49 protein-coding genes and 13 tRNA genes (1 of these 62 running past the window's edge) are annotated in these 56,430 nt (G+C 64.7%); 14 read left to right on the top strand and 48 right to left on the bottom strand.

Going from position 1 to position 56,430, the window contains the following annotated elements; genetic code table 11:
* From ASF61_RS08540 to ASF61_RS08415, 28 genes are all read right to left on the bottom strand, one after another.
* Positions 1 to 1,150, bottom strand: the 5' portion of a protein-coding gene (locus tag ASF61_RS08540) for a site-specific integrase (RefSeq protein ID WP_082491361.1). 50 nt of this gene lie to the left of the window's left edge; 1,150 of the gene's 1,200 nt are visible here — the first part of the coding sequence; the start codon lies at positions 1,148 to 1,150; its stop codon lies beyond the left edge, outside the window.
* 38 nt (positions 1,151 to 1,188) lie between these two features.
* Positions 1,189 to 1,262: transfer RNA gene (locus ASF61_RS08535), tRNA-Cys, on the bottom strand.
* Positions 1,263 to 1,315: 53 nt separating this feature from the next.
* Positions 1,316 to 1,391, bottom strand: a tRNA-Gly gene (locus ASF61_RS08530).
* Between the two features lie 42 nt (positions 1,392 to 1,433).
* Positions 1,434 to 1,509, bottom strand: a tRNA-Gly gene (locus tag ASF61_RS08525).
* An 89-nt stretch (positions 1,510 to 1,598) separates the two neighbouring features.
* Positions 1,599 to 1,674: transfer RNA gene (locus tag ASF61_RS08520), tRNA-Gly, on the bottom strand.
* A 132-nt stretch (positions 1,675 to 1,806) separates the two neighbouring features.
* Positions 1,807 to 2,388 (bottom strand): CDP-diacylglycerol--glycerol-3-phosphate 3-phosphatidyltransferase, encoded by a 582-nt coding sequence (gene pgsA / locus ASF61_RS08515; RefSeq protein ID WP_056153961.1) that lies wholly within the window; start codon positions 2,386 to 2,388, stop codon positions 1,807 to 1,809.
* A gap of 146 nt (positions 2,389 to 2,534) precedes the next feature.
* A complete protein-coding gene (uvrC, locus tag ASF61_RS08510) occupies positions 2,535 to 4,382 on the bottom strand; it encodes an excinuclease ABC subunit UvrC (RefSeq protein ID WP_156369538.1) in 1,848 nt (615 codons plus the stop codon).
* 44 nt (positions 4,383 to 4,426) lie between these two features.
* Positions 4,427 to 4,828 carry a holo-ACP synthase gene (gene acpS, locus ASF61_RS08505; protein ID WP_056153953.1) on the bottom strand — a complete coding sequence of 134 codons (402 nt, stop codon included), beginning with the start codon at positions 4,826 to 4,828 and terminating at the stop codon, positions 4,427 to 4,429.
* 2 nt (positions 4,829 to 4,830) lie between these two features.
* Positions 4,831 to 5,589: a pyridoxine 5'-phosphate synthase gene (pdxJ, locus tag ASF61_RS08500; protein WP_056153950.1), complete on the bottom strand. Its 759-nt coding sequence runs from the start codon at positions 5,587 to 5,589 to the stop codon at positions 4,831 to 4,833.
* Positions 5,590 to 5,679: 90 nt separating this feature from the next.
* On the bottom strand, positions 5,680 to 6,516 hold the full coding sequence (gene recO, locus ASF61_RS08495) for a DNA repair protein RecO (RefSeq protein WP_056153947.1): 837 nt from the start codon (positions 6,514 to 6,516) through the stop codon (positions 5,680 to 5,682).
* Positions 6,517 to 6,691: 175 nt separating this feature from the next.
* A complete protein-coding gene (gene era, locus ASF61_RS08490) occupies positions 6,692 to 7,594 on the bottom strand; it encodes a GTPase Era (RefSeq protein WP_056153945.1) in 903 nt (300 codons plus the stop codon).
* Between the two features lie 19 nt (positions 7,595 to 7,613).
* Positions 7,614 to 8,414, bottom strand: coding sequence for a ribonuclease III (rnc, locus tag ASF61_RS08485; protein ID WP_156369499.1), 801 nt, complete (start codon positions 8,412 to 8,414; stop codon positions 7,614 to 7,616).
* A 53-nt stretch (positions 8,415 to 8,467) separates the two neighbouring features.
* Entirely contained in the window at positions 8,468 to 8,842 is a 375-nt protein-coding gene (locus tag ASF61_RS08480; protein WP_056153941.1) for a DUF4845 domain-containing protein, read from the bottom strand.
* Positions 8,843 to 8,878: 36 nt separating this feature from the next.
* Positions 8,879 to 9,808 (bottom strand): signal peptidase I, encoded by a 930-nt coding sequence (gene lepB, locus ASF61_RS08475; protein WP_056153937.1) that lies wholly within the window; start codon positions 9,806 to 9,808, stop codon positions 8,879 to 8,881.
* Positions 9,805 to 11,598: a translation elongation factor 4 gene (gene lepA / locus ASF61_RS08470; RefSeq protein WP_056153934.1), complete on the bottom strand. Its 1,794-nt coding sequence runs from the start codon at positions 11,596 to 11,598 to the stop codon at positions 9,805 to 9,807. Before lepA ends, lepB begins: the two co-directional genes overlap by 4 nt.
* 192 nt (positions 11,599 to 11,790) lie before the next feature.
* Positions 11,791 to 12,057 carry a glutaredoxin family protein gene (locus tag ASF61_RS08465; protein WP_056153931.1) on the bottom strand — a complete coding sequence of 89 codons (267 nt, stop codon included), beginning with the start codon at positions 12,055 to 12,057 and terminating at the stop codon, positions 11,791 to 11,793.
* Between the two features lie 49 nt (positions 12,058 to 12,106).
* On the bottom strand, positions 12,107 to 13,561 hold the full coding sequence (locus ASF61_RS08460; protein ID WP_056155349.1) for a Do family serine endopeptidase: 1,455 nt from the start codon (positions 13,559 to 13,561) through the stop codon (positions 12,107 to 12,109).
* A gap of 236 nt (positions 13,562 to 13,797) precedes the next feature.
* Positions 13,798 to 14,376 (bottom strand): sigma-E factor negative regulatory protein, encoded by a 579-nt coding sequence (locus ASF61_RS22690; protein ID WP_082491357.1) that lies wholly within the window; start codon positions 14,374 to 14,376, stop codon positions 13,798 to 13,800.
* Positions 14,377 to 14,449: 73 nt separating this feature from the next.
* Positions 14,450 to 15,025 (bottom strand): RNA polymerase sigma factor RpoE, encoded by a 576-nt coding sequence (gene rpoE / locus ASF61_RS08450; protein ID WP_056153927.1) that lies wholly within the window; start codon positions 15,023 to 15,025, stop codon positions 14,450 to 14,452.
* A 99-nt stretch (positions 15,026 to 15,124) separates the two neighbouring features.
* Positions 15,125 to 15,553: a hypothetical protein gene (locus tag ASF61_RS23205; RefSeq protein WP_156369498.1), complete on the bottom strand. Its 429-nt coding sequence runs from the start codon at positions 15,551 to 15,553 to the stop codon at positions 15,125 to 15,127.
* 183 nt (positions 15,554 to 15,736) lie between these two features.
* Entirely contained in the window at positions 15,737 to 16,984 is a 1,248-nt protein-coding gene (gene fabF / locus ASF61_RS08445) for a beta-ketoacyl-ACP synthase II (RefSeq protein WP_056153924.1), read from the bottom strand.
* A 30-nt stretch (positions 16,985 to 17,014) separates the two neighbouring features.
* Entirely contained in the window at positions 17,015 to 17,254 is a 240-nt protein-coding gene (gene acpP, locus ASF61_RS08440) for an acyl carrier protein (protein WP_056153921.1), read from the bottom strand.
* Between the two features lie 133 nt (positions 17,255 to 17,387).
* The gene (fabG, locus tag ASF61_RS08435; protein WP_056153918.1) at positions 17,388 to 18,134 is read right to left on the bottom strand and encodes a 3-oxoacyl-ACP reductase FabG; all 747 of its coding nucleotides are present in this window, start codon (positions 18,132 to 18,134) and stop codon (positions 17,388 to 17,390) included.
* Between the two features lie 34 nt (positions 18,135 to 18,168).
* Positions 18,169 to 19,110, bottom strand: coding sequence for an ACP S-malonyltransferase (gene fabD, locus ASF61_RS08430; RefSeq protein ID WP_056153915.1), 942 nt, complete (start codon positions 19,108 to 19,110; stop codon positions 18,169 to 18,171).
* Between the two features lie 77 nt (positions 19,111 to 19,187).
* The gene (locus ASF61_RS08425; RefSeq protein ID WP_056153912.1) at positions 19,188 to 20,201 is read right to left on the bottom strand and encodes a beta-ketoacyl-ACP synthase III; all 1,014 of its coding nucleotides are present in this window, start codon (positions 20,199 to 20,201) and stop codon (positions 19,188 to 19,190) included.
* Positions 20,202 to 20,216: 15 nt separating this feature from the next.
* Positions 20,217 to 21,320 carry a phosphate acyltransferase PlsX gene (plsX, locus tag ASF61_RS08420; protein ID WP_056153909.1) on the bottom strand — a complete coding sequence of 368 codons (1,104 nt, stop codon included), beginning with the start codon at positions 21,318 to 21,320 and terminating at the stop codon, positions 20,217 to 20,219.
* 179 nt (positions 21,321 to 21,499) lie between these two features.
* The gene (rpmF, locus tag ASF61_RS22685; RefSeq protein ID WP_008449924.1) at positions 21,500 to 21,682 is read right to left on the bottom strand and encodes a 50S ribosomal protein L32; all 183 of its coding nucleotides are present in this window, start codon (positions 21,680 to 21,682) and stop codon (positions 21,500 to 21,502) included.
* 207 nt (positions 21,683 to 21,889) lie between these two features.
* Entirely contained in the window at positions 21,890 to 22,381 is a 492-nt protein-coding gene (locus ASF61_RS08415) for a DUF177 domain-containing protein (RefSeq protein WP_082491353.1), read from the bottom strand.
* A gap of 149 nt (positions 22,382 to 22,530) precedes the next feature.
* On the opposite strand from ASF61_RS08415, the gene ASF61_RS08410 reads away from it, so the two are divergent.
* A complete protein-coding gene (locus ASF61_RS08410) occupies positions 22,531 to 23,136 on the top strand; it encodes a Maf-like protein (protein WP_056153903.1) in 606 nt (201 codons plus the stop codon).
* 11 nt (positions 23,137 to 23,147) lie between these two features.
* The gene (locus ASF61_RS08405) at positions 23,148 to 23,885 is read left to right on the top strand and encodes an SAM-dependent methyltransferase (protein WP_056153900.1); all 738 of its coding nucleotides are present in this window, start codon (positions 23,148 to 23,150) and stop codon (positions 23,883 to 23,885) included.
* A 143-nt stretch (positions 23,886 to 24,028) separates the two neighbouring features.
* Here the strand turns inward: ASF61_RS08405 and ASF61_RS08400 are convergent, their stop codons facing one another.
* Both ASF61_RS08400 and ASF61_RS08395 read right to left on the bottom strand, forming a co-directional pair.
* Positions 24,029 to 25,312: an EAL and HDOD domain-containing protein gene (locus tag ASF61_RS08400; RefSeq protein WP_056153897.1), complete on the bottom strand. Its 1,284-nt coding sequence runs from the start codon at positions 25,310 to 25,312 to the stop codon at positions 24,029 to 24,031.
* 396 nt (positions 25,313 to 25,708) lie between these two features.
* Positions 25,709 to 26,968, bottom strand: coding sequence for a 23S rRNA (adenine(2030)-N(6))-methyltransferase RlmJ (locus ASF61_RS08395; protein ID WP_229205765.1), 1,260 nt, complete (start codon positions 26,966 to 26,968; stop codon positions 25,709 to 25,711).
* Between the two features lie 207 nt (positions 26,969 to 27,175).
* On the opposite strand from ASF61_RS08395, the gene ASF61_RS08390 reads away from it, so the two are divergent.
* On the top strand, positions 27,176 to 27,376 hold the full coding sequence (locus ASF61_RS08390; RefSeq protein WP_056153890.1) for a hypothetical protein: 201 nt from the start codon (positions 27,176 to 27,178) through the stop codon (positions 27,374 to 27,376).
* Between the two features lie 30 nt (positions 27,377 to 27,406).
* On the opposite strand, the gene aceA is transcribed toward ASF61_RS08390, so the two are convergent.
* The 6 genes from aceA to ASF61_RS08360 all read right to left on the bottom strand — a co-directional run bounded on the left by aceA (position 27,407) and on the right by ASF61_RS08360 (position 36,780).
* Positions 27,407 to 28,702 (bottom strand): isocitrate lyase, encoded by a 1,296-nt coding sequence (aceA, locus tag ASF61_RS08385; RefSeq protein ID WP_056153887.1) that lies wholly within the window; start codon positions 28,700 to 28,702, stop codon positions 27,407 to 27,409.
* Positions 28,703 to 29,082: 380 nt separating this feature from the next.
* Positions 29,083 to 31,680 (bottom strand): ATP-dependent chaperone ClpB, encoded by a 2,598-nt coding sequence (gene clpB / locus ASF61_RS08380; protein ID WP_056153884.1) that lies wholly within the window; start codon positions 31,678 to 31,680, stop codon positions 29,083 to 29,085.
* A 90-nt stretch (positions 31,681 to 31,770) separates the two neighbouring features.
* Positions 31,771 to 32,259, bottom strand: a complete 489-nt coding sequence (moaE, locus tag ASF61_RS08375) for a molybdopterin synthase catalytic subunit MoaE (RefSeq protein WP_056153881.1) — start codon at positions 32,257 to 32,259, stop codon at positions 31,771 to 31,773.
* A complete protein-coding gene (locus ASF61_RS08370; RefSeq protein ID WP_056153877.1) occupies positions 32,256 to 34,790 on the bottom strand; it encodes a DUF349 domain-containing protein in 2,535 nt (844 codons plus the stop codon). The genes moaE and ASF61_RS08370 overlap by 4 nt, the downstream gene beginning before the upstream one ends.
* A gap of 129 nt (positions 34,791 to 34,919) precedes the next feature.
* On the bottom strand, positions 34,920 to 35,624 hold the full coding sequence (locus ASF61_RS08365) for a hypothetical protein (RefSeq protein WP_056153875.1): 705 nt from the start codon (positions 35,622 to 35,624) through the stop codon (positions 34,920 to 34,922).
* Positions 35,625 to 35,790: 166 nt separating this feature from the next.
* Entirely contained in the window at positions 35,791 to 36,780 is a 990-nt protein-coding gene (locus ASF61_RS08360; protein ID WP_056153863.1) for a DUF2804 domain-containing protein, read from the bottom strand.
* Positions 36,781 to 36,929: 149 nt separating this feature from the next.
* Between ASF61_RS08360 and ASF61_RS08355 the strand changes: the two genes are divergently transcribed.
* The 9 genes from ASF61_RS08355 to dbpA all read left to right on the top strand — a co-directional run bounded on the left by ASF61_RS08355 (position 36,930) and on the right by dbpA (position 48,842).
* Entirely contained in the window at positions 36,930 to 38,180 is a 1,251-nt protein-coding gene (locus tag ASF61_RS08355; RefSeq protein WP_056153860.1) for an exonuclease SbcCD subunit D C-terminal domain-containing protein, read from the top strand.
* On the top strand, positions 38,177 to 42,205 hold the full coding sequence (locus ASF61_RS08350; RefSeq protein ID WP_056153857.1) for an AAA family ATPase: 4,029 nt from the start codon (positions 38,177 to 38,179) through the stop codon (positions 42,203 to 42,205). Before ASF61_RS08355 ends, ASF61_RS08350 begins: the two co-directional genes overlap by 4 nt.
* Positions 42,206 to 42,267: 62 nt before the next feature.
* Positions 42,268 to 42,477: a hypothetical protein gene (locus ASF61_RS08345; protein ID WP_056153853.1), complete on the top strand. Its 210-nt coding sequence runs from the start codon at positions 42,268 to 42,270 to the stop codon at positions 42,475 to 42,477.
* Between the two features lie 77 nt (positions 42,478 to 42,554).
* Positions 42,555 to 43,490 (top strand): hypothetical protein, encoded by a 936-nt coding sequence (locus tag ASF61_RS08340; protein ID WP_056153850.1) that lies wholly within the window; start codon positions 42,555 to 42,557, stop codon positions 43,488 to 43,490.
* A 236-nt stretch (positions 43,491 to 43,726) separates the two neighbouring features.
* Positions 43,727 to 44,896 carry a class I SAM-dependent methyltransferase gene (locus tag ASF61_RS08335; RefSeq protein WP_056153847.1) on the top strand — a complete coding sequence of 390 codons (1,170 nt, stop codon included), beginning with the start codon at positions 43,727 to 43,729 and terminating at the stop codon, positions 44,894 to 44,896.
* A 73-nt stretch (positions 44,897 to 44,969) separates the two neighbouring features.
* Positions 44,970 to 45,046 (top strand) — tRNA-Met (locus tag ASF61_RS08330).
* Between the two features lie 199 nt (positions 45,047 to 45,245).
* On the top strand, positions 45,246 to 46,940 hold the full coding sequence (locus ASF61_RS08325) for an acid phosphatase (RefSeq protein WP_056153843.1): 1,695 nt from the start codon (positions 45,246 to 45,248) through the stop codon (positions 46,938 to 46,940).
* Between the two features lie 119 nt (positions 46,941 to 47,059).
* Positions 47,060 to 47,299, top strand: coding sequence for a hypothetical protein (locus tag ASF61_RS08320; RefSeq protein WP_056153840.1), 240 nt, complete (start codon positions 47,060 to 47,062; stop codon positions 47,297 to 47,299).
* A gap of 97 nt (positions 47,300 to 47,396) precedes the next feature.
* Positions 47,397 to 48,842 (top strand): ATP-dependent RNA helicase DbpA, encoded by a 1,446-nt coding sequence (dbpA, locus tag ASF61_RS08315; protein WP_056153837.1) that lies wholly within the window; start codon positions 47,397 to 47,399, stop codon positions 48,840 to 48,842.
* Between the two features lie 35 nt (positions 48,843 to 48,877).
* On the opposite strand, the gene ASF61_RS08310 is transcribed toward dbpA, so the two are convergent.
* On the bottom strand, positions 48,878 to 50,101 hold the full coding sequence (locus tag ASF61_RS08310) for an MFS transporter (RefSeq protein ID WP_082491351.1): 1,224 nt from the start codon (positions 50,099 to 50,101) through the stop codon (positions 48,878 to 48,880).
* Positions 50,102 to 50,194: 93 nt separating this feature from the next.
* On the opposite strand from ASF61_RS08310, the gene ASF61_RS08305 reads away from it, so the two are divergent.
* Both ASF61_RS08305 and ASF61_RS08300 read left to right on the top strand, forming a co-directional pair.
* Positions 50,195 to 51,016, top strand: coding sequence for a helix-turn-helix domain-containing protein (locus ASF61_RS08305; protein ID WP_056155346.1), 822 nt, complete (start codon positions 50,195 to 50,197; stop codon positions 51,014 to 51,016).
* Positions 51,017 to 51,044: 28 nt separating this feature from the next.
* Entirely contained in the window at positions 51,045 to 51,785 is a 741-nt protein-coding gene (locus tag ASF61_RS08300; RefSeq protein WP_056153832.1) for a hypothetical protein, read from the top strand.
* A gap of 100 nt (positions 51,786 to 51,885) precedes the next feature.
* Here the strand turns inward: ASF61_RS08300 and ASF61_RS08295 are convergent, their stop codons facing one another.
* The 11 genes from ASF61_RS08295 to gltX form a co-directional block, all read right to left on the bottom strand.
* Positions 51,886 to 52,461, bottom strand: a complete 576-nt coding sequence (locus ASF61_RS08295; RefSeq protein WP_056153829.1) for an elongation factor P — start codon at positions 52,459 to 52,461, stop codon at positions 51,886 to 51,888.
* A 149-nt stretch (positions 52,462 to 52,610) separates the two neighbouring features.
* Positions 52,611 to 53,756, bottom strand: a complete 1,146-nt coding sequence (gene earP, locus ASF61_RS08290) for an elongation factor P maturation arginine rhamnosyltransferase EarP (protein ID WP_056153826.1) — start codon at positions 53,754 to 53,756, stop codon at positions 52,611 to 52,613.
* Positions 53,757 to 53,821: 65 nt separating this feature from the next.
* Positions 53,822 to 53,897: transfer RNA gene (locus ASF61_RS08285), tRNA-Glu, on the bottom strand.
* 45 nt (positions 53,898 to 53,942) lie between these two features.
* Positions 53,943 to 54,018 (bottom strand) — tRNA-Glu (locus ASF61_RS08280).
* Between the two features lie 149 nt (positions 54,019 to 54,167).
* Positions 54,168 to 54,243, bottom strand: a tRNA-Glu gene (locus tag ASF61_RS08275).
* A gap of 22 nt (positions 54,244 to 54,265) precedes the next feature.
* Positions 54,266 to 54,341 (bottom strand) — tRNA-Ala (locus tag ASF61_RS08270).
* A gap of 59 nt (positions 54,342 to 54,400) precedes the next feature.
* A tRNA-Glu gene (locus tag ASF61_RS08265) sits at positions 54,401 to 54,476 on the bottom strand.
* A gap of 47 nt (positions 54,477 to 54,523) precedes the next feature.
* Positions 54,524 to 54,599: transfer RNA gene (locus tag ASF61_RS08260), tRNA-Ala, on the bottom strand.
* A gap of 53 nt (positions 54,600 to 54,652) precedes the next feature.
* A tRNA-Glu gene (locus ASF61_RS08255) sits at positions 54,653 to 54,728 on the bottom strand.
* Between the two features lie 33 nt (positions 54,729 to 54,761).
* Positions 54,762 to 54,837, bottom strand: a tRNA-Ala gene (locus ASF61_RS08250).
* An 85-nt stretch (positions 54,838 to 54,922) separates the two neighbouring features.
* The gene (gene gltX / locus ASF61_RS08245) at positions 54,923 to 56,332 is read right to left on the bottom strand and encodes a glutamate--tRNA ligase (protein WP_056153823.1); all 1,410 of its coding nucleotides are present in this window, start codon (positions 56,330 to 56,332) and stop codon (positions 54,923 to 54,925) included.
* Positions 56,333 to 56,430 lie beyond the last annotated feature (98 nt).

Below are 56,430 nucleotides of genomic sequence, written 5' to 3'. Positions count from 1 at the left end.
TGAGCTGGCGCAGGTCGCGGTGACCGGTGATGCGCGCAATGAGCACGTCGGTCAGCCTGGTTTTTTCGTAAAGCCGGCACGTCGCCTCGTGGCGCAGGTCATGGAAGTGCAGCGTTGGCGCGCCGGCCGCCTCGAACACCAGTGCAAACACGCGTGACAAGTCGCGCGTGACCACATCGAGCTCCTTCTCCGCGCGCGCCCCGCTCCAGTAGGGAAACAGCCGTCCGCTGCGCTCCCTGATGGCAGCGCGGTCATTCGTCATGTGATCTGCCAGCGCCATGATGGCCGTGGAGGATAGCGGCACCTGGCGCCGGTCGCCGTTCTTGCTGCGGTCGAGGTAGATGGTGCGCTGCTCGAGGTTGAACTGCGTCAGGTCCAGCGTGTAACACTCGCGCATGCGCATGGCCGTCTCCAGCGCCAGGATGAAAAATGTCAGCTCCACCGGCCGGTCGGCCAGCACCTCGCGTATGCGCACTTCCTCCTCGATACCGAGGCGCCGGTCGCGCTCCTCCGCGAACTTGGGGCCTTTGCCATGCCGGGACAGGAACGCCACATCGTCCGGTGTGTAAGTGGAGAAACCGCGCTTGAGCAGTCTTAAAGGATTCTGCGCCATGATGTCCGGATGCCTGCGGGTCATCCAGTCGAAGCAGCGGGCCAGCGCGCCCTGGCGGTGGCGGATCGTCGAAGGCGACAGGTTGGCTTCGCGCTTCATGCTGCGGATCCAGCCTTCCGCCCAGTTGTAGTTCAGGCAGTTGGTGGCCAGCTTGGCCAGTTGCGGCTGGATGGTGTCGAGCAGCTTGATCTCGGACAGCGCCAGCGCATTGTGGCGCTGATACTCGACGATGCAGCGCGTGACCGTCCAGGTCTCCGGCTTCGCCACCGGATCTTCAAGCAGCGTGGCCGGCACAATGCCCTGCCCCAGAAGCACCTCCAGTTGCGAGGCGTAGGAAGCCGCCTGCGCCCTGTCATCGAAGGTTGCCCAGAAAGGCCTGGGCAACAGGCGATGGCGGATGCATATCTGAAACGCGCCGGAGGGGAGTTTTTTGATCGAGGCCATACGCCGATGATAGCGATGGACGGCGAGACGGCCTACGGCAAACAGGCCGTCTGGCGCGAGGTTAACCACACTTTTTGCGTGGTTAACAGCCATGTTGAGCTTGCTCAGAAAACGCTAAGTACTTGATTTGATGGAGGCGAGGATCGGAGTCGAACCGACCTAGACGGCTTTGCAGGCCGCTGCATAACCGCTTTGCTACCTCGCCCGAGGAAGACTTGATACGAGAACACAGCCGGTTATATGCTGTGCTCCGAATTCTGGAGCGGGAGAAGAGTCTCGAACTCTCGACCTCAACCTTGGCAAGGTTGCGCTCTACCAACTGAGCTACTCCCGCATAGGAGGTGAAACAACTGCACCAATCAGTTTCCGAGGAAACTGGAGCGGGAGAAGAGTCTCGAACTCTCGACCTCAACCTTGGCAAGGTTGCGCTCTACCAACTGAGCTACTCCCGCATTTGGAGTCCAACATTTTAACAGCTCGCTATCGTTATTGCCAGTACTGCTTGCAATAAGCTGATTGCGATCAGCACCAGTTTTGCAACTGGAGCGGGAGAAGAGTCTCGAACTCTCGACCTCAACCTTGGCAAGGTTGCGCTCTACCAACTGAGCTACTCCCGCACTGCTGTCATCAACATGTCATCAACAACAGGCCAACATTATAGAGGATCTGGACGCTCTGTCAATAACAAAATTTCGATGCATCGAAAACAGAAAAAACGGTTTATCCCGTTTCGCCGGTCGGCACCCGCATTACAGGTGGCCGCCCTTTTCCTTGATCATGGGCCAGGCCAGGCGCATGTAGTAGAACATCGACCACACGGTCAGCACGGCGGCCAGCTCGAGGAAGCGCGCGCCCCAGAACTGGGTGTCGATCGCGCCCAGCAGTACGTCGTGGTACAGCAGCAGCGGGATCGCTGCCATCTGGGCGGTGGTCTTGATCTTGCCGATCGAGCTGACGGCAACCGATTTCGAGGCGCCGATCTGCGCCATCCATTCGCGCAGCGCCGAGATGGCGATCTCGCGGCCGATGATGACGAAGGCGATGACGGCGTTGGCGCGGTCGAGCTGCACCAGCACGATCAGGGCGCCGGCCACCATCAGCTTGTCGGCCACGGGGTCGAGAAAGGCGCCGAAGGCCGAGGTCTGGTTCCAGCGCCGCGCCAGGAAGCCGTCGAACCAGTCGGTGACGGCGGCGATGATGAACACCAGGGTCGCCGCCAGATTCTGCTCGGCCACCGGCAGCACCGACGTCGGCAGGTAGTACACGCCGACTACCAGCGGAATGAGCGCCACGCGCAACCAGGTCAACAGAATCGGAATATTAAATGGCATAGCGAAGGCGCATAAACTTGGTAGAAAGGTAAAGCCATGAGAGTTTTGGTAACGCGCCGCTAGTCTACCTTGCCACCACGTATTAAACCAGCACGTTACGCGCCCTGTCGGCGTGAGCTGCTGCGATCACGCCAACGCTGCACCGCTCAGTGCAGCTGCTTGTAGATTTCCTCGGCCAACGCATTCGAGATGCCCTCGACCTGCTTGAGGTCTTCCACGCTCGCATTGACCACGCCGCGCAGCCCGCCGAAGCGTGCCAGCAAGCGCTGGCGGCGCTTGGCGCCGATGCCTTCGATTTCCTCGAGGCGCGATGTCTGCCGGGCCTTGGCGCGCTTGGCGCGCATGCCGGTGATGGCGAAGCGGTGCGCCTCGTCGCGGATTTGCGCGACCAGCATCAGCGCTGCCGATTCCTTGCCCAGCTCTTGGGACGGGCGGCCATCGACGAACATCAGCGTCTCCAGTCCGACGCGCCGCCCTTCTCCCTTGGCCACGCCGACGATCAGGCTGATGTCCAGGCCCAGTTCCGAAAATACCTGGCGCGCCATCTCGATCTGTCCCTTGCCGCCGTCGATCAGCACCACGTCGGGCATCACGCCGTCGCCGTTGGCCACTTTCTCGTAGCGGCGGAACAGCACTTGCCGCATCGCCGCGTAATCGTCGCCGGGCGTGATGTCGTTGATGTTGTAGCGGCGGTATTCGCCGTTCTGCATCTGGTGATGGTGGAACACCACGCACGACGCCTGCGTCGCTTCGCCCATGGTGTGGCTGATGTCGAAGCACTCCACCCGCAGCGCATCGATATCTTCAGGCTCGAGCGACAGCGCATCCACCAGCGCGCGCGTGCGCGACTGCTGCGAGCCCTGCTCGGACAACAGGCGAGCCAGCGAGATCTGCGCGCCCTTCTGCGCCAGTTCGAGCCACTTGCGGCGCTGGTCCTGCGGCTGGAACAGCAGGTTGATGCGGTGGCCGCACTGCTCCTGCAAGGCCTGGATCAGGGCGGGATGGTCGAACTCGATATTGAGGATCAGCACACCGGGGATGAATTTGTCGGCATAGTGCTGGGCCAGGAACGCAGCCAGCACTTCGACCTCGATCGAGTCCTCGGCGATCGCCTCGGCATCGCTGACGTGGGTGGGGAAATAGGCGCGGTCACCGAGGTGGCGCCCGCCGCGCACCATGGCCAGGTTGACGCAGGCGCGCCCGCCCTGAACCAGCACCGCGATGATGTCGACATCGGCGTCGCCCACCGTCTCCATGCTCTGCTGGTGCAGCACGCGCGAGAGCGACTGGATCTGGTTGCGCACGGCAGCGGCCTGCTCGAACTTCAGATCCGATGCGTACGCATGCATCTTCGCTTCGAGGTCGGCCAGCACTTCGCTCTGGCGCCCGCGCAGGAAGCGCGCCGCGTTGTCGACATCGCGCTGGTAATCCTCCTTGCCGATCAGGTCCACGCACGGACCGCTGCAGCGGCCGATCTGGTTGAGGAGGCATGGGCGCGTGCGGTTGGCGTAGACGCTGTCTTCGCAGGTGCGGATCTGGAACACCTTCTGCAGGATCTGCATCGATTCCTTGACCGCCCACGAACTGGGAAACGGACCGAAATACTGGTTCTTCTTGTCCACCGCACCGCGGTAATACACCATGCGCGGCGCCTCGCCGCCGGTGATTTTCAGGTACGGGTACGACTTATCGTCGCGGAACAGGATGTTGAAGCGCGGGCTCAGCGCCTTGATCAGGTTGTTCTCGAGGATCAGTGCCTCGGCCTCGCTGTGCGTGACCGTGGTTTCCAGCCGGGCGATGCGCTCGACCATCATGGCGATGCGCGGACTGGCCAGGTTTTTCTGGAAGTAGCTCGAGACGCGCTTTTTCAGGTCGCGCGCCTTCCCCACGTAGAGGACCTTGTCCTCGGCGTCGAAATAGCGGTACACGCCCGGCAGGTTGGGCAGCTTGGCCACGGTGGCCAGCACTTGCTCGCGGGGGTCGGCAGTAACGATGGGGGCTTGCTCGGTCAATTCTCACCTACCAATAACATGTAGTTTCAGGCCGCCTGTTCGACGATCACGAAGGCCACGGCGTATTCCGCCTCGTCGCTCACCGTCACTTGCGCGGTCAGCCCGCGCTGGTCCATGAACTCCTTGAGCACGCCGCTGCACACGATCACCGGCTTGCCGCTGGGCGCGTTGAGCATCTGCGCGGCGGGCCAGGTCATCGGCATGCGGATGCCGAGGCCGATGGCCTTGGCAAATGCCTCCTTGGCGGCAAACCGGGTGGCGACGAAACGGATGCCGCGCACCGGGCTTTTGGCCTTGCGCGCCAGGTACTTGTCCATCTCCTGCGGCCCCAGGATCTTTTGTGCGAAGCGGTCGCCGTGGCGCGCCAGCGCCGCTTCGATGCGCGGGATCTTGCAGATGTCGGTGCCGATCCCGTATATCTTCGCCATCGTCATCGGCGCCCCAGCCGGGTGGAGACCATGATCGCCTTCATCTCGCGCACGGCGTTTTCCCAGCCCACGAACACGGCATGGGCGACGATGGCGTGGCCGATGTTCAGTTCCGCGATGTCGGGAATGGCGGCGATGGCCTGCACATTGGTGTAGTGCAGGCCGTGACCGGCGTTGACCTTCAGTCCTTTCGACGCGCCGTACAGCACGCCGCGCTGCAAGCGCTCCAGTTCGGCCACCTGCTGCGCACCGTCGGTATCGGCGTAGCGGCCCGTGTGCAGCTCGATCACCGGGGCGCCGGCAGCGACCGTGGCGTCGATCTGCTGCGCTTCGGCGTCGATGAACAGGCTCACGCGGATGCCTTCGGCCTGCAACTGCTTCACTGCCGCCTGTACCGCGTTGAAATTGCCGGCCACATCGAGCCCGCCTTCGGTGGTGACTTCGGTGCGCTTTTCCGGCACCAGGCATACATCGGCCGGGCGGATCTTGCAGGCGAAGTCGATCATCTCCTGGGTCACGGCCGCTTCCAGGTTCATGCGCGTGAGCAGTTGCGGCGCCAGCGCAATGACATCGGCGTCCTTGATGTGGCGGCGGTCTTCGCGCAGGTGCAGCGTGATGCAGTCGGCGCCCGCCTGTTCGGCCAGCAGCGCGGCGCGGAGCGGGTCCGGATACGGCGTGCCGCGCGCGTTGCGCAGCGTGGCCACGTGGTCGATATTGACGCCGAGGTCGATGATGGGGCCGGAAGGGTGCAGGAAGCTCATTCGTTCTATACCGTTTATAGAGTAATCATTATCAGCGTAGAAACCTTGAAGAAGCGTCGCGGATCGCGCAGTAGCTTATTCAAGATTTCCTCACAATTGTGACAGATCGACCAATATCTGCCGGGTATTCAATGGCGCGCCGTTCAGGTGGTGCGCCACCAGGAAGCGCATCAGCTGCTTGCTCTGTGCCTGCGTGGCGGCGTCCTGGTAATCCTCGCGCTCCATGTCGAGCAGCGTCTTGCCGGCCACGCGCGGCCACGGGTCGGCAGCGCGCTCGGGGCGCGGCCCGCGCTCCGGGTCCACCACGTAGGTCACGTCGGCCAGCACCGCAGCACGCGTGCTGGTGCAGCGCCCGAGGTCGGCCGCCACCCCTGTCTCCTTAAGTAAGGCCCGTTCGAATTTTCGCAAGACGATGGTGGCAGGTTCGTTGTGGGCCAGCTGGTTCAGGGTGGACACATAATGGTCGAACAGGGCCGGATGGGCGTCGTCGCGGGCCAGCAGTTTCACTAACAGTTCGTTCAGGTAGAAGCCGCACAGCAGCGCGGTTTTTTCGAGCGGCAGCATGCCGCCCACCCACTCGGCGTCGGTCAGCGTGCGCAGCTCGGACTTGCCCACCCAGCTCGACGACAGCGGCTGAAACGTCTGCAGCACGCCGCGCAGCTGCGAGTAGGGCCGCTTGGCGCCCTTGGCGATCAGTGCCACGCGGCCGTAGTCGCGCGTAAACAGATCGATGATCAGGCTGGTTTCCTTGTACGGATAGCTGTGCAGCACGAAGGCCGGCTGGCCGGCGACCTTGGTGCCGACGGTGCGCTCGCGCGCTGGCGCGCGGGGGCGCTTGGGCGGCGCTGCTGCAGTCGCGGCGGCTGCAGCAGCTGCTGCTGCTGCTGGAGCGACAGGTATCGCAACGGTTTCGACGCCGGCAACCATCGGAGCAGCCGGAGAAATGACAGCCGCAGCGCCGGTAGCGGCAGCAGCATCAACATTCGAGTCCGCCTGCCCGGCCGGGGCATGCAGCGCCCCGCCCTGCGCGTCAGGCGCGGCCTGCTGCGGTGACGCTGACGCGCTGCCGGGCGCGGCGTCGGGCGTGGCGGAAGACATGGACTTATTCGTAGCCGTAGGCCCGCAGACCTGCTTCGTTGTCGGCCCAGCCCGATTTGACCTTGACCCAGATTTCCAGGTACACGGGGCCGCCGAACAGCTTTTCCATGTCCAGGCGCGCCTGGGTCGAGACTTCCTTGAGTCGCGCACCCTTGTTACCGATGATCATGGACTTGTGGGTGTCGCGCTCGACCAGGATGGCGGCAAACACGCGGCGCAGGTCGCCCTCCTGCTCGAACTGCTCGATCATGACGGTGCTGGTGTACGGCAGTTCGTCGCCGACGAAGCGGAACAGCTTTTCGCGCACGATTTCGGACGCCAGGAATTTCTCGCTGCGGTCGGTGATGTCGTCGGGTCCGAAGATCGGGGCGTTCTCGGGCAGGAAGCGCTTGATCTCGTTTTGCAGTCCGTCGAGCTGGAAGCGCAGCTTGGCCGACACCGGCACGATGGCGGCAAAGTCGAACTTGGCGGCCACCTGCTGCGCGAACGGCAGCAGCACGGCCTTGTCCTTGGTGCGGTCCGACTTGTTAATCACCAGCAGCACCGGCACTTCCTTGGGCAGCAGGTCGAGCACCTGCTGGTCGGCCGGGCCGAAGGTGGCGGCCTCGATCACGTACAGAATCAGGTCCGACGAAATCAGCGTATTGGTGACGGTCTTGTTGAGCGTCTTGTTGAGCGCATTCGCATGACGGGTCTGAAAACCCGGGGTATCGACGTAGATGAACTGGGCATCGTCATAGGTCATGATGCCGGTGATGCGGTGGCGCGTGGTTTGCGCCTTGCGCGACGTGATGCTGACCTTGGCGCCGATCAGGGTATTCATCAGCGTCGATTTTCCCACGTTGGGGCGGCCGACGATGGCGATGTAACCACAACGGAAGTTGGGAGAGGTCGTTTCGGTAGTCATGATCGTTTCTTTTAAAGCGTTACTTGTTGGCTGCCTTGGGCGCAGGCGCAGGCGTGGCTTGCCCGGCGTCGAGGTCGTCGTCGGTCTGCACGGTGGCAATGCCGGCCAGCTTGAGCTGGGCGGCGCGCGGTTTGGGCTTGCGCGCGGCTGCCGGGGTTTTCAGCAGCGCCTGCTGCGCAGCGTCGAGCGCCAGCTTGGCGGCCGCCTGCTCGCCGGCGCGGCGGCTGCCGCCGCGACCGAACAGCTTGATGCCCAGTTTCGGTATCTGGCACTCGATCTCGAATTCCTGGCTGTGGGCGGCGCCGTGGGTGGCCACCACATTGTACAGCGGCAGCGAAATCTTCCGGCTTTGCAGGAATTCCTGCAGCAGCGTCTTGGCGTCCTTGCCCAGGGTTTGCGGATCGACCGTGTCGAGGATCGGAATGTAGAACGCGCGGATCGCCTGCGCGGCCGGCTCGAAACCGCCGTCGAGGAAGATCGCGCCGAGGATCGCTTCGAGCGTGTCGGCCAGGATCGACGGCCGGCGGAAGCCGCCCGATTTCAGTTCGCCCTCGCCCAGGCGCAGGAACTGCGAGAGTTCGAGCTTCTGGGCGATTTCGAACAGCGACTGCTGCTTGACCAGGTTGGCGCGCAGGCGCGACAGGTCACCCTCGTCGATGGTCGTGTAACGCTCGTACAGGATGTTGGCGACCACGCAGTTGAGCACGGAGTCGCCGAGGAATTCGAGGCGTTCGTTATGCAAGCTGCTATGGCTACGGTGGGTCAAGGCCTGCTGCAGCAGGCCGGCATCCTGGAACGTGTAGCCTAAACGGGTTTGCAATAACTGAAGATTCATTGGCGGGTTTTCTGGTATCGGGTGTTGGTGTCGATGGTTTAACGGGGCGAGTTGCCGGCGCCGGTGCTGCCTTGGTATTCCAGCAGCAGGCTGGCCGGTCCGACCAGCGGGATTTTCTTTTCGTAGGCAAAGCTCACGTCCACGCCGTCGCCGTCGCCGGCGCGCTCGATGGTGAGATCGCTGCCGGAAATGGCGGTAATGTAGGCCACCGTGGCGTTGGCGTCGAACGCCTTGCGGATCTCGGCCGGCGAATTGCCACCGGCGGCCTTGGCCGTCACGATGGCATTCCTGACCGCCCGGTATTCCGTATAGGTTGGCAAGATCTTGAGGGCCAGCACGGCCATGAGGCCCAGCACCGCGAGGACCAGGATCACTCCCGTCAGGGAAACGCCGTTTTGCCGATGTGGTCGCATTTCAGCTCTCCCGGTATGGCCCGCGGGCCGGTGTGGTTACTTGATGCTGCCGATACGCTTCAGGTTGCTCAGGTTCATCCAGACAAAGAAGGCCTTGCCGACGATATTCTTGTCCGGAACGAAACCCCAGTAGCGGCTGTCGGTACTGTTGTCGCGATTGTCGCCCATCATGAAGTAATGGCCGGCCGGCACCACGCAGGTAAAACTGTCGTAGGTGTAGTTGCACGCCTGCTCCTTCATCGGGAACTGCATCACCTGGGCCGGATCGAAGTTGGCCCGGTTTTCGAAGTTCAGGATGCGGTGCGTGACACCGGTCAGCGCTTCCTGGTATTGCTTGTTATAGCGCAGCAGCTCCTGCTCGTCGCCACCGAGGTAGTCAGGCAACGGCGTGTACTGCACGGCAACACCGTTTACGGTCAGGCGCTTGTCCTTGTACGTGATCTTATCACCAGGCACGCCGATCACGCGCTTGATGTAATCCTGGGTCATGTCCACCGGATACTTGAAGACCATTACGTCGCCGCGCTGCGGATCGTTGATCTGGATGATTTTCTTGTTCAGCACCGGCAGGCGGATGCCATAGGTGAATTTGTTCACCAGGATCAGGTCGCCCACTTCCAGCGTCGGCACCATCGACGACGACGGAATCTTGAATGGCTCGTACAGGAACGAGCGCAGCACGAACACCAGTGCGATCACCGGGAAGAAGCTGCCCGAGTATTCGACCCAGGTCGGCTGGCGCAGGATGCTCGCCTCGAGCGCGGCGCGGCTGGCCTGGTTGTCGGGCTGGTAGCCGTCGGCCGTCAGCTTGGCGGCGCGGGCGTCGAACTCGGCCAGTGCACGGTCGGCGGCAGCGCGGCGCTGCTTGGCCAGCACGAACACGTCCAGGCACCAGATCACGCCCGTGATCACCATCAGCACGAACAGGATCAGTGCAAAATTACCCAAAATCACTTGCATGGTCATTTTTCATCCACTTGTAAGATTGCCAGGAATGCTTCTTGTGGAATCTCGACCGAGCCCACTTGCTTCATGCGTTTCTTGCCGGCCTTTTGCTTTTCCAGCAGTTTCTTTTTACGGCTGATATCGCCGCCGTAGCACTTGGCCAGCACGTTCTTGCGCAGGGCCTTGACGTTTTCGCGCGAGATCACGTTGACGCCGATGGCGGCCTGGATTGCCACGTCGAACATCTGGCGCGGAATCAGTTCGCGCATCTTGGCGGCCACCTGGCGGCCGCGGTAGGCGCTGTTCGAGCGGTGCACGATGATGGCCAGCGCATCGACCTTCTCGCCGTTGATCAGCATGTCCACCTTGACCACGTCGGACGCGCGGTATTCCTTGAACTCGTAGTCCATCGAGGCGTAGCCGCGCGAGGTCGATTTCAGCTTGTCGAAGAAGTCGAGCACGATCTCGCCCATCGGAATTTCATACACGAGCTTGACCTGGCGGCCGTGGTAGCTCATGTCCATCTGCACGCCGCGCTTGCCGATGCACAGCGTGATCACCGACCCCACGTACTCCTGCGGCATGTACAGGTTGACGGTGACGATCGGCTCGCGGATCTCGTTGATCTTGGTCGGCTCGGGCATGCGCGACGGGTTGTCCACCTTGACCACGCTGTTATCGCGCATTACCACTTCATACACCACGGTCGGCGCCGTGGTGATCAGGTCCATGTCGAATTCGCGCTCGAGGCGTTCCTGCACGATTTCCATGTGCAGCAGGCCGAGGAAGCCGCAGCGGAAGCCGAAGCCCAGCGCCTGCGACACTTCGGGCTCGTACATCAGCGCGGCGTCATTGAGCTTGAGCTTTTCCAGCGAGTCGCGCAGCGCGTCGTACTGGTTCGCTTCCACCGGGAACAGGCCGGCAAACACCTGCGGCTGCACTTCCTTGAAGCCGGGCAGCGGCGCCGGCGCCGGGCTGCTGGCCAGGGTGACGGTGTCGCCCACTTTGGCAGCCTTCAGCTCCTTGATGCCGGCGATGATGAAACCCACCTGGCCGGCCGACAGCTGCGGCAGCGACAGCGAGCGCGGCGCAAAGATGCCGACATCTTCCACCAGCTGCACCGAGTCGGTGGCCATCAGCTTGATCTTGTCTTTCGGTTTCAGGGTGCCGTTCATCACGCGCACCAGCATCACCACGCCCACGTAGGCGTCGTACCACGAGTCGACGATCAGCGCCTGCAACGGCGCGTCCGGATCGCCCTTCGGTGGCGGCACCTTGGCGATGATCGATTCGATCACGTCTTCCACGCCGAGGCCGGTCTTGGCCGAGCAATGGACGGCGTCGCCGGCTTCGATGCCGATCACGTCCTCGATTTCAGCGATCGCGGTCGGCGGATCGGCATTGGGCAAGTCGATCTTGTTGAGCACCGGCACCACTTCCACGCCGAGGTCGAGCGCGGTGTAGCAGTTGGCCACGGTTTGCGCTTCCACGCCCTGCGAGGCATCGACCACCAGCAGCGCGCCCTCGCACGCCGACAGCGAACGCGACACTTCGTACGAGAAGTCGACGTGGCCCGGCGTATCGATCAGATTCAGGTTATAGACGACGCCATCGCGCGCCTTGTATTTCAGGGCCGCAGTCTGGGCCTTGATGGTGATGCCGCGCTCGCGTTCCAGGTCCATCGAATCGAGCACCTGCGCCTCCATCTCGCGGTCGGACAGGCCGCCGCACAACTGGATAATGCGGTCGGCCAGGGTCGATTTGCCGTGGTCGATGTGGGCGATGATGGAGAAATTGCGTATGTTGTTCATTAACAAATAATCAAGGACAAGTCGAAACGACGGGTGCGCGCCGTGTCGTAACGTGGCGCGCAATACAAAAAGCGCTCAAGCCGGGCATGATGGCCCTGGCGAGCGCCTTGGACTACCACAGAACGGAACACCCGGCATTTTACCGGATTTCAGAGTGGAAAGGCCGACTTCTGCGAAAACTGGTCTTTTCGATCATGTTTGCGAAGCATCGGCCAGCAAGGCGCGGATCCTCGCTTCGTCGAGGTGGTAATGACACAGTTCCGGGCCGCCCGCGCCGGCACACAGCACCGGCACCAGTTCGTCGTAGCGGGCCAGCAGTGCAGGATCGGTAACACCGGCCTGGTCGATGTCGATCACGTCGATGGTAAACAGAATGCCAGGCGGCTGCAGGCGCAGCAGCGCGTCATGCATGTCCTGGCACAGGTGGCAGTAACTGCGCGCATACAGGGTGAAATGCATGATTGGGGCCGGGCCCGCACCGCCAGGCGGCGGTGCGGGTGCGCGCAGCTTACTTGGCCGGCGCGCTCGGACGCAGCGAGATGAACTGCGTCTGGTCGCCGCGGCGCACCAGCAGCACCGAGCGTTTCTTCGGATCGAGCTTGGCCACCATGGCGTTGAACTGCTTGACGTCCTTGATGGCCGTATTGTTCAACTGCAGCAGGATGTCGCCTTCATCGAGGCCGGCCGCCTCGGCCACCCCATCGACATCGTCGACCATCACGCCGCCATCGACGCCGAGCTCTTTCCTCTTGTCGGCCGACAGGTCGGTGACGATCAGGCCCAGCGCATTCGACTTCGGCTGCTCGGGTTCGGCCTTGCCGCCCTTGCCATCCTTGCCTTTGCCGGCGCCCTTGCCTGCCTTGTCGGCATCCATTTCGACCACGTTGACCGGCAGGTCCAGCTGCTGGCCCTTGCGCCAGACGGTGATGGTGGCCTTGCTGCCGATGGCCGTACCGCCGACGATGCGCGGCAGGTCCGACGAACGGGTGATCGTGGTGCCATTGAACTTGAGGATGATGTCGCCCGGCTTGACGCCGGCCTTGTCGGCAGGACCGCCCGGCTCGACCATGGCCACACCGGCGCCTTCGGCGTTTTTCAGGCCCAGCGATTCGGCCACTTCCTTGTTCACTTCGCTGATCTGGACGCCGATGCGTCCGCGCGTGACCTTGCCGTTTTTCTTGAGCTGCTCGGAAACGCGGATCGCCTCGTCGATCGGCACCGCGAACGAAATGCCGTTATACGCGCCGGACAGGGTGGCGATCTGCGAATTGATGCCGATGACTTCGCCGCGCATATTGATCAGCGGACCGCCCGAGTTGCCGGGATTGACGGCCACGTCGCTCTGGATCAGCGCCAGGTAGTCGCCGGTATCGCGCTGCTTGGCCGAGATGATGCCGGCCGTGACGGTGTTCTCGAGGTTGAACGGCGAGCCGATGGCGATCACCCACTGGCCGACGCGGATCTTGTCGGAGTCGCCCATTTGCAGGAACGGCAGATTGGCGCCGTCGATTTTCAGCACGGCGACGTCGGTGCGGGCATCGGCGCCGAGCACCTTGGCCTTGAATTCGCGCTTGTCGGTCAGCGTGACGAACACTTCGTCCGCCCCATCGACCACGTGGGCGTTGGTCATCACGTAACCGTCGGCCGACAGGATGAACCCGGAACCGACGCCGCGCGGCACCGGCTCTTCCGGCACCGGGTTGCGGCGCGGGGCATTCTTGCGGCCCTGCCCCTGCGGCGGCACCGGCATGGCGCCGCCGAAGAAGCGGCGCATGAATTCGGCCATCTCATCTTCGCCGATATCGCCGCGGCCGCCCTGCTTGACCAGCTCGGTGGTGCGGATATTGACCACGGCCGGACCGACCCGGTCGACCAGATCGGCAAAGTCGGGCAAGCCCGTGACGGCGCCGGTGACCGGCGCGGCCGCGATGGCCGGCTGCAGACCCAGCACGGCAGGCGCCATCAGGATGCCTGCGCTGACCAGCAATGCGGAAAGAGTTTTACTACCGGCAGATAAACTGTACTCGAAATTATTTTTCAAATTATTTTTCATGGACGATATCGTTCTCTAAAAGATCTGGATTGCGGGTAGCACGCGCCGCGGCGCGAGGCGTGCGACACGAGGCTAGCACATGGCGGCACAAAAGTCCCGCACACGGGACACCAGGCAATTATACGAGGGGGAAACCGGGAGACGGCTTAAGGGAAGATTACGTCGGCGCCGGAGCGGGCCTGGCCCTTGCCCACAGACGGCGCTTCGGTGGCACTGCCGGCACCGGGCACGCCAGCACCGGCGGCGTCACCGGTGGCGGGCGTACCGGCGGCTCCGTTGCCGGCGTCAGCCGGGCGCGCAGGTGGCGACGCCGGTGCGGCTGCGGCACTGGCACCGGTGGTCAGGGCACGATGGTGGTGCGGCGCCGGGTCCGCCCCGGCAGCGGGCGCGTCGCCAGTGGACTGGGAGGCCGTGCGAGCGGAGGAATAAGCGGACTGACTGACCGGCTCAGAGGCGCAAGACGTCGCCGAAAGATCAGCAGGCCGCGCATCGGACCGGTAAGCGGGCTCCTGCGCCAGGCGCGCCGCCAGCGCGGCATCGAAGCCGCTGCTCAGGGCACCGCAGGCGCTGTCGCGCAGCACGTCGCCCGTCAGGTGATAGACCTGCCAGGCTGCCCTGCCCTCCTCGGTTTGCAAGGTCGCGAAGGCAAGCTCCTGCTCGCTCTGCGCGAGCTCGCCATCGGCCAGCGCGGAGATGTTTTCGTGCAGTCTTTTATGGGTGTCCATCGCATGCTCCGCCTGTCAATACATTGCCACCGTAACCGACAGATTGCCGGGCGTCAATGCCATCATTCCTGCCTTACCAGCGCTTGTCAACTGGCGTGTCGAGCAGAGGCTTTAACTTTTCAGCGATGACTTCGCGGGCGCGGAAGATACGGCTGCGCACGGTACCGATGGGACACAGCATGATATCGGAAATCTCTTCGTAGCTGAGCCCTTCTATTTCGCGCAAGGCGATCGCCGTCCGTAAATCGAGTGGCAAGGCGTCCATGGCCGCGTTGACGGTCTGGGCAATCTGCTTGCTTGCCAGCATGGATTCAGGCGTATTGATGTCGCGCAAATTATCGCCATCGTAAAAACCCTCGGCATGTTCGGCATCGGTTTCCGTCGACGTGGGCGTGCGCCGCCCCTGCGTCGTCAGGAAATTCTTGGCCGTGTTAATTCCGATGCGGTACAACCACGTATAAAAAGCGGAGTCGCCGCGAAAATGCCGCAGCGCCCGGTAAGCCTTGATAAACGTTTCTTGTACCACGTCTTCGGCTTCCACGGGGTCGTGCACGATACGCGACAGCAGGCGCATGAGGCGGCGCTGGTACTTGGCCACCAACATGTCGAAAGCCTGCTTGTCGCCGGCCCGGACCCGGTCGACCAGCATCTGGTCACACTCACGTTCTGTCGTCACTCCGGCATTCCTCGGTGGCCTGCAACGTCACCGGCACCCTGTATGTTATAGAGTTAGCCCGCTGCAAGAAGTTCACAGTGTTGGCGTATTTATTTCGCTGCGTGCGGCGGCGGCCCGACAGGCCAGCGTCAACGCCCGCAACTCCGCCCCGCTTACGCAATCGGGCAATACCAGCACCGACCGCACGCCGCCGTCCTCATCCCCCAGGCGCAACAGCAGCAAGCCGCGCCACACGGTCGAGCCGTCAAGCAGGCGCAGCGGCGTTCCCGTTTGTTGGTATAGCGCAGTGCGAAACTGCCCGACTGCGGTTATATCAACCGATATTGCATTACTGCATGGTTGCCCGTAGACATAACCACAAACCGCAGCGACCACGCATGCCAGCGGCGCCAGCACGCCGGGACAGGCAGCAGCGGACGCCAGCACGCAGCAGCACAACCCGGCATGCAGCATGCGCAAACCAGGCGAAGGACGAACGACGACGGACACCGCGATCGACATGACTGCAGGACGGGCAGGACCAGCACAAAAAGTTATACGGATGGGGAGCACAACGACTGGATGCGCCGGCACGGAGCCGGGCAATACCGGCGCTGACGAATGCCAGCGCCGAATCCTCGCCCACCATGATTTGACATGGCAGGCGCGGTATTAGTTCAACTGAAAGTTAAACTTTTTTACTGCTCAGATTTTACCGAAGACCAGGCTGCCGTTGGTGCCGCCGAAGCCGAACGAGTTTTTGACTGCATACTCGATCTTCATGTCGCGGGCGACATTGGCGCAGAAGTCCAGGTCGCACGACGGATCCTGGTTGAAGATGTTGATGGTCGGTGGCGACACCTGGTGGTGCACCGCCAATACCGTGAACACCGCTTCCAGACCGCCGGCGCCGCCCAGCAGGTGGCCGGTCATCGACTTGGTCGAGTTGACCACCAGCTTCTTGGCGTGGTCGCCGAAGGTGCGCTTGATGCCCTGCACTTCGGCCACGTCGCCCTGCGGCGTCGAGGTGCCGTGCGCATTGACGTACTGCACCTGGTCAGGGTTGACACCGGCGTTGGCCAGCGCGGCTTGCGCCGACTTGCTGCCGCCGCTGCCATCTTCCAATGGCGAGGTCATGTGGTAGGCGTCGGCGCTCATGCCGAAACCGACCAGCTCGGCGTAAATCTTGGCGCCGCGCGCCTTGGCGTGTTCGTATTCTTCCACCACCATCACCCCGGCGCCTTCGCCGAGCACGAAACCGTCGCGGTCCGTATCCCATGGACGGGAGGCGGTGGCCGGATCGTCGTTACGCGAGGACAGCGCTTTTGCCGAAGCAAAACCGCCGAGGCCGAGCGGCGACACGGTGGATTCGGCGCCACCGGCGATCATCACGTCGGCATCGCCATACTCGATCATGCGAGCGGCGGCGCCTATGCAGTGCAGGCCGGTGGTGCAAGCGGTAACGATCGACAGATTAGGACCGCGCATGCCGTACTTGATCGACAGGTTGCCCGAAATCATATTGATGATCGAGGCCGGCACGAAGAACGGCGAGATACGGCGGGGGCCGCGCTTGTCGTAATCTTCCTTCTGCTCTTCGATCATCGGCAGGCCGCCGATACCGGAACCGATGATGACGCCGATGCGATCGGCGTTGGCGTCGGTAACCTCGATACCGGAGTCCTGCACCGCCTGGATGCCGGCCGCCATGCCGTAATGGATAAAGGTATCCATGTGGCGCGCTTCCTTGGCCGAGATATAGTCCTCGATATTGAAGCCTTTGACTTCACCGGCAAAACGGGTGCTGAAAGCTTGCGCGTCAAACTTGGTGATGGTGGCAATCCCGGACTTGCCCTCGAGCGCCGCTGCCCAGGTGTCGGCAACATTGTTGCCGATCGGGGTAACGGCGCCGAGGCCGGTAATGACAACACGACGGTTTTTAGAACCTCTCAAGCGATTCTCCTAAAGTCGATCGGGCGGCGATTAAGCCTTGACGTGCGCGGTAGCGTAGTCGATGGCTTGACGCACGGTGGTGATCTTTTCTGCCTGTTCGTCAGGGATTTCCATTTCGAACTCGTCTTCCAGGGCCATCACCAGTTCCACGGTATCCAGCGAATCGGCGCCCAGGTCGTCGACGAACGAGGATTCGATCTTGATGTCTGCTTCTGCGACGCCCAGTTGTTCTGCGACGATTTTCTTAACGCGTTGTTCGATATCCGACATGTTATGGCTCCATTTGTTTGTTACGGAAAGCGCGCATTTTATCAGGTTTGCGCACTGAAAAACGAATTTCGGTGTTTGGTCCGAGTTGGCCCATAAGTCCACCGAAATCACTGGTAAAAGATGGGAAAACCCATCAGTTCATGTACATCCCGCCATTCACGTGCAGCGTGGTGCCGGTGATGTAAGCCGCTTGCGGCGACGCCAGGAAGGCAACCGCTGCAGCGATATCTTCAGGTTTGCCCAGGCGTCCGAGCGGGATCTGGGTCAGCAGTGCGGCATGTTGCTCGTCGCCCAGCGACTTGGTCATGTCGGTGTCGATGAAGCCCGGCGCCACGCTGTTGACGGTGATGTTGCGGCTGCCGATTTCGCGCGCCAGCGCGCGGCCCATGCCTTCCACGCCAGCCTTGGCGGCGGCGTAATTCATCTGGCCCGGATTGCCGCTCGACGCCACCACCGACGTGATATTGATGATGCGGCCTGCTTTGGCCTTCATCATGCCGCGCAGCACGGCGCGCGACAGGCGGCCGACCGCGGTCAGGTTGGTGGCGATCACGCTTTCCCACTCTTCGTCCTTCATGCGCATGGCCAGGTTATCCTGGGTAATGCCGGCATTGTTGACAAGGATGGCAACCGCGCCGTAGGTCTTGCCGATCTCGTCGATGACGGCAGCGCAGCGCTCGGCGTCGGTCACGTTCAGGACCATGCCCTTGCCTGCCTCGGCGCCGATTTCGGCCAGGTAGGCGGAAATCGCTTCGGCGCCGGCCTCGGTGGTGGCGGTGCCGATCACGCGCGCACCCTGGCGCGCCAGTTCCTCGGCGATGGCCTTGCCGATGCCGCGCGACGCGCCGGTCACCAGCGCCACTTGATTTGCTAAATTCATGTGTGTCCTTCTTGGTAGTACGGATCGATAGTGATTACTTCAGCGTGGCCAGTACGCGTTCGAGCGAGGCCTGGTCGGTGATCGCGTCGCCGGCCAGGTTCGCATCGATGCGCTTGGTCAGGCCCATCAGCACCTTGCCCGGACCGCATTCGATCACCTGGGTGATGCCCTGGGCTGCCACCTGCTGCATGGTTTCCACCCAGCGCACGGGCGCGGCAGCCTGGCGCACCAGCGCATCCTTGATTGCCGCGACATCGTTGAGTACGGCAACGTCGACGTTGTTGATCAGGGGGATCTGCGGTGCCGAGAAGGTCAGGTCGGCCAGGTAGTCGCGCAGGCGGTCCGACGCCGGCTTCAGCAGCGACGAGTGGAACGGCGCCGACACCGGCAACTTCATGGCGCGCTTGGCGCCCTTGGCCTTGGCGATGTCGCAGGCGCGCTCGACCGCAGCCGTATGACCGGCGATCACCACCTGGGCCGGGGCGTTGAAGTTGACCGCTTCCACCACCGAGTCCGAGACGGCGGCAGCCGCTTCGGCGCAGGCGGCGCGCACGTCGTCGTCGGACAAGCCGAGCACGACAGCCATGGTGCCGAGACCGACCGGCACCGCTTCCTGCATCGCCTGCGCGCGGAAGCGCACCAGCGGCACGGCGTCCTTGAAGGCGATCACGCCCGCTGCCACCAGGGCCGAGTATTCGCCGAGGCTGTGGCCGGCCACGATGGTGGGCGCCGGGCCGCCGGCGGCGATCCAGGCGCGGTACACGGCCACGGCCGCAGTGAGCATCACCGGCTGGGTGTTGGTGGTGAGGTCCAGTTCTTCCTTCGGACCTTCGGCGATCAGCTTGCCCAGGTCGAAGCCGAGCACGGCCGACGCTTCAGCGACGGTCTCGGCCACCACCGGGTTGCCGGCGAAGCCGTCCAGCATGGCGATCGCCTGCGAGCCCTGGCCCGGGAATACAAATGCAAATTTAGTCATACGTCATCCATTCGAAAGGAATCTATTTTTATAGCCGCTAGAACTCTAACTCTAATCCGGCCCAAGCTTGGCGCCGCCTAGAAGGTGTCGGGCAAGCCGCTCATGGTGGCCAGCACGGCGCCCCAGGTGAAGCCGCCACCCACGCCTTCCATCATGACGTTGTGGCCGTTGCGGATGCGGCCGTCGCGCACGGCAGCGTCGAGCGCCAGCGGGATCGAAGCCGCCGAGGTATTGCCGTGCTGATCGACGGTGACCACCATCTTGTCCAGCGGCAGACCCATCTTCCTGGCGGTGCCGTTCATGATGCGGATATTGGCCTGGTGCGGCACCAGCCAGTCGATCTGGTCAGCCGACATGCCGGCCTTGTCCAGCGCTTCGTGGGCGACTTTTTCCAGCACCGAGACGGCCAGCTTGAACACTGCCGGGCCGTCCATGTACAGGTAGGCCTCGCCGGCGGTGGCGCCGCCGAACGACTGCGGCATGCACAGGATGCCCGAGTGGCTGCCGTCCGCATGCAGCGCGGTGGACCGGATGCCCGGCTCGTTCGAGGCAGTCACCACGACGGCGCCGGCGCCGTCGCCGAACAGCACGCAGGTGGTGCGGTCGCTGAAATCGAGGATGCGCGAAAACACTTCGGCGCCGATCACCAGCACGTTCTTGTGCACGCCGGCGCGGATGAAGGCGTCCGCCGTGGACAGCGCATACACGAAGCCGCTGCAGACGGCCTGCACGTCGACGGCCGCGCCGTTGTTGGTGATGCCGAGTTTTTGCTGGACGATGCAGGCAGTGCTGGGGAAGCTGCCGAAGAAGTCGGGGGTGGAACTGGCCACGATGATCAGGTCGATATCGTTGGGCGCCAGGCGCGCCATGGCCAGCGCCTGTCTGGCGGCATGGGCTGCCAGGTCCGACGATTTTTCATCGGCTGCGGCAAAGTGGCGCGCGGCGATGCCGCTGCGGCTGACGATCCATTCGTCGGACGTCTCGACGCCCTTGGCGGCCAGCTGCGCCGCCAGCTCCTGGTTGGTCACGCGCCGGGCCGGCAGGTAGCTGCCGGTACCGATAATTTTGCTATGTTTGCTGTACTGGGTCATGCGATCTACCGTCCACTAAATAGTTGAGCCGGCAACCATGCCGGCGGCGCTGGCAGCCATCGCGGGAGCGCTGGCCGCCTCGGGCGTTTCGGCGTTACGCGGCATCAGCTCGGCGATCAGGGTCGAAATATGCGGCAGCACGTCGTTTTTGGCAGCATCATACGCGCGCTTGATGGCCCACTCGAACGCGTACGCGTCGGCGCCGCCGTGGCTCTTGAACACCAGGCCGCGCAAGCCGAGCAGGCTGGCGCCGTTGTAACGCGACGGCGAGAGGCGGTGCTTGATGGCGGTGAGCGCACCGCGGCCGAGCAGCGCGCTGAGCATGGTCAGCGGCGTGCGCTTGAACTCGGCCTTGACGGTGTCGGCGAAGAAGCGCGCCACCCCTTCCACTGCCTTGAGCGTGACGTTGCCGGTAAAGCCGTCGCACACCACCAGGTCGGTGGTACCTTTGAAGATATCGTTGCCTTCGACGTTGCCGTAGAAGTTGAGCGCACCGCGCTCGTGATCGGTCTGCAGCAGCTTGCTGGTGGCCTTGACCACCTCGTTGCCCTTGATGTCCTCGGTACCGACATTGAGCAGGCCGATGGTCGGGCGTTCGATGTTTTCCATGGCCGAGACCAGCACCGACCCCATGATGGCGAACTGGTGCAGGTGATGCGGTTCGCAATCGACGTTGGCGCCCAGGTCGAGGATGTAGGTCGGGCCGTTTTTCTGGTTCGGCATGATCGAGCAGATGGCCGGACGATCGACGCCGCTCATGGTCTTGAGCACGTAACGGGCGACCGCCATCAGCGCCCCCGTGTTGCCTGCCGAGACAGCGGCCTGGGCATTGCCGGATTTGACCTGTTCGATCGCCACGCGCATCGACGAATCTTTTTTACGGCGCAGCGCCACTTCCAGCGGATCGTCCATGGTCACCTGCTCGGAGGCGTGGACGATCGACAGGCGCGGATGGTGTTCGGCGTGATGCTTGCGGAGTTCGGCGCGGACCACGTCTTCGAGCCCGATCAGGATCAGCTCGGCGCCTGGTTCGCGGTTGACGAAGGAGAGTGCTGCAGGAATGGTGACCGATGGACCGTGATCTCCGCCCATGCAGTCGATAGAAATTTTGATTGTCATTGTTTGGGTTCAGTACCACGCTCCAGCCCTTCCGGGGCGAGCTGCGGCAAGCTGCTGAGCGGTGACGCCCGGCGTATCAACATGACGGTGTGCAAAAGTGGTTTGCAGCCGATGAAAAAAGAAAAAGCGATGCTTCGCAAGTCAGCACCGCCTGTTTCTGTGTCCAGCAAAAGCGTCGATTACTCGTCGTTTTTGGTTTTCAGGACTTTACGACCACGGTAGAAGCCGTTAGGGCTGATGTGGTGACGCAGGTGGGTTTCACCGGTGGTTGGCTCGATGCCCAGTTGTGGAGCAACCAGGAAATCGTGCGAACGGTGCATACCGCGCTTCGAAGGGGACTTCTTGTTCTGTTGAACTGCCATGTTAATGACTCCTAATACATAAGTTCTAAAATTTTAACACAATCGATCAGCAAATACATGCGAATCGAGTATCTCACCGGCAATAAAGCCCGGCGACGTTAAATGCGGGTACTACTTTCACTACAACTTGCCAATACTCGATTACTACACGCGCATGACACGTTCTTTACAACACGATCTGTACAACGGTTATCCGGGATGGCGGGCTTATTTCAGCCCTTTCAAGGCTTCGAAGGGCGAGATTTTAGCGCTCTTGGCCTTGTCCAGCAGCGAGGCATCGGGGCAGACGTCGTGGCGCGGCGATTGCGGCAGGGCCAGCAACGCTTCATCTTCCACCAGGTCCATCACCGGCATGCTGCGGGTGCCGACGATCACATCGATCGATTCGTCGGCAATAATTTCTTCGATTTCATCGGCTTCCTGGTCATCCTTACCGAGCACCAGCACGGTCGACGAATCGATGGTGTGGGCATAAGGCGTCAGGCAGCGCTGGCAGACCAGTTGCACCGTGCCGGCAACCGACAGGGTCAATTGCGGGTAGCCCAACTTGGTGGTGCCACCCTCTACCTTCCAGGTAATCTCGCCGGACGCGTCAGCGCAGTCCTTGGCCAGACGGGTCATTTCGGCAACAGGCGTCACGCCTTGTTCGCTGCCATTGTGACGGCAAAAATCAAAAGCGTCGATGACCGTAGCATTCATTACAGAAAAATTCCCCGGAAAACCTGCGATAATAGCAGGGTTTTCACCCGCAAGTCAAAAGCTGCGTGGATTTCACGCCGTTTTTGGACCGCAAGTGTGCCGGGAATGCCGCAGCTTTCGCCGGCGACAGAGCATATAACATTCCTCCTATGACATCAAGTTTACCTTTCCGCCTGGTCCTCGCGTCCAGCTCCGCCTACCGCAAGGAGCTGCTGGCGCGCCTGCAACTGCCGTTCGAGGTGGCCGTGCCCGACGTCGACGAGCGTCCGCTGCCCGGCGAGACCCCGAGCGCCACGGCGCTGCGCCTGGCGCGCGACAAGGCCGCGGCCGTGGCGGCCAGGCTGCCCGGCAGCATCGTCATCGGCTCCGACCAGGTCGCCACGCTCGACGGCGAACAGATCGGCAAGCCGGGCAACCACGCCAATGCCCTGGTGCAGTTACAGACGATGCGCGGGCGCGAAGTGCTGTTTCATACTGCCCTGTGCGTCTGGGATGGCCGCAGCGACGACGGCGCCAGCCCGCAGCTGGCCGACATCGTCACCCGCGTCACCTTCCGCGACCTGCCCGATGCCGAGCTCGATGCCTACCTGCGCCGCGAGCAACCGTACGACTGTGCCGGCAGCGCCAAGAACGAGGCGCTCGGCATCGCCATTCTCGAACGCATCGACAGCAGCGATCCCACCGCCCTCACCGGCTTGCCTTTGATCGCCCTGACAGGCATGCTGCGCCACCTTGGTATTTCCTTTTTTAGATAATTGAATTCCCCATGCCCGGCACCTTATTTCTGATCCCGAACACCCTGGGCGAGACCGAAGCGCTTGCCTCCGTCCTGCCCGAGCAGGTGCAACACACGACGTCGCAGCTCGATTATTTTGTGGCTGAAAACGCCAAGACGGCGCGCGCCTTTTTAAAACTGGTGCATGCGCGCCACCCGCTGGCCAAGCCGCTGCAGGACATTGCGATCTCGGAACTGAACGTGAACACGCCGCCTGCCGCGCTGGCCGGCTTGTTGGCGCCGCTCTTGGCCGGCCGCGATGGCGGCCTGGTATCGGAAGCGGGCGTGCCGGCCGTGGCCGACCCCGGCGCCGACCTGGTGCGCCTGGCGCACCAGCACGGCATTCCGGTGCGCCCGCTGGTGGGGCCGTCGTCCCTGCTGCTGGCCGTGATGGCCAGCGGCCTGAACGGTCAGAGCTTCGCCTTCAACGGCTACCTGTCCACCGACGCCGCCCAGCGCGCAGCCCGCATCAAGGAGCTGGAAACCCGGTCGCGCAAGGAAAAACAAACCCAGCTCTTCATCGAAACCCCGTATCGCAACACGGCCATGCTCGACGCGCTGGCCGGTGCCTGCGCACCGGGCACGCTGCTGTGCGTGGCGACCGATTTGAGCCTGGCGACGGAAACCATCCGCACGCAGACCGCTGCTCAGTGGAAAAGCCAGCTTGCCGCCGGCAAGGCGCCGGACTTCCACAAGAAACCGACGGTGTTCCTGCTGCTGGGCCAATAAGGGAATTTCGAGGGAACTTCGAAAAACCGTAGCGAGCGGCCCGATATCGTCTTGAGTAGCGCAAGCATACAGAGGTACGCTGAGCAACGCAGAGGCGAGAGCGGGTCGCGCAGTAGGTTTTACGAGGTTTCCATCAGCGCCGTTCAAAAGCCGCGCGCATACTCGGTCACCCATTCGATGGCCGCCAGCTGTATCGCATACAGCTGCGCCGGCCGCAGGCCGATCTGCTGCAGGGTGTGCGCCAGCGCGGCGGTATCGCGGCCGCGCTCGATATCCTCGATCAGGCGCAGCAGCATCCCGTAGTTGCCGCCCCGCTCCAGCAGCGCCGTGCGCACCTCGTCGAGTACGTGTACGCTGTCGAGCAACTCCTGCATGTCGATCGAAAACAGCGTATCCATCAGCGACATCACCCCGACCGTAAAGCCGATATCAGCGCTCACCCGCTGTCCCGGCAGCGTGTGCTCGACCAGCAGCTCGAGCGTCTTGCCGCGCGTGGTGGCCAGTTGCAGCAGCGGCGAGGTGAATTCCTGGGCGCCGCCGCTTTTTACGTACAGCAAAATCTGCAGCCAGCGCCGCAGCTGCCGGCGCCCCAGCACCATCAAGGCGTGGCCGACGGAATTGATGCGGTAGCGCGTGCCCACGGCCGGCGTGTTGACCAGCTTGAGCAAATTCAGGGTAATCAGGGCGTCGTGCTTGACCGTCGATTCGATGTCGTGGCTGCTGGCATCCGCATCGAGCAGGTCGAGCAGGTGCAGCACGCTGCGCTGGGAGGGCGAAATCTTTTTGCCGCTGAGGATGACCGGGTGGGCGAAATAATAGCCCTGGAAATATTCGAAGCCGAGGTCCATGCACTGGCGGAATTCCTCCACCGTCTCCACCTTCTCCGCCAGCAGCTTCTGGTGCGGGTTTTTCAGCACCCGCGCCAGCGCCGGCAAGGTGCCGGGTTTCATCTGCCTGATATCGACCTTGATGACATCGCACAGCGGCTGCAGCTTTTGCACGTCATCGCTCTCGCCGATGACGTCGTCGAGCGCAAAGCGGAAGCCGGCGCGCTTGAGTTCGCGCACCCGCTCGAGCACGGCAGGCGTGGCTTGCACCGTTTCGAGTATTTCGAGGATCACCCTGTCATGCGGCAGGAAACGGATGAAGTCGCTCATCAGGCCGACTTCATCGACGTTGACGAACGCCAGCTGGTCGCCGACCACCTGTTCCATGCCCAGTTCGGACGCGTGGGCGATGACGGTGGCAGTGGCAGTGGCCGATGCATCGTCGCGAAAGCGGGCGCTGTTGGCGGACGTGGCGTGGTGGGCGTCGCGAAACAGCAGCTCGTAACCGACCAGCCGCTGCCCCCGGTTCAATATGGGCTGGCGCGCCAGAAAAAAATTATCGGCAAGCTTCGATGGTGGCAACTCGGTAGCTGACAGCATGGGCACTCCGCATCTCGGTGACTGGAACGGGACGCCCGCGCAAGCGCACGTCCGCGAAACACCACTATACCCGAACCTGCCGATTTGATAACTAACAAGCTGACTCTATAGAAACAGGCACGGACCGGGGGCACGGTCCCGCTTGCGCCAAGCCGGGCCGGAAGCGGCTGACTCGGGGCCGCGCGCGCGGCACGTGGCAACCGTCCGCTTCGCCATCTGGCGCGCCAGTGATCAGCAATGAGCAACGCCAGTCGCCGTCCGATCATTGAACCGGACGCCGGGCCGGCTATTTGCCGGCCGGCTTGCTGCGCGGCTTGACCGCTGGCTTCGCCAGCGCCGGCCAAGCGCTGGCGGGTTTGCCGGCCAGGGCGGCGCCGGGACCGGACGCCGGACCGGCTATTTGCCGACCGGCTTGCTGCGCGGCTTGGCTGCTGGTTGCGCCAGCGCCGGCCTGGCGCTGGCCGGCTTGGCGGCCGGGGCGGCGCTGGAACCGGACCCTGACCTGGCATTGAACGGTGCACTGCTGCTGGCCCCGGGACGGCCACCAGGACGACCAGAAACGCCGGTTTTTGCGCCGGGTTTTGCGCCCGGATTGGCGTCCGACTTCGCGCCCGGCCGGCCACTGGCACGGCCCGCAGCGCCTGTGCTGGCGCCAGGACGGCTGCCGGGACGGCCCCCGACGCCGGTACCAGGCCACGGTTTGCCATCCGAACGGGCTGCGGCACCGGCGCGCGCGCCGGCACCGCCTTCGGCACTTGCGCTGCCAGCGCCCGTGCGCGCCAGCGGCATGCCGCTGCGGACCGATTTACCGGCAGGCAACGGCTGGCCGCTTTCGAGGGTGAAGCGCGCGCCGCTGTCCTTGCCCAGTGCTTTCACCAGCCAGGGCATCACTTCCTTGAGCATCGGCTCCAGCGTGTATGGTGGGTTGAGGATGAACATGCCGCTGCTGTGCAGGCCGAACCCATCGGGCATCGGCGTGTGGGTGGTCAGCACCACGTTGAGCCAGTCCTTGCATTGCAGTTGCTTGAGCTTGTCCGCGAACTCGCGCGATTCCATTCTTTGCAGCAGCGGATACCAGACCGCGTACGTGCCGCCCGGGAAGCGTACCAGCGAGTCGGCCAGCGCATCCTTGACCTTCTTGTAGTCCTGCTTGTCTTCGTAAGGCGGATCGATCAGCACCAGCGCCCGGCGCGATGGCGGCGGCAGCAGGGCTTTCAGCGACTGGAAGCCGTCACCCTTGGTGACCAGCACGCGCTTGCCGCGCGTGGTCGGGCGGATACCCTGCTGGGCAGCGTGCTCGTCGAGCTTGCGGAAGTTATCGGTGAGCAGCTTGAAATCGGCTGGATGCAGTTCGAACAGACGCAGGCGATCGTGCTCGCGCGCCACCAGGTCGGCGATAAACGGCGAGCCCGGGTACTGACGCATTTTGCCGCTCGGATTGAGTCCCTTGATCAGGTCCACGTATTCGCGGATCGGCGCCGGCATGTCCTTCAACTCCCACAACGGGCCGATGCCGGTGTCGTACTCGGCATTCTTGGACGCGAAAGCACCGTCGAGCGCATACACGCCGGCGCCCGAGTGGGTGTCGATATAGGTGTAGGCCGTCTCTTTCTGATTCAGGTATTGCAGCAACTGGATGGTGACAAAGTGCTTCAATACGTCGGCGTGATTTCCCGCGTGAAAGGCGTGGCGGTAGCTGAACATGGGTGGGGACTTTCTAAAGAGGTAATGCAGACTGGACTGCGCAATCCCGCATTATCCTCCAGAACCGTCGCGGCCACCAGAAACCGCCGATCCGGCATGCATCAAGGCGCGCCCGCCGGGCAACTCTAAGATGGTGCCACCATCAACAGGGAGGACAACATGAAAATGACCATCGTCACCGACGACCAGGGCGAGATCCTGGGCGCGATACCGGGAGACAGCGTGCCCGAGCACGTGATATTGGAGGATTTTCAGTCGCACGTGGTGGACGTGGCCGACGATACGGTCGCGCTCACCGACGCCGAGCAGCTGAAACAGCGCCTGCAGCAAGCCCTGCAGGCGCAGCACGGCCGGCAGTAAGCCTGCCGCCGTGCCGTGGCCAGGGGCGACTCAGGCCACTTTCTTGTCGAAGAATTGCTCGTCCTCGGTCGAGCCATGCAGCGCCGTGGTGGACGACTGGCCGTTCTGGATGGTCTGGGTAACGGCGTCGAAGTAGCCGGTGCCCACTTCGCGCTGGTGCTTGACGGCGGTGAAGCCCTTCTCGGCCGCAGCAAATTCCGCTTCCTGCAGTTCCACGAAGGCCGACATCTGGTTGCGCGCATAGCCGTGCGCCAGGTTGAACATGCCGTAGTTGAGTGCGTGGAAGCCGGCCAGCGTGATGAACTGGAACTTGTACCCCATGGCGCCGAGTTCTTTCTGGAACTTGGCGATGGTGGCGTCGTCGAGGTTTTTCTTCCAGTTGAACGATGGCGAGCAGTTATAGGCCAGCAGCTTGCCCGGGAACTTGGCATGCACGGCGTCAGCGAACTGCTTGGCGAAGGCCAGGTCCGGCTTGCCGGTCTCGCACCACACCAGGTCGGCATACGGCGCATAAGCGAGGGCGCGCGAAATCGCCTGCTCCAGGCCCGGTTTGACCTTGTAGAAACCTTCCACGGTACGCTCGCCGGTGCAGAAAGGACGGTCGTTTTCATCGACATCGGAGGTCAGCAGGTCGGCCGCCTCGGCATCGGTGCGGGCGATCACCAGCGTTGGCGTGCCCATCACGTCGGCCGCCAGGCGCGCGGCGGTCAGTTTTTCCACCGCTTCGCGCGACGGCACCAGCACCTTGCCGCCCATGTGGCCGCATTTCTTGACCGAGGCCAGCTGGTCTTCGAAGTGGACGCCGGCAGCGCCCGCGTCGATCATCGATTTCATCAGCTCGTAGGCGTTCAGGACGCCACCGAAACCGGCTTCGGCGTCGGCCACGATCGGCGCGAAGTAATCGATATCGTCCTTGCCTTCCGACCACTGGATCTGGTCGGCGCGCTGGAACGTGTTATTGATGCGGCGTACCACCAGCGGCACCGAGTTGGCCGGATACAGCGACTGGTCCGGGTACATTTCGCCGGCGACGTTGGCGTCGCCCGCCACCTGCCAGCCCGACAGGTAGATCGCTTTCAGGCCAGCCTTGACTTGCTGCATGGCCTGGTTGCCGGTCAGCGCGCCGAGGGCGTTGACGAACGGCTCGTTGTTGACCAGGTCCCACAGTTTTTCCGCGCCGCGCTTGGCCAGCGTGTGCTCGATCTGCAGCGAGCCGCGCAGGCGCACCACGTCTTCGGCCGTGTAGGTCCGGGTCACGCCCTTCCAGCGTGGATTGGTGTCCCAGTCTTGCTGCAGGGCGGCGATTTGCTGTTCACGGGTTGCCATGGTGTTCTCCTCAGGTAGTGTCGGATCGGTGATAAAAATGTCTTGCGTTGAAAATAGTGTAGCGCTTTTTGTGCAGCGCACGACTACTCTTCTATAAGACATATAACTAAAATTTTTCTTATAAAAATCAACGATCTGAAAACAACTTTTCAGGATACGGTAAGCCTTTTCTCAGCATGAAAGCAGCCGATGCTGCGGACCCACATAAAATTCCACGATGTGAAAGACATTTTTCGCCAGATGAAAAAAAGGGCGCTAACAGCGCCCTGATCGTGATCGCCGGTCGAAACCGGCTAAAAAATTGCTGAAAAGTGATGCAAGTGTCCAACAGTGGCCCCCTCGTCACCGGCGTTCAATCGAACGCCGGTCCCCGCCTAGGCTCAGTGGAACACCAGTTCGCCGTTGGCCGCATCGACACGGATCACGTCTTTCGGTCCGAAGCGCCCCTGCAGGATCAGCTTGGACAGCGGATTTTCGATCTGCTGCTGGATCGCGCGCTTGAGCGGCCGCGCCCCATACACGGGATCGTAGCCCGCCTCGGCGATCTTTTGCAGGGCGGCGTCGGTGATCTCGAGCGCCATGTCCATCTTGGCCAGCCGCTGTTCGAGGATGGCCAGCTGGATGCGGGCAATCGCGCCGATATTCTTTTCGTCGAGGCCATGGAACACCACGATCTCGTCGATGCGGTTGATGAACTCGGGACGGAAGTGCGACCGCACCTCGGCCATCACCGACAGCTTGACCACCGACGGGTCGGAATCCTCCATCGCCTGGATCTTGTGCGACCCGAGGTTGGACGTCATGATGATTACCGTATTTTTGAAATCCACGGTGCGGCCCTGGCCGTCGGTCATGCGGCCGTCGTCGAGCGCCTGCAGCAGCACGTTGAACACGTCGGGGTGGGCTTTTTCCACCTCGTCGAGCAGGATCACGCTGTACGGCTTGCGGCGCACGGCTTCGGTCAGGTAGCCGCCCTCGTCGTAGCCGACGTAGCCGGGCGGCGCGCCGATCAGGCGCGCCACCGAGTGCTTCTCCATGAATTCGCTCATGTCGATGCGGATCATCGATTCCTCGGTATCGAACAGGAAGCCGGCCAGCGCCTTCGACAGCTCGGTCTTGCCGACGCCGGTCGGTCCCAGGAACATGAACGACCCGTACGGACGGTTCGGATCGGACAGTCCGGCGCGCGAGCGGCGGATGGCGTCGGACACGGCAGCAATCGCCTCGTCCTGGCCCACCACGCGTTCGTGCAGCTTTTCCTCGATGTGCAGCAGCTTGTCGCGTTCGCCCTGCATCATGCGCGAGACGGGAATGCCGGTCGCACGCGACACCACTTCGGCGATCTCTTCGGCGCCCACCTCGGTGCGCAGCAGGCGCTGTTTCGGTGGCGTGTTCTTTTCCAGCGACACGCCGTTGGCCGCCGCGCTTTCCGCCTGCTTCAGTTCCGCTTCCAGCTCTGGCAGGCGGCCGTACTGCAGTTCGGACACGCGCTGCCAGTTGCTCTCGCGCGTGGCCTGCTCCATCTGCAGCTTGATGCGGTCGATCTCTTCCTTGATGTGGGTGCTGCCCTGCACCACCGCCTTTTCGGCCTTGAGGATTTCCTCGAAGTCGTTCAGTTCGCGCTGCAGGCGCTCGATCTCTTCCTCGATCAGGTCCAGGCGGCGGCGCGATCCCTCGTCCTTTTCCTTCTTGACCGCTTCCTTCTCGATCTTCAGCTGGATCAGGCGGCGTTCGAGCTTGTCCATCACCTCGGGCTTGGAGTCGATCTCGATCTTGATCTTCGACGCCGCTTCATCGATCAGGTCGATCGCCTTGTCGGGCAGGAAGCGGTCGGTGATGTAGCGGTGCGACAGTTCCGCCGCCGCGATGATGGCAGCGTCCGAAATGGCGACCTTGTGGTGCAGCTCGTACTTGTCCTGCAAGCCGCGCAGGATGGCGATCGTGTCTTCCACGCTCGGTTCGTCGACCAGGATTTTCTGGAAGCGGCGTTCGAGCGCGGCGTCCTTCTCGATGTACTTGCGGTACTCGTCGAGCGTGGTGGCGCCAACGCAGTGCAGCTCGCCGCGCGCCAGCGCCGGTTTCAGCATGTTGCCGGCATCCATGGCGCCATCGGCCTTGCCGGCGCCGACCATCGTGTGCATCTCGTCGATGAAGACGATGGTCTGGCCTTCGTCCATCGCCAGTTCCTTCAACACCGATTTGAGCCGTTCCTCGAACTCGCCGCGGTACTTGGCGCCGGCCACCAGCGCCGCCATGTCGAGCGCCAGCACCCGTTTGCCCTTGAGCGAATCGGGCACCTCGTTGTTGACGATGCGCTGGGCCAGCCCTTCGACGATGGCGGTCTTGCCGACGCCCGGTTCGCCGATCAGCACCGGGTTGTTCTTGCTGCGCCGTTGCAGCACCTGGATCGCCCGGCGGATCTCGTCGTCGCGCCCGATCACGGGATCGAGCTTGCCGGCGCGGGCGCGCTCGGTCAGGTCCAGCGTGTATTTTTTCAGGGCCTCGCGCTGGCCTTCGGCCTCCTGGCTGTCGACCTTGCCGCCGCCGCGCACGGCCTCGATGGCCGCTTCCAGCGACTTGCGGGTGAGACCGTTCTCGCGGGCCAGGGTGCCGGCATCGGACTTGTCGTCGGCCAGCGCCAGCAGCACCATTTCGCTGGAAATGAACTGGTCGGCGCGTTTCTGCGCTTCGCGGTCGGCCAGGTTCAGCACGCCGACCAGCTCGCGGCTGGCCTGGACGTCGCCGCCCGTGCCCGACACCTTCGGCTTGCGGTCGAGCGCATCCTTGAGCGCCCTGGTCAGGCCGCCGACATTGACGCCGGCGCGCTGCAGGATGGAACGGGCGCCGCCGTCCTCCTGGTTCAGCAGCGCCAGCAGCAGGTGCGCCGGTTCGATGTACTGGTTGTCGTTGCCTACTGCCAGGCTTTGCGAATCGGACAGCGCTTCCTGGAGTTTGGTCGTGAGTTTGTCTTGCCGCATGGTCATGCTCCGGTTAGATTTGGTTAGCGCACAGATAAGGCTACGCTGATATCTTTTCAAGAGCGCCGATACGGGATCAGGCAAACAACCTCAGCCTGCGGCGCTTCCCTGCCACTTGGCCAGCGCCGCATCGTCGCTGACGCGCGCATCGACCCAGCGCGCACCGTCGGGCGTGGCTTCCTTCTTCCAGAACGGCGCCTCGGTTTTCAGGTAGTCGATGATGAATTCGCAGGCGGCGAAAGCTTCGCCCCGGTGCGCCGCGGTGGCTGCCACCAGCACGATCTGGTCCAGTGGCTTGAGCGGCCCCACGCGGTGGATCACCAGCGCGCCGAAGGTCGGCCAGCGCTGCCTGGCCTGGTCGATGATGGCGGCAATCGCCTGCTCGGTCATGCCCGGGTAGTGTTCGAGCTCCAGCTCGGCCACTGACGTGCCGTCGTTGAGGTCGCGTACGGCGCCGACGAAGGTCACCACCGCGCCGATCTTCGGATTGGCGGCGCGCAGGCGCGCCACCTCGGTGGTCAGGTCGAAGTCCTCGGTCTGGATGCGGACCTGGTTCAGGCTGGCGCTGGCGCCGGTCATGCGCGCTCCGAACCGCCGATGCGGCGCAGCAGCTGCTCGATGCGGTGCATGGTGCGGTCGTCGGCCAGCGCCGGCAGCGCGCACAGCTGCAAGTAGGCAGCCGTGGCCGACAACGGCTTCTGGCCCGTTTTAAGCGACGATTGCAGCACTTCGACCTGCATTTTCAGGCGTTCGCGCGCAAACTCGGCGCCCGAATCAACACCGGCGACGATCTCCAGGTGCAGCACTTCGTCCTGCAGCTTGCCGCGGTTGGCTTCAAGCTCGGCAGCATACGCTGCGCGGCCATCGTCGAGCGCAGCGACGCCGGCCTCGAAGCGGCCTTGCAGTGCCTTGTCGTAGTCGCCGCCCAGGGCGGGCAGCGCACTCCAGCGTGCCTGCCAGGTATCGGCATCGCGCTGCTCGCCCTGCCCGGCCACCGAGCGTTCCAGTTCCTGCACCAGGCGCAGCTTGTCGCGCAGCGCGTTGGCCTGGGCGGCGCCGGCGCGGCGCCTGATGGCCTCGGCCTGGGCCTGCACGCCAGCCACGGCTGCCTGGTAGCGCTCGTTGATGCGGGCTTCGGCAGCGCGCGGCACCACGCCGGCGCCGTTCCACGCTGCCTGGGCGTCGCGCAGCGCCTGCGCCATCGCCGCCAGCCGGGCCTTGTCGTCGCCGTCGAACGTGGCCGTTTCCAGCGTCTTGCAGATGGCTTCGCGCGCATGCAGGTGGGTTTTGCGCTCGTGATCGGCTGCGTGGGCGGTTTCCTTGCGCTTGGCAAAAATCGCATCGCACACGCTGCGGAAGCGCTGCCACAGCGCCTGTTCCACCTTGCGTTCGAGCGGCAGCGCCTTGGCCTGCTCCTGCCAGCGTTCCTGCAGGCGGCGCAGCTTGTCGAGCGTATGGCGGTCGGACGGCTGCAATTGCTCGGCCTCGGCGATCAGTTCCTCGCGCCGGGCCGCCTCGATCTTGCGCTGCTCGGACAGCGGCGCCTGCATCTGCGCCAGGGCCTTGTCGAAGGCCTGGTCGAGCTTGCGCTTTTCCTTGCGGTCGATGGCGCCCAGTCGGCCCCAGACCTGGCGCAGACGCTGGACGGCGGCGGCCACGTTTTTCAGGTCGGCGCCGCTGGCGGCAGCTTCGGCCATGGCACGGGTCTCATCGATCAGGGCCTGGGCCTTGGCAGCATTGGCGTGGCGTTCCTCGGCCAGGTGCTTGAAGTGGGCGGCGGCCGGTGCGTAGGCGGCGGTGCAGGCGGCGTCGAACTTTTCCCACAGGCCCTTCGGCGCGTGGCCGGACACGGCGTCGAGCGCCTTCCAGCGGTCGCGCATGCTGCCGACTTTTTGCGCCAGTTCGCTCATCGACAAGCCCTGGGCCGGCAATTCTTCCACGGCCTTGACCAGTTCTTCGCGCGAGACATTGCCGCCCCAGCGCGCCCAGTCGCCCAGGCGCTTGAGTTCGGCGCGGACATGGTTCAGGTGGTCGGTCTGCGATGGCGACAGCCGTATCTTGTGATCTTTGAGCCATTTGTCGTGCTCGGCAGCGGCATGCAGCGATCCCTGCTCCAGCGCCGTTTCCATGGCGGCCAGCGTGTCGAGGAATTTCTTTTCGACCTCTTTCGATGGCTGCGGCTTCGCTGCGCGCTCCTTGCCCGGCACGGCGGGCGCTGCGCCGCCGGCGGCGACGCCCTGCCCCGCGCCTGCTCCGGCCGCACTGTCGGTAGCGCTGGCGCCGTTTTGCGCCGGCGCATCGGCGGCTGCCGGGTCGGGAGCGGCTGCCTGGGCAGCAGCGGTGGTGGCCGCGGCCGCGGCAGCAGCGTCGCGCCCGGCTGCGGCCAGTGCCGTGCCGGCCTGTTCGATGGCCTGCTGGTAATCGGTCAGCAGGTGGCGCGGCAGCGCGGCGTGTTCGGGCGCCTGCTGGTAGCTGGCCAGGTCGGCGCGATGGCGCGCCAATGCCTGCTCGGCCTCGGCCGGCGGCAGTGCGGCGTCCGGCAACTGGCGTACCGCTGCCATGGCGTCGATGACCGTGCGCTGCAGCGTCACCTGGGCTTCGAGGCGCGCACCGAGCGCGGCGCGGGCTTCGGCATATGGCTCGGCAACGGCCGGCACGGCCGAGGTGATCGCCCATTGACGGTCGAGTTCAGCAACCTGGTTGGGCGTCAGCTTTTCGTCCTGCAGCAGGCGCCGGGCCAGTTCCAGGCTGGCCTGGGCTTTGAGCAACTCGGCCTGCTGGTAACGGATGGCGTCGAGCCGGCCCTGCATCAGCTTGGCGACGCGGCGGTCGGTATTGCGCATGGCGGCCAACACCTGTTCCAGGGCGGCCTGCGATTGCACGTGCTCGGCAGCAGCGAGGCGCACGCCGGCAAATTCGCTTTCCAGGATCAGGGCGACGGCATCCGCTTCGTTACCAGCCAGCGCGGCCGCGCGCTGGGTCTGGGCATCGCGGCGGCTGGCGGAGTCCGCAGCGGCAGGCGTCGCAGTGGCGCCCGCCTCCGCTGCGCCCGGAGCGTTGGGCGTGGCCTGGGTGGGAGCAGTCGTGCGCTTAAAGATGAAATCGAACATGGGGCGCTATGGAGGTGGGAGAAACCACCATGATAGCAAAGCAGTAGGAATTTGCCCGAGGGGCGTGCAGCGGCGCTGCAAGGCGGGACCGGGTGGCGCCGCCGGCGGGATCGGATGGCAGCGGGACGCTTACTTGGCCAGCGCCTGGTCGAACAGGTCGTGGCGGGCAGCCGGACGGACGCGGGCGGGCCGCGGGGCCGGCTCGCCCTCTTCCGCCTCGATCTCGCCGAGCACCGGTAACACTTGCAGTCCGGGAATGGCGATCTGCGCGTCGCTGAGTTGCCGGGCGGCAGCGTGCGGTGCGGCCGCTGCCGGCGCACAGCGCTTCATTTCTTCCAGGTGCTTGTCGTGCATCATCAGCTGGTTGGCGATCGTAAACCAGGTATCGCCGGCGAAGGCGGCACGGGCGATGGCAAACAGTTCCTGCTCTTCCTTTTCCAGCCGCTTCAATAACGATGAGCAAAAGGTTTCGATGCTTTCGCACACCTGTTCTACACGAAAATCTTGCATGCCAGCAAAAACGCCGAGCTTTTCCTGCAGGTTGCGGATGGCGGTGAGCGCCAGCTGGTTCAGGCGGTTGAGTTCGTCGAGAAGCTGGTCGGCGCGCTCGGTGGTCTGGCGCAGCGCGGGGATCAGATACATTTCGGTCTTGCGCCAGTGACAGGCCTGGTACAGCTTGTGCAGCGATTCGCAGGCGAATTCGAGCTGCGAGAGCGTGATGCTGCTTTGTTGCAGCAGGGTATTGCGAACATATTGCTGGAACGATTGCAAACTGAGGCGAACGCTGGCCTGTTCCACGGACAGCGCGACCAGGGTGTATGTGGCTGTTAACATTCTGACTCCCCAAGCTGAAGTTGCGCGCCCATGATGGGACGGCAAGAGTGGAAGTGGAAAGTGTAAATATTTCCGACACCCGCGCCTTGAGCTAAGACAAACCTGGTCCAGCGCGGTGCATATGGATAGGGCCCGGGCTGACGGGCGCTTGCGCATCACCGGCTGCTTACCAGCGCGTCACGTGTTCCTCGGTCATGCCCATCAGCTGGGTCACCATGCGTTTCGGCGCGTCGGGCGCAGCGCGCACCCAGCCGGTAAACGTGCCTACCGGCTGCAGGAAGCGGCTCGACGCCAGCAGGTGCTTGCGGTGGTCGCGGCGCGCGCCCTCGGGCGTGAAATGCAGTTCCAGCATGTCGTCTTCGGTAAAGATATGCCAGATCGACAACGGATCCCTGGCATCGTACAGGAACCGGGCCGGCGCCAGCGCATGCACCTGGCCGTCGAGCCACAGCGCGTTGCCGCTGGCGCCGAAATAGCCCGACTGCAGATTGAAACCGAGTTCCAGCGTATGGGCCGAGGCCCAGCGCCACGCCGTGTTGCGCGCCAGCAGGCCGTTCGCGTAATCGAAACTGGCCACGCCGCCGGCCAGATCGTATTCTTCGCGCCAGGTGCGCACGTCGCCGGTGACCGGCATGCCGGGAGATGTTTGCGTCGAATGCACGGCGCCACCCGCGACCGCGCCCACGGCCAGCAGCAAGGGGGCTGCCGGCGGGCCGAATTCGGCGTCGATTTCCAGGTAGTCGCAGGCCACCGACAGGGTAAAGGTGCCGGCGCCCGACGGTTCGAGCGCGATGCGGCCCTGTGGTGACGCGAAATAACTGGCGCCGCCCGAGTGGTCGGCCACCTGGCCGCGCCGGCCCAGGCGGCCGTCGGCCGAGAAATTGGCCAGCATGTCGCCGTCGTCACGGTCGAAGGCGTAGGCAAACGCGGTGCTGATCCAGCCCAGGTCGACGACGGCGACGCCGCAAAATACCCGCTCGGTGCACAGGGTCACGTAATGCCAGCGCTTGTGGTGCAGGCGGCGCCACAGCGCACCGCGGGCGAACGGCGGCGCCAGGCCGCGCCAGTCGACAGGGCCGGTCTGGCCCGCATAGCGACCCAGCAGCGGCTGGCCGTCAGCGCCCAGCAGGCTGGCCGGTGCTGGCGGCAATATCATGGATGCTCTGCACTGGTGATGATCAAGCTTTATCCCTGGTCCGATAATGGTAAAACGCGGCAACTACGTCGCCCCGGCTGCTATTTTAAAGCCGGCTGACAGCGCGGATGCGCTATATTGTGTCTTTCCCGGTTGTTTATCGCTCATTCATGCGTCTGCTGCACACCTCCGACTGGCATCTCGGCCAGGCCCTGCACACTATCGAACGTCACTACGAACATCAGCGCTTCCTCGACTGGCTGCTCGACACCATCGAGGCCGAGCAGGCCGACGCGCTGCTGGTCGCCGGCGACATCTTCGACAATGCCAATCCCTCCTCGGCCTCGCAAAAGCAGTTATACCGCTTCCTGCAACGCGCCAGCGAGCGCGTGCCGCACCTGAACCTGGTGGTGGTAGGCGGCAACCACGATTCGCCGGGCCGGCTCGAGGCGCCCGGACCGCTGCTGGCCGCGCATGGCACGCGCGTGATCGGCGCGGTCCAGCGCAACGCCGACGGCGCGCCCGATATCGAATCGCTGGTGCTGCCGCTGACCGGCGCCGACGGCGCGGTGCACGCGTGGTGCCTGGCCGTGCCCTTCCTGCGCCCTGGCGACGTGCCGCGCCAGCCGGCCGCGTCTGGCGCTGGCGCCGACGCCGACGCTGCTGCCGATCCTTACCTGGCCGGCATCGCCCTGCTCTACCGGCAGGCGCTGGCCTTGGCGCTGGCCAGGCGCCAGCCCGGCCAGGCCATCGTCGCGATGGGCCATTGCCACATGATCGACGGCCAGATGTCGGCCGACTCCGAGCGCCGCATCGTCATCGGCGGCACCGAGATGCTGCCGGCCGGGATCTTCGATCCCGCCATCGCCTACGCTGCACTCGGTCATTTGCACCTGGCGCAGGCGGTCGGCAAGCAGCATCACATCCGCTACAGCGGCAGCCCGATTCCGCTGTCGTTCGCGGAAGTGGGGTACCGGCACCAGATCCTGCGCATCGACCTCGATGGCGAGGCGGTACGCGAGATCGCGCCGATCCTGGTCCCGCGCGCGGTGCCGCTGCTGCGGGTGCCGGCCAGACCGGCGCCGATAGCGCAGGTGCTCGACGAACTGGCGGCCCTGGATCTGCCGCCCGTGCCCGCCGAGGAACAGCCCTTGCTCGAAGTGCGGGTGCGGCTCGACGCGCCCGAACCGGGCCTGCGCGCGCGCATCGAGGCGGCGCTGGACGGCAAGCCGGTGCGCCTGGCAAAAATCGAGACCTCGAGCGCCGCGCGCGGCACCGCGCCCGATGCGGAAGTGATGACGCTCGACCGCCTCGAGCAGCTCAAACCGGACGACATCTTCCGCCAGCTGTACCGGCAGCGCTTCGGCAACGAGGCGCCGTCCGAGCAGCTGAGCGCTTTTGCGGAGTTGATGCTGCCATGAGGATACTGCGTATCGGTGGCAAGAACCTGGCGTCGCTGGCCGGCGAATTTTCCGTGGACTTCGAGCAGGAGCCGCTCGCCTCGACCGGCCTGTTTGCCATCAGCGGCCCCACCGGCGCCGGCAAGAGCACCCTGCTCGACGCACTGTGCCTGGCGCTGTACGACGACACGCCGCGCCTGCTCAAGGTGTCCGGGCGCAGCATGCTGGCCGACGTCGGCAGCGAAACCGTCTCCACCCAGGATACGCGCACGCTGCTGCGGCGCGGCACGGCGGACGGCTACGCCGAGGTCGATTTCATCGGCAACGACGGCGCCTCGTACCGCGCGCGCTGGAGCGTGCGCCGCTCGCGCACGCGGGTGGAAGGCGCGCTGCAGCCGACCGCGATGAGCTTGCACCTGCTGCCGGCGCTGCAGGCGATCGGCGCGACCAAGACCGAGGTCAAGGGCGAAATCGAGCGGCGCATCGGCCTGTCGTTCGAGCAGTTTACGCGCGCGGTGCTGCTGGCGCAGAACGAGTTTTCCGCCTTCCTCAAATCCGAGGACAACGAGCGCGGCGAACTGCTGGAAACGCTGACCGGCAGCACGGTCTATACCGAGATCTCGATGCGCGCGTTCGAGCGCGCCAAGCTCGAACAGCAGGCGCTGCAAAAACTCAACGCCCGCCTGGCCGACCAGAAGCCGCTGTCGAACGACGAACGGATATCGGCCGAAGCGCAGGCGGCCGGCGCTGCCGAGGCGCTGCAGGCGCTGGAACAGCGCAAGGCCGATCTGGAACAGCAGCTGCGCTGGCATCGCCAGGCGGCGCAGCTGGAACGCGACGAGCTGGCCGCAGGCGAGGCCTGCGCGCAGGCGGCAACGGACATCGCAGCATCGGCGCCGCGCCGCACCGCCCTGGCCCACCTCGTGGCGGTTCAGGCGGCGCGGCCGCTGGCCGCCGAAGTGGACCGCATCGAGGCCGACATCGCCGCCACCGCGACGGCGCTGGCCGACGGCGCCCAGGCCATGAACGACGCCGCGCAGCAGCTGGCGCGCGCCGACGCCGGTCAGCAGCAGGCCGCCATTGCGCTGCAGGCGGCGGAAACGGCGCAGCGCGCAGCCGGCCCGCAACTGGACCAGGCCAAGGCGCTCGACGCCCGCGTGAAGGCGATGCTGCCCGCCTGGCGTCAGGCGGCGCAGGCCTGCGAACAGGCCGATCGCGCCGAAGCCACGGCCAGGGCTGCGCTGCAGGCGCAGCAGGACGAACGCCGCCGCCTGGAAGCGCAGGTGGCCAGCGGCGCCACCTGGCTGGCGCAGCACGGCCAGTGGCAAACCCTGGCGCAATCGTGGGAGCGCTGGGACGTCCTGTTCGGGCAGGCCGGTCAGGCTGCCGGACAGGCCGAGCGCCTGAACCAGCAGCTGGCGCGGGTGCAGCGTACCGCCCAGGCCCATCGCGACGACGCCGCGCAGGCAGCGGAACGCCTGGCCACGTCGCAAACGGTGCTGGCCACGCTGGAAGCGCGGCGCCAGGACGCCGCCCAGGCGCTGGCCGGCTTCGACCCCGAACAGCTACACAGTGCGCGCAGCGGCTGGCAGCAGCACCGGGAAAGCCTGGCCAGCGGCGAACGGCTGTGGTTCGAGCTCGACGCGCACCAGCAGCGCCAGGCCCAGCTCGAGACCGAGCGCGAGCAGCTGCAGGCGGCCATCGCCAGCGCCAGGCAATCGCTGGCAGCCGCAGCGCAGGACAGTGGCGGCCTGGCCGCCGCCCTGGCCCAGGCCGAGCGCTCGCTGATGCTCGCGCACGCGGCGTCGGGCGCCACCGTGGAAGCGCTGCGCGCAGCGCTCAGCGACGACACGCCATGTCCCGTGTGCGGCGCGCACGACCATCCTTACCGTCACAACGACCCGGCCGTGCAGGGCATGCTGGGCAGCCTGCAAGCCGAGGTGGCGCGCTGCCGCCACGCGCTCGACGCCAATACCGGCCAGCAGGCCGCGCAGCGCGCCACCCTCGAGGCCAGCAGCGACCGCTTGCAGGCGCTGACCGCGGAAGCCGACACCGTGGCGCAGGCGCTGGCGCGCGCCAGCGCCGCCTGGCGCGACCATCCGCTGCTGGCTGCCGACAGCGCCGCCCCGCCACCGGCAGCGCAGCTGCGCCGGGCGTGGTTCGCGGCTGAACTGGACAAGGCGCGCGCCAACCTGCAGGCGATCGAACGGCAGGACCGCGCACTGCACGCGGCGCGCACCACGCGCGACCAGGAGCAGGCAGCCTACGAAGCGGCCGCCGCCGAACTGAAACAGCTGCACGATACCGTGGCCCAGGCCAGCACCGCGCTGGCGCAGGCAAGCGCCGAAGCCAAAGCGCTGGAAGCGCAGCGCAGCGAGGTGACGGCGGCCCTGGCCGATCTGCTGTCGGACCTGGACCCGGCATTTTCGGGCAGCGACGGCGGCGACCTGGCCAACGAGGGCTGGAAGGATGCCTGGCGCGCAGCGCCGGACCGCTTCCACGCGGCGCGCCAGGCCGAAAGCCGGCAATGGCTGGCGCAACGCGACACGCATGCGCAGCGCAGCGCGGCGCTGGCCGCCTTCGATATCGACCTGAACACGCTGCACGACGCCGTCAACCGCGCCGGCGAAGACGCGCTGCGTCTGCGCCACGCGTATGCCCAGGCCGACGCCACCCTCGGCGAAACCCAGGCGCAGCGCATGGCGCTGTGGAACGGACGCGAAGTAGCGGCGGTAGAGCGCCAGCTGGCCGGCGCCATCGAGCAGGCGCGCGCACTGCTGGCCAACCGCCAGCACGAAGCGCAACTGGCGGCCCAGGCGCGCGTGCGCGCCGAGGAAGGCCACGCCCAGACCGGCCAGCGCCTGGCGGCGCTGCGCATGGCGGCCGCTACCGCGCAGCAGCGGCTGGTGCAGTGGCTGTCCGACTTCCGGCACCACCAGCCGCAGGCCGGCATCGACGCGCTCGACCAGCTGCATGCGCTGCTGGCGCAGCCGGCCGCCGCCATCGAGACCGAACGCGCAGCGCTGGCTGCCATCGACCGCGCCGCCGACCACGCCGCCACGGTGCTGGCCGAACGCCAGCGCCAGCGCGCGCAACACCAGCTGGCGGCGCCGCCGGCGCTGACGCCGGCCATCTTGACGGTGCCTGAACCTGTGGCTGAACCTGCGGCTTTATCCGCGACCCTGCCAGCGCCGCAGGGTGTGCCGCCAACGCATGCCCGCCCAGAGGCGGGGACGGTGCCGGGAACGCCGCCGCGCCCAGGGCCGGGAGCTGCGGCAGGCGCGAAGGTCTTTACCGGACCGGCCGCTGCCGCCAGCGCGGCGCCATTCGCTGCGGATGCTGCGCCGGCCGACGCCAGCGCGACGCCTGCCGCACCGATACCGTTGCTGACCGCCGCCCTCGACGCCCTGGCGGGCCAGCGCCAGGCTGCCCAGGACCGCCTGGCCGCCATCCAGCTGGTGCTGGCGCAGGACGACGCCAAGCGCCATGCTGCGCAATCGATGCTGGCCGAGATCGCGCGGCAGGAGGCAATCGAGCAGCGCTGGTCGCGCATGAGCGATCTGATCGGCTCGGCCGATGGCAAGAAATTCCGCAACTACGCCCAGCAGTTCACGCTGGACGTGCTGCTCGGTTACGCCAACGCCCACCTGCACCACCTGTCGCGCCGCTACCAGCTCGAACGGATCCAGAACCCGGCCAGCCCGTCGCTGGCGCTGCTGGTGCGCGACCAGGACATGGGCGGCGAAATGCGCTCGGTGCATTCGCTGTCGGGCGGCGAATCGTTCCTGGTGTCGCTGGCGCTGGCGCTGGGACTGGCCTCGCTGTCGTCCAACCGGGTGCGGGTGGAATCGCTGTTCATCGACGAGGGCTTCGGCAGCCTGGACGCCGACACGCTGCGGGTGGCGATGGATGCGCTGGACGGCCTGCAGGCGATGGGCCGCAAGGTGGGCGTGATTTCGCACGTGCAGGAGATGACGGAGCGGATTTCGACCAAGATCCTGGTGCAGCCCGCAGCCGGCGGGCGCAGCTCGATCAGCGTGGTGTAACGGGGCGCGGTGATAAAATCGCGCCTTTGGCCCGCCCTTCTTCTAACCTGTACGGATTCTTCATGTTAAAAGCACCACGCACCCTCACCTTCAAATGCGCCAAGTGCGCCAAGGCCGTCCAGGTCCGCCTGCAAAAAGTGTCGGCCTGCTCGCACATCCAGCCCTACCTGGGCGTCTGCGCATGCGGCGAAGTCAAGCATCACGCGATCGGCCAGAAAGATGCCGTGGCCTCCTACCTGGCTGCACCGGAAGGCTGGACCCACCATCACTGACAATATTAGTTAAACGGCAAACCCTCAAGTTCCGAAAAGTCCGACCGTTATAGAAGTATTATCAAACGGAAGCTGCCATGGCCAACATTCCCGCACTCGGCGCCCGCAATCTGCCGGCGAACTATTATCCCGCCAGCCCCCGGACCGAGGGCAAGTCTGCCAACAGCCCTGCCACGCAAAAGACGGGCGAGGCATCTTCCTTGTCCAGGCTGTCGAACAATGCGCTCGACATGCAGCAGCGGGTGGCGTCGCTGGGCAACGCCACCGTCGATTTTGCGCAGGATTTCGTCAGCAGCTTCACCCAGGCGCTGTTCGGCGACGACGCCAAGGGCGCCACCATCGACTTCGATTCGGCCAGCCTGGAAGCGTCGTCGAGCTACGCGGTGGGCGTGCAGCGCACGTCGGACGCCAACGGCGTGCGCACGCTGGCCGGCTTGAGCCTGACCGACAGCGCCCACTTCATCGGCAAGGGCACCATCACTACTGCCGATGGCCGCAAGTTCGACTTCGAAGTGGAAGTCAAATACGACGCACAGCTCAGCGCCGCTGCCGGCAGCCAGACCGGCAAGCCGGGCGCCGACAAGGCCGACGCCACACCGCAGAATGGCAACCCGTCCGACCTGCCCACCGTCAAGGTGCCGAACATCGATTTCCCGGGCACGCTGGCCGACCTGTTCCAGCTGATCGGCCGCGACCTGCAGTCGGCCCTGGCCACCAATGGCGACCGGTCCGACCAGACCGGCGACAATATCGACCGCAACACCTTGCGCGGCCTGTCGCTGCGCCTGCTCAACCTGGTCGACAGCAAGCACAGCGACACCTATACCGCTCCGTCGGCTGCCGACAAGGCCAAATCGGCCGCCGCTTACGGCGAGCTGGCGCCGGCGGACGACGTCACCATGCCGGTCAAGGCCGCGCCCGATGCGGCTACCGCAGCGCCGGCGCCCGCTGCGACCGACGCGGCGACCGGCGCCGAGACGGCAACGGCAACGCCATCGAAAGCCGCGACCTAGGATGCTCCCGCGGCGGCACACGCGCTTGCCATCGCGGCCGTAACCGAGAATGCACCCATAACCTTCACCCGGGCTGCAAGTTATAATACGCCCCCGTAGCAGCGGCACGTGCCCACAACGCCGGATGAACGCCATGCGTCACCGGCGTTTTTTTGCGTTACCTGTGCGTGATCTCTCCAGCGCCAGCATCAGCGCCTGCGTCGCTGCTCCCCCATCACTTTTACCGATCGTCCGCCATGTTCGTTACCCCCTCAGCCACCCCGACGCCACCACAGATCCACTGGGAAGAAAACGGCGTGCAGCACAGTGCCCGCTGGCGCTCAGAGGCCGGCATGCCGCCGCCGAAACGCGTGGTCGTCGCCGACGACCGCACCAACGCCGACCAGGCATACCGCCTGGCGTGCGAGGGCACGGCCCTGCTGTGGCGCGGCGACTTCCAGAATGCGCGCCAGCTGCTGCAGGCGATGGCGCGCCGCGCCGACCACAAGGGCAAGCCGGCCAAGAAAGCCAGGCCGGCCAAGGCGCCCGCCACGCCCACCGAGGCGTTCCACCTGCATCGCCAGGCCCAGTCGCAGCGCGCCCGCACGCTGGCCATGCTGCTGCTGCCGCTCGAAGACGGTTACACGCTGCCGCTGCGGCGCGCGCCGGACGTGCAGCTGGCCTGTAACGAAGCCTACGGCCGCTTCGAGGTGCCGTTCGTGGCCTCGCTGCGCGAACTGCTTGGCGTGATCGGCGCCCACGAATGGCGCCGCACCGGCGTCGAGATCGCGGCGCTCGGTGCGCGCATCCACCCGTACTACGGCGTGTTCTCGCCGGTGCGCGGCGAATACGTGCAGCTGGTGGCCGAGGCGCCGCTGCCGGCCGATACGTCGCTGGCGTTCGACATCGGCGTCGGTACCGGCGTGCTGTCGGCCGTGCTGGCGCAGCGCGGCGTCGCGCGCGTGATCGGTACCGACCAGGACCAGCGCGCCCTGAGCTGCGCGAGGGAGAACATCCACCGCCTGCAACTTGAGCAGCAGGTCGAGCTGCGCGTGGCCGACCTGTTCCCCGAAGGACGCGCAGCGCTGGTCGTGTGCAACCCGCCCTGGGTGCCGGCCCGTCCGAGTTCGGCCATCGAGCACGCCGTGTACGACCCGGACAGCCGCATGCTGCGCGGCTTCCTGTCGGGCCTCAAGGACCACCTGACACCGGGCGGTGAAGGCTGGCTGATCCTGTCCGACCTGGCCGAACACCTGGGCCTGCGTCCGCGCGCCGAACTGCTGCGCTGGATCGCCGACGCCGGCCTGAAGGTGGTCGATCGCAGCGACGTGCGCCCGACCCACCCGCGCGCGGCCGACGCCAGCGATCCGCTGCACAAGGCCCGCGCCGCCGAAGTGACGTCGTTGTGGCGCCTGGCAGCGGCCTGATCATTGAGATAAAGCAAACTTCGGCCTGGCGCTTGCATCCTTGGCTGAACCTGTATATAATCTATGTCTCAGACGCGGGGTGGAGCAGTCTGGCAGCTCGTCGGGCTCATAACCCGAAGGTCACAGGTTCAAATCCTGTCCCCGCAACCAGATACGGCAAACCGTTGATTTTCTTCAGGAAATCAACGGTTTTTTTGCATCTGGGAACCCTGCGCCGGCGAGGCGATGCGATGCGGCCCGCATGGTCGGCGCCTGACCCGGCATGCCTCCTCACGATGCCTTCCGCACATATCCAAACCACCGCAAAACTGTCACAATCGCTGCTTTCAGCAACTGGAAGGAGCGCACGGTGAACGATCAGGACAAGCAACTGGGACCAGCACACTCGGCAGCGCAGCAGGACGCGCCTGCCAGCCCGTCGCGCCGGCGCATTTTTCAGGCAGTCGCCGCCACCGGCATCGCCACGACCCTGCCGATGATGGCCGACGCGGCGACCAGCCCCGCCAAGGGTAACGGCGCCAACGCCGCCAGCAAGGGCTCGCTGGACGCCAAGCTCAAGGCCAACGTCAAGAACGTGGTCGTGATCTATCTCGAAAACCGCAGCTTCAACAACCTGTTTGCCAATTTCCCCGGCACCGCCAAGCCGCTGTCCGAGGTGCCGGCCGCTGCCTACGTGCAGCGCGACCGCGATGGTTCGGTGCTGGCCACGCTGCCCAAGGTCTGGGGCGGCATGGTGCCCGAGCAGCAGAATATCGGCGGCACCGATTACCTGATCAAGGAAGACCAGATTTCCGGCCTGCCCAATGCGCCGTTCAAACTGAGCGACGCCGCCGGCAAACCGCTGCCCGAGGCGATCGTCACGCGCGACCTCGTGCACCGCTTCTATAACAACCAGATGCAGATCAACGGCGGCAAGAACGACGGTTTTGCCGCCTGGGCCGACAGCGGCGGCCTGGTCATGGGCCGCTACGGCGAGACCTCGAAGAATCTCAACCTGTGGCAGATCGCGCTGCAGTACACGCTGTGCGACAACTTCTTCATGGCGGCCTTCGGCGGTTCGTACATGAACCACCAGTTCCTGATCACGGGCCGCGCCAACGAGTATTTCAATGCCGCCGAGACGGCCGCCAAAAAGAAGATCGCGGTGCTGGAAGACGGCCCGCAAGGCGTGCGCCTGGCCGTCGCGCCGGACTCGCCCAAGTCTGCGCTCGACGGCAAGCCCCATTACGTCAACGATGGCGCCATCACGCCGGACGGCTACGTGGTCAACACCATGGCGCCGCCGTACCAGCCCAGCTACATCCGCCCCGCCTACAACGGCGATCCGCTGGCGGCCGATCCGGCCGACGCCAACACGCTGCCGCCGCAAACCTACGACACCATCGGCGACCTGCTCTCGCGCAAGGGCGTGAGCTGGGCCTGGTATGGCGGCGGCTGGCAGGCGGCGCTCGACAGCAAGGGCGGCGGCAGCAAGCCGAACTTCCAGTTCCACCACCAGCCGTTCAATTACTTCAAGCAGTTCGCGCCCGGCACCGCCGCGCGTGCGGAACACCTGCGCGATGGCGGCCTCGGCGACAGTCCGATCTCGAACAAGTTCATCGCTGCCGCCGTGGCAGGCAAGCTGCCGGCCGTGACGTTCTACAAGCCGCAGGGGAATCTGAACCTGCACGCCGGCTACTCGGACATCGAGTCCGGCGACGCCCACATCGCCAACGTGATCGAGCACCTGAAGAAGTCGCCGCAGTGGAGCAATATGGTGGTGGTGATCACCTTCGACGAGAACGGCGGCTGGTGGGACCACGTGGCGCCGCCGAAAGGCGACCGCTGGGGTCCGGGCTCGCGCATTCCGGCCATCGTGGTCTCGCCGTTTGCGAAGAAGGGCCAGGTCGATCACAGCTTCTACGATACGACCTCGATCCTGCGCTTCATCACGCGCCTGCACGACCTGCCGCTGCTGCAAGGGCTGAAGGTGCGCAACGAGGCATTCGCCGCCAACCACGCGCTGCCGCCGGGCGACCTGACCGGCGCCCTGAGCTTCCGCTGAGGTTTTTTGCCGCTGCGCTTTGTGATACACTGCGCGCTTCACTGAGCCCGACTCCCGCAGCCGGGCTTTTGTTTTGCGCGACGCATTTTATCGACGCGTCGTGGGCACGAGATTGCGCAATGAGAGACAAAAAAGACAACGCCACGTTCGACCTGCCCGGTTTCGGCCGGGCGGCGCCGCTCGAGCCGGAAGCCAAGCGACCGCCGGCACCGCGCGCCCGGCGCACCGGCGCCCGGCAGGAGCAACTCGAACTGCTGGAACCGACCGACACCACCGGCCTGCCGGTCTGGGTGCGCGACGACAAGCTCGATCTTACCGGCCTGCCCGTGTGGGCGCCCGATGACGTTAAGCCAGATTAGCAGTCCCCGTATTACCTTCAGCATTTCCCACACAGCATCGGGCCGGAACGCAGCCTGTTAGACTGTGCCAACGTCCTTTTTGAACAGGTCTGACACCATGACATCCACCGACACCACCGCGCCCGACCAGCAGGCCGGTTCGACCTCCTTTGCCAGCCTGGCGCTCGCTCCCGCGCTGCTGGAAAACCTCGACACGCTCGGCTACAGGCAGATGACCGCGATCCAGGCGCAAAGCCTGCCAGCGGTGCTCGCCGGCCGCGACCTGATCGCCCAGGCCAAAACCGGCAGCGGCAAGACCGCTGCCTTCGGCCTCGGCATCCTGCACAAGCTCAACCCGGCGTGGTTTGCCGTGCAGGCGCTGGTGCTCTGCCCGACCCGCGAGCTGGCCGACCAGGTCGCCAACGAATTGCGGCGCCTGGCGCGCAGCACCGGCAACGTCAAGGTGCTGGTGCTGACCGGCGGTTCGCCGATGCGCCCGCAAATCGCCTCGCTCGAACACGGCGCCCACATCGTGGTCGGCACGCCGGGCCGCGTGCGCGACCACCTGGGCCGCAACACGCTCGATCTGTCCAAGGTGCAGACCCTGGTGCTGGACGAGGCGGACCGCATGACCGACATGGGCTTCTACGACGAGATCGCCGGCATCGTCAGCGCCTGCCCCAAGCGGCGCCAGACCTTGCTGTTCTCGGCCACCTACCCGGACGACATCCGCCGCGCCACCGACTCCTTCCTGGCCGATCCGGTCGAAGTGACGGTCGAAGCGCAGCACGACAACAGCCAGATCGAGCAGCTGTTCTTCGAGATCGGCTTCGACAACCGCAACCAGGCCGTGGCCACGCTGCTGGGCCATTACAAGCCGGTGTCGGCAATCGCCTTCTGCAATACCAAGGTGCAGTGCCGCGAACTGACCGACCACCTGCGCGAACAGGGCTTCACGGCGCTGGCGCTGTACGGCGAGCTGGAACAGCGCGAGCGCGACGAGATCCTGGTGCTGTTCGCCAACCGCAGCTGCTCGGTGCTGGTGGCCACCGACGTCGCCGCCCGTGGCCTCGATATTCCCAACCTGGAAGCAGTGATCAACGTCGATGTCTCGAAAGACACCGAAGTCCACATCCACCGCGTGGGCCGCACCGGCCGCGGCGGCGAAAAAGGCCTGGCGCTGTCGCTGTGTGCGCCGAACGAAAAGAAATGGGTCAAGCTGATCGAGGAATACCAGGGCGCGCCGGTCGACTGGTACGACCTGGCCAGCCTCGATGACGGCGACTACGGCGTCGATCCGGCGCCGATGATGACGCTGGTGATCAGCGGCGGCAAGAAAGACAAGCTGCGCCCCGGCGACCTGCTGGGCGCCCTGACCGGCGACGCCGGCCTCAGCAAGGAGCAGGTCGGCAAGATCAACGTGTTCGAGTTCCAGACCTACGTGGCGCTCGACCGCCGCGTGGCCTACGAAGCATTCGACCGCCTGAGCCGGAACAACCCGCTCGGCGGCGACTTCGGCACGATCAAGGGACGCAACTTCAAGATGCGTTTCATCGAGGTCTGAAAAAAAAATGCCGGCACCGCCGGCTTTTTTTTTGACTAGTGCTTGTGCTTTTCCATATCCGGCAACAACACCGTCAAGATGCCCAGCAACGGCAGGTAGGAACACAGCTTGTACACGTAGGCGATGCCCGCCACGTCGGCCAGGTGGCCCATGGCGGCCGCGCCGATGCCGCTGACGCCGAACATCAGGCCGAAGAAGATGCCGGCGACCATGCCCACCTTGCCCGGCATGAGTTCCTGCGCGAACACCACGATGGCGGAAAACGCCGACGAAATCACGAAGCCGATCACCACCGTCAGCACGGCGGTCCAGAACAGGTCCACGTACGGCAGCGCAAGCGTGAACGGCGCGGCGCCCAGGATCGACATCCAGATCACGCGCTTGCGGCCGATGCGGTCGCCGATCGGGCCGCCCATGAAGGTGCCGGCCGCCACCGCTGCCAGGAACAGGAACAGATACATCTGCGCCGACGCCACCGAGACGCCGAATTTATCGATCAGGTAGAACGTGTAGTAGCTGCTCAGGCTGGACATATAGATGTACTTCGAGAACACCAGCAGCGCCAGCACGGCCAGCGCCCCATAAACGCGCGACTTCGGCAGCGGCGACTCGGCCGCCACCGCTTTCTTGCGCGGCAGGCCGGCCAGGTGGGCGCTGTGCCAGCGGCTCACGTACACCAGCACGCCGAACGCCAGTGCCGTCAGCACCGCGAACCAGCCGATATTGCCCTGCCCCCGCCCGATGATGATGGCTGCCGCCAGCACCGGTCCCAGCGCCGAACCGACATTGCCGCCGACCTGGAACAGCGACTGCGCAAAGCCGAAACGTCCGCCCGACGCCACCCGCGCCACGCGCGACGCCTCCGGATGGAAGGTCGACGAACCGACGCCGATCAGCGCGGCCGCCACCAGCAGCGCCGGGAAGCTGTGCGCGACCGCCATCAGCAGTACGCCGATGAAGGTGGACACCATCCCGGCCGGCAGCAGGTAGGGCATGGGGTGGCGGTCGGTGTACAGGCCGATCCACGGTTGCAGCAGCGACGCCGTGCACTGGAATGTCAGCGTGATCAGGCCGACCTGGGCAAACGACAGGCCGAATTCGGCCTTGAGCAGCGGGTAAATCGACGGCAGCATGGCCTGCACCAGGTCGTTGAGCAGGTGCGCAAAGGCGACTGCACCCAGTATCTGCATCACGGTCTGGGTCTGGGGAGCGGGGGCGCTTGCAGGACGCGCCGCGGCTGTGGCAGCAGTGGAATTCATGGCAGAGTCTTTTGATGAGGAACCGACAGTGTATGATGGCCGGCATACCCGGATATTCCATTCTTCGTCTACCAAGTGACAAAGTTTATCGACATGACCGCGCCGCCCGCCATCGAGCTCGCGCAGCGCAGCAGCGACCACCGCGACTACCAGAACGTGCCGCGCGTGATCACGGCCATGGCGCGCGACACCGGCCACGGCATGACCGCGCCGCCGCACAGCCACGCGCGCGCGCAGCTGCTGTACGCGACTGCGGGCCTGATGCGGGTCGTCACCGACCTCGGCGTGTGGATCCTGCCGCCGCGCCGCGCGCTGTTCATCCCGCCCGGCGTGGTGCACCACTGGACCTCGATCGGCAAGGTGGCCATGCGCACCATCTACATCGAGGCGGGCGCGGCGCGCCAGTACGGCAACGCCTGCCGCGTGATCGAAGTCAGCGCCCTGCTGCGCCAGCTGATCCTGGCGCTGCTGCAGGAACCGGTCGAGTATCCAATTCCCGGCCGCGGCGAACACCTGGCCATGCTGATCCTGTCCGAGCTGGCGGCAGCGGAAACGGTGCCGATCGCGATACCGTGGCCGCGCGACCGCCGCCTGGTGGCCGTGTGCAACGCCATCGTGGCCGATCCCGGCAGCACGCGCACCATCGAGGACCATGCGGCCGAGGTGGGGGCCAGTGCGCGCACGCTGATCCGCCTGTTCCCGCAGGAGACCGGCCTGCACTACCGCCAGTGGATGCAGCAGGTGCACCTGGCCGAAGCGTTCGGGCGGCTGGCACAGGGCCACAGCGTGGGCGCGATCGCCGCGGCGCTCGGCTATGCCAGCCCCAGTGCATTCACCGCCATGTTCCGCCGCATCCTGGGCAAGACACCGCAGCACTACCTGACCGAATGGCGCGCGCCGCTGCAGACACTGTAGCGCCGCCATCCACTACAATGCTGCCACCATGGAAAAACTGATTGCCGAATTGCGCAGGCTCTACCTGCCCGACCCCCAGCACCCGTCCACCGCCGCGCTGGAAGACCACCTGCACGGCAGCACCACGTTGACCGTCGACCTGGCCGGCGAGGCCGGCACGGCGCGGGCCATGGCGCTCGATTTTCCGCGCGCTGCCGACGACCGCCACTGGCTGCTGCTGTGCGACGTCGCCAACGCCTTGCAACAGGACCTGACGTTGCCGGCGCCGGCCGTCAGCGTCAACGGCGCCGACCGCTTCACGCTGTGGCTGTCGTTTTCGCCGGCGCAGCCGCTGGCGCAGCTGCGCCGTTTTCGCACCTTGCTGCAGCAGGCGTATTGCCCCGACCTCGGCGCGGCGCCCGACGCCACGGAGGTGGCGCTGCCGCCGTGCCGGCACCAGGCAAGCGGCTTGTGGGCAGCCTTCATCAACCCCGCCATGGGCGCTGCGCTGGCCGACGACCTGGGACTGGAGTTGCCGCCGCCGGTCAGCGCGCAGGCGGCATTCCTGCAAGGTCTCGACAGCATCAGCGCCGAGCAGTTCGCGCAGGCCTTGCAGCAGCTCGAACTGCAGGCAGCGGGACCAGCGGCCGAGCCCGCGCCGCCCACGGCGCAGATGCGCCAGCCTGCGCCCGCAGGCGTGCTGCTCGGCGAGGCCACGCTGGAACAGATCGTGGCGGAACTGCACCGCCGTCAGATCGAGCCGACGCTGCGCCACGTGATCGGCCGGTAAGGCCGGCCGGGCCACGCCACGCCGGCCCTGCAGCGATGACGGCACAGCGCAAAAAAAAACGCCCCGCGGGGCGTTTTTTTGCGTTGCTGACCGCTGGCGATCAGTTACGGACGATTTTCTTGTATTCGTTGGTGCGGGTGTCGATCTCGATGACATCGTCCTGGCTCACGAACAGTGGCACTTGCACGGTGTGCTGCTTCGATTCGATGGCGTTCTCGATGCGCGCTTCTTTCAGCACGTTACCCGAGGTGTTGCCCTTGACTGCAGGCTCCGAGTACACGATCTTGCGCTGGATGGTGGTTGGCAGTTCGACCGAGATGGCTTTGCCATCGTAGAAGACTGCTTCGCATTCCATGCCGTCTTTCAGGTAGTTCAGGGCGTCGCCCAGGTTTTCTTCTTCGATTTCGTACTGTTCGTAGTCGGCGTCCATGAACACGTACAGCGGATCGGCGAAGTACGAGTAGGTGACCGGCTTCTTGTCCAGCACGACGACGTCGAACTTGTCGTCGCCGCGGAACACGTTTTCCAGCGGGCTGTTGGTCAGAAGATTCTTCATCTTCCACTTGTAGGTGAAGCCGGTACGGCTCGAACCGTTGACGTCCGAGCGCAGCACGATGAATGGCTTGGCATCGACCATGATGATATTGCCGACACGAATTTCTTTTGCTGGTTTCATAGTAGTTACTTAAAAATTTAAGTTGCGTAAAAAATCATCTGCGCCGGGCGCGGGGCCATCAGCTCACGATTGATCAGGGTAAAAAATGTTCTAGAAATTAACCCGGCATTATACCCGGCTTTTCCGGCGGAACCTAACTTGGCCGTGGCTCAGGCGCCGCGCAGTGTGTGCACAAAAGCCAGCAGCTTGCCGGTCAGGTCGCCATGCGCGGCGACCTGGTCCTGCCACGTGATCGCATGGGCGGCGATCTGCGGCGCCTCGGCGCGCAAGGCGTGCCACAGGGCGGGCCAGTCGGCGTGCTGCTGCACCCCGTTCCAGGCCAGCGTGAACGCGCTTAAGGCCGGCAGTCCGTTCGCGTAGCGTTGCAGGAAGGCGCGCAATTTCTTGTGGTGCAGATGGTCGTCCTGCGCATAGATATGCCAGACGAACGGCTTGCCGGCCCACTGCGCGCGCACCCAGGAGTCTTCGCCGCGCACCAGGTTCACGTCGCAGGCCCACAGCAGCTTGTCGTAATCCGTCTGCGGCACGAACGGCAGCACGCGCACGGTCAGCCGGCCGCGCGTGGCGACAGCGCCGGCCCGCGCGGGACCGCCCAGAAAGCCTTGCACCGCCTCGGTCGCCACGCCTTCGGGCACGAAACAGGTCACCGCGTCGTCGCTGTCGCGCCACGCGTCGAACAGCGGCGCCACCGGCGCGAACGGGTAGCAAAACAGCGAGACGCGCGTTGCTGCCAGTTCGGCCCCGGTGGCGCCGAGCGCGCGCAAGAAGTTGTCGGCGGTGGCCGGGTCGGCCAGGAAGGCGCGCCGCTGCTCGTCCAGCGCGGCCTCGCGCAGCAGGCCGCCAGTCTTGTCCGTGTAGCCGGGGAAGAAGAAATGCTTGAGCAATGGCAGTTGCGGATGGGGCGAAGTCAGGCGGTGACAGCCCTCGACCCACTCCTCTGCCGTCAACCCTTCGAAGTTGAGCCAGACCGGGCGCGGCGTGCACTGCGCCATGGCCGCGACGTAAGCGGGCGGCAGGTCCACCGCGAAAAATTCGATGACGATGTCGGCCACATCGGCGGGTGTGAACGCACCGTCCTGGCCGCGCCAGTGGCGCACGGCCACGCCCTGCACCAGCTGGTGCTCGGCGCCGGTATCGACGTCGGGCTGCAGGCGGCTGAAGCTGGCCAGGTCATCGACCCACAGCCGCACGGCGATGCCGTGCTCGGCGTGCAGCTGGCGCGCCAGGCGCCAGCAGATGCCGATGTCGCCATAGTTGTCGATAACGCGGCAAAACAGGTCGAGGCGCAAGGTCATGGTCGGAAAAAAAGTAAGGCGAAATGAAAAAAAGCCGCACGCGGCGGCTTTTTCCTGTTGCTGTCTGGCGTCTCCACGGGGATTCGAACCCCGGTACTCACCGTGAAAGGGTGATGTCCTAGGCCTCTAGACGATGGAGACAGAAATCTGTCGTACTGACCTGGTGTTACCGTAACTGGAAATGTCTGGCGTCCCCAGGGGGATTCGAACCCCCGTACTCACCGTGAAAGGGTGATGTCCTAGGCCTCTAGACGATGGGGACATTTCCAAGGCGCGAATCATAGCAGTGTCTGACCGTCGGCGCAACAACAAACCGTTGTTTTCACAGGATATTTTGAAAGCCAGAAAACTATCGCGCATAGCAAAAAGCCGCTCATCGAGCGGCTTTGCCATGACCTTGCAGTCATTACCTGGCGTCCCCAGGGGGATTCGAACCCCCGTACTCACCGTGAAAGGGTGATGTCCTAGGCCTCTAGACGATGGGGACAGTGTCTGTGCTCTCTACGCAGTGGTGGAGGTAAGCGGGATCGAACCGCTGACCTCTTGCATGCCATGCAAGCGCTCTCCCAGCTGAGCTATACCCCCCGGGCGCAGAAAGTCTTCTGTCGTACATCTACTACTTTTTTTACTGCTGCCAGCAAGGCTGGCGTCCCCAGGGGGATTCGAACCCCCGTACTCACCGTGAAAGGGTGATGTCCTAGGCCTCTAGACGATGGGGACCTTGGCGCTACGGTAAAACTATTTATATCAATTCGTCCCTGCGCTGTTGGTGGAGGTAAGCGGGATCGAACCGCTGACCTCTTGCATGCCATGCAAGCGCTCTCCCAGCTGAGCTATACCCCCCGGGCGCAAAAACAAACTGCGACTACTTTTACTGCTACCAGCGTTGGCGAAGCTGGCGTCCCCAGGGGGATTCGAACCCCCGTACTCACCGTGAAAGGGTGATGTCCTAGGCCTCTAGACGATGGGGACCTTGGCACTACGGTACTACACTACCCTGCAAACTGGTGGAGGTAAGCGGGATCGAACCGCTGACCTCTTGCATGCCATGCAAGCGCTCTCCCAGCTGAGCTATACCCCCGTTTGCGCGAGAGACAAGAGTATAGCAGAGGCGCCGCATTATGCAAATACCTTTTTGCAACTTTGCCCCTGCAATCGACTGCTGCTTAAATAAACTTCGTCACGCGCGCCACAACGGTGTCGCGCCCGAAGATTTCCAGTACCGCGTCGATGGCCGGCGTTTGCAGCTGGCCGGTCAGGAACAGGCGCAGCGGCATGGCGATCTGCGGCATCTTCAGGCCATGCGCAGCCAGCACTTCCTTGAGCATCGCCGCCAGCGCCGCCTTGTTCCACTCCACCGTCCGGCAACGCTCGGCAAACTGCGCCAGCGCCGGCTTGACCGCGTCGGTCACGTGCTGGGCCAGCAGTGCGGGATCGGGCTGCGGCGTGCGGAAGAACAGCATGGCGGCATCGGCCAGCTCGTTGACGGTGTTGGTGCGCTCCTTCATCAGGCCCAGCACCACCGGCAGCGCCGGCGCGCCGTCGAAGTCGGCGCCGTTGTCCAGCATGCGCGGGCGGGCCAGCTCGGCCAGGCGGTCGTTGTCGGCCTGCTTGATATAGTGGTTGTTGAGCCAGTTCAGTTTTTCGATATTGAACTGCGCGGCCGAATTGGACAGGTGGCTGCCGTCGAACCAGGCGATCATCTGTTCCATCGAGAACACTTCCTCGTCGCCGTGGCTCCAGCCCAGGCGCGCCAGGTAATTGAGGATCGCTTCCGGCAGGTAGCCCTGCGCCGGGTAGTCCATCACGTTGACGGCGTCCTTACGCTTGGACATCTTGGCGCCGTCCGAGCCGAGGATCATCGGCAGGTGGCCGTACTCGGGCAGCGGTGCGCCGATGGCGCGCAGGATGTTGATCTGGCGCGGCGTGTTGTTGACGTGATCGTCGCCGCGCAGCACATGGCTGATTTCCATGTCGAGGTCGTCGATGGCCACGCAGAAGTTGTAGGTCGGCGTGCCATCCGGGCGCGCGATCACCAGGTCGTCCAGCTCTTTATTGGCGATCGTGATTGAGCCCTTGACGAAATCGTTCCAGGTCACTTCGCCGTCGAGCGGATTCTTGAAACGCAGCACCGGCTTGCGGCCCTCGGGAATGGCCGGCAGGGTCTTGCCCGGCTCCGGGCGCCAGGTGCCGTCGTAGCGCGGCTTGTCGCCGGCGGCGGTGGCGCGCTCGCGCATGGCCTGCACTTCTTCGGGCGACGAGTAGCACTGGTAGGCGGTGCCCGCTGCCAGCATCTGCGCCAGCACTTCGCGGTAGCGGTCCATGCGCTGCATCTGGTAGAACGGGCCTTCGTCGTGGCTCAGGCCCAGCCACTGCATGCCGTCGATGATGGCCTGCACTGCGGCAGGCGTGGAGCGTTCCAGGTCCGTGTCTTCGATCCGCAGCACGAAGGTGCCGCCGAAGTGGCGCGCAAAGGCCCACGAGTACAGCGCCGTGCGGGCGCCGCCCAGATGGAGATAGCCGGTCGGGCTGGGAGCGAAACGGGTGCGGACGGGTTTGGCTGGTGCGTTGGTCATCGTGATCGGAAAGCTGAGCTATAAAGACCGCTATTTTACAGCCTTGATCACGAGAGGTGAGCAGACGCCAGCTGGCGCGCCGGTGGCGCGCTGACGTC

Origin of the sequence: Duganella sp. Leaf126, assembly GCF_001423125.1 — a bacterium.
Taxonomy (GTDB): Bacteria; Pseudomonadota; Gammaproteobacteria; order Burkholderiales; family Burkholderiaceae_D; genus Rugamonas.
The sequence above is the reverse complement of the archived record's forward strand: the minus strand, read 5'-3'. Positions and strand labels throughout refer to the sequence as shown.

Bases quoted from the DNA above. Each gene is read 5' to 3' on its own strand.
- pgsA (WP_056153961.1), bottom strand. From the start codon at position 2,388: ATGCCATTTAATATTCCGATTCTGTTGACCTGGTTGCGCGTGGCGCTC.
- acpS (WP_056153953.1), bottom strand. From the start codon at position 4,828: ATGGCGAAGATATACGGGATCGGCACCGACATCTGCAAGATCCCGCGC.
- pdxJ (WP_056153950.1), bottom strand. From the start codon at position 5,589: ATGAGCTTCCTGCACCCTTCCGGCCCCATCATCGACCTCGGCGTCAAT.
- recO (WP_056153947.1), bottom strand. From the start codon at position 6,516: ATGGTTGCCGGCGTCGAAACCGTTGCGATACCTGTCGCTCCAGCAGCA.
- era (WP_056153945.1), bottom strand. From the start codon at position 7,594: ATGACTACCGAAACGACCTCTCCCAACTTCCGTTGTGGTTACATCGCC.
- ASF61_RS08480 (WP_056153941.1), bottom strand. From the start codon at position 8,842: ATGCGACCACATCGGCAAAACGGCGTTTCCCTGACGGGAGTGATCCTG.
- lepB (WP_056153937.1), bottom strand. From the start codon at position 9,808: ATGACCATGCAAGTGATTTTGGGTAATTTTGCACTGATCCTGTTCGTG.
- lepA (WP_056153934.1), bottom strand. From the start codon at position 11,598: ATGAACAACATACGCAATTTCTCCATCATCGCCCACATCGACCACGGC.
- ASF61_RS08465 (WP_056153931.1), bottom strand. From the start codon at position 12,057: ATGCATTTCACCCTGTATGCGCGCAGTTACTGCCACCTGTGCCAGGAC.
- ASF61_RS08460 (WP_056155349.1), bottom strand. From the start codon at position 13,561: ATGGCGCCTGCCGTGCTGGGTCTGCAGCCGGCCATCGCGGCCGCGCCG.
- ASF61_RS22690 (WP_082491357.1), bottom strand. From the start codon at position 14,376: ATGGACACCCATAAAAGACTGCACGAAAACATCTCCGCGCTGGCCGAT.
- rpoE (WP_056153927.1), bottom strand. From the start codon at position 15,025: ATGCTGGTCGACCGGGTCCGGGCCGGCGACAAGCAGGCTTTCGACATG.
- ASF61_RS23205 (WP_156369498.1), bottom strand. From the start codon at position 15,553: ATGTCGATCGCGGTGTCCGTCGTCGTTCGTCCTTCGCCTGGTTTGCGC.
- acpP (WP_056153921.1), bottom strand. From the start codon at position 17,254: ATGTCGGATATCGAACAACGCGTTAAGAAAATCGTCGCAGAACAACTG.
- fabG (WP_056153918.1), bottom strand. From the start codon at position 18,134: ATGAATTTAGCAAATCAAGTGGCGCTGGTGACCGGCGCGTCGCGCGGC.
- fabD (WP_056153915.1), bottom strand. From the start codon at position 19,110: ATGACTAAATTTGCATTTGTATTCCCGGGCCAGGGCTCGCAGGCGATC.
- ASF61_RS08425 (WP_056153912.1), bottom strand. From the start codon at position 20,201: ATGACCCAGTACAGCAAACATAGCAAAATTATCGGTACCGGCAGCTAC.
- plsX (WP_056153909.1), bottom strand. From the start codon at position 21,320: ATGACAATCAAAATTTCTATCGACTGCATGGGCGGAGATCACGGTCCA.
- rpmF (WP_008449924.1), bottom strand. From the start codon at position 21,682: ATGGCAGTTCAACAGAACAAGAAGTCCCCTTCGAAGCGCGGTATGCAC.
- ASF61_RS08415 (WP_082491353.1), bottom strand. From the start codon at position 22,381: ATGAATGCTACGGTCATCGACGCTTTTGATTTTTGCCGTCACAATGGC.
- ASF61_RS08410 (WP_056153903.1), top strand. From the start codon at position 22,531: ATGACATCAAGTTTACCTTTCCGCCTGGTCCTCGCGTCCAGCTCCGCC.
- ASF61_RS08405 (WP_056153900.1), top strand. From the start codon at position 23,148: ATGCCCGGCACCTTATTTCTGATCCCGAACACCCTGGGCGAGACCGAA.
- ASF61_RS08400 (WP_056153897.1), bottom strand. From the start codon at position 25,312: ATGCTGTCAGCTACCGAGTTGCCACCATCGAAGCTTGCCGATAATTTT.
- ASF61_RS08390 (WP_056153890.1), top strand. From the start codon at position 27,176: ATGAAAATGACCATCGTCACCGACGACCAGGGCGAGATCCTGGGCGCG.
- aceA (WP_056153887.1), bottom strand. From the start codon at position 28,702: ATGGCAACCCGTGAACAGCAAATCGCCGCCCTGCAGCAAGACTGGGAC.
- clpB (WP_056153884.1), bottom strand. From the start codon at position 31,680: ATGCGGCAAGACAAACTCACGACCAAACTCCAGGAAGCGCTGTCCGAT.
- moaE (WP_056153881.1), bottom strand. From the start codon at position 32,259: ATGACCGGCGCCAGCGCCAGCCTGAACCAGGTCCGCATCCAGACCGAG.
- ASF61_RS08370 (WP_056153877.1), bottom strand. From the start codon at position 34,790: ATGTTCGATTTCATCTTTAAGCGCACGACTGCTCCCACCCAGGCCACG.
- ASF61_RS08365 (WP_056153875.1), bottom strand. From the start codon at position 35,624: ATGTTAACAGCCACATACACCCTGGTCGCGCTGTCCGTGGAACAGGCC.
- ASF61_RS08360 (WP_056153863.1), bottom strand. From the start codon at position 36,780: ATGATATTGCCGCCAGCACCGGCCAGCCTGCTGGGCGCTGACGGCCAG.
- ASF61_RS08355 (WP_056153860.1), top strand. From the start codon at position 36,930: ATGCGTCTGCTGCACACCTCCGACTGGCATCTCGGCCAGGCCCTGCAC.
- ASF61_RS08350 (WP_056153857.1), top strand. From the start codon at position 38,177: ATGAGGATACTGCGTATCGGTGGCAAGAACCTGGCGTCGCTGGCCGGC.
- ASF61_RS08345 (WP_056153853.1), top strand. From the start codon at position 42,268: ATGTTAAAAGCACCACGCACCCTCACCTTCAAATGCGCCAAGTGCGCC.
- ASF61_RS08340 (WP_056153850.1), top strand. From the start codon at position 42,555: ATGGCCAACATTCCCGCACTCGGCGCCCGCAATCTGCCGGCGAACTAT.
- ASF61_RS08335 (WP_056153847.1), top strand. From the start codon at position 43,727: ATGTTCGTTACCCCCTCAGCCACCCCGACGCCACCACAGATCCACTGG.
- ASF61_RS08320 (WP_056153840.1), top strand. From the start codon at position 47,060: ATGAGAGACAAAAAAGACAACGCCACGTTCGACCTGCCCGGTTTCGGC.
- dbpA (WP_056153837.1), top strand. From the start codon at position 47,397: ATGACATCCACCGACACCACCGCGCCCGACCAGCAGGCCGGTTCGACC.
- ASF61_RS08310 (WP_082491351.1), bottom strand. From the start codon at position 50,101: ATGAATTCCACTGCTGCCACAGCCGCGGCGCGTCCTGCAAGCGCCCCC.
- ASF61_RS08305 (WP_056155346.1), top strand. From the start codon at position 50,195: ATGACCGCGCCGCCCGCCATCGAGCTCGCGCAGCGCAGCAGCGACCAC.
- ASF61_RS08300 (WP_056153832.1), top strand. From the start codon at position 51,045: ATGGAAAAACTGATTGCCGAATTGCGCAGGCTCTACCTGCCCGACCCC.
- ASF61_RS08295 (WP_056153829.1), bottom strand. From the start codon at position 52,461: ATGAAACCAGCAAAAGAAATTCGTGTCGGCAATATCATCATGGTCGAT.
- earP (WP_056153826.1), bottom strand. From the start codon at position 53,756: ATGACCTTGCGCCTCGACCTGTTTTGCCGCGTTATCGACAACTATGGC.
- gltX (WP_056153823.1), bottom strand. From the start codon at position 56,332: ATGACCAACGCACCAGCCAAACCCGTCCGCACCCGTTTCGCTCCCAGC.